Origin of the sequence: Paenarthrobacter sp. DKR-5 (genome assembly GCF_018531425.1) — a bacterium.
Taxonomy (GTDB): domain Bacteria; phylum Actinomycetota; class Actinomycetes; order Actinomycetales; family Micrococcaceae; genus DKR-5.
This window is the reverse complement of the sequence record NZ_JAHBOI010000004.1, coordinates 339,116-394,954: the sequence shown is the minus strand read 5'-3', so window position 1 is coordinate 394,954 and position 55,839 is coordinate 339,116. Positions and strand designations below refer to the sequence as shown.

Annotated in this window: 54 protein-coding genes and 1 tRNA gene (1 of these 55 running past the window's edge); 10 read left to right on the top strand and 45 right to left on the bottom strand. The window is 69.2% G+C overall.

Annotation, left to right across the window (positions count from 1 at the left end):
- Positions 1 to 20 precede the first annotated feature (20 nt).
- The 6 genes from nagB to KIH31_RS11010 all read right to left on the bottom strand — a co-directional run bounded on the left by nagB (position 21) and on the right by KIH31_RS11010 (position 5,586).
- Complete coding sequence (gene nagB, locus KIH31_RS11035) at positions 21 to 803, bottom strand: glucosamine-6-phosphate deaminase (RefSeq protein ID WP_214427155.1); 783 nt, start codon at positions 801 to 803, stop codon at positions 21 to 23.
- Between the two features lie 70 nt (positions 804 to 873).
- Positions 874 to 1,215: a CU044_2847 family protein gene (locus tag KIH31_RS11030; RefSeq protein ID WP_214427154.1), complete on the bottom strand. Its 342-nt coding sequence runs from the start codon at positions 1,213 to 1,215 to the stop codon at positions 874 to 876.
- A gap of 12 nt (positions 1,216 to 1,227) precedes the next feature.
- Positions 1,228 to 1,503, bottom strand: coding sequence for a hypothetical protein (locus tag KIH31_RS11025; protein ID WP_214427153.1), 276 nt, complete (start codon positions 1,501 to 1,503; stop codon positions 1,228 to 1,230).
- Positions 1,504 to 1,666: 163 nt separating this feature from the next.
- A complete protein-coding gene (locus tag KIH31_RS11020) occupies positions 1,667 to 2,776 on the bottom strand; it encodes an NADH:flavin oxidoreductase/NADH oxidase (protein ID WP_214427152.1) in 1,110 nt (369 codons plus the stop codon).
- Between the two features lie 56 nt (positions 2,777 to 2,832).
- Positions 2,833 to 3,792 carry a tetratricopeptide repeat protein gene (locus tag KIH31_RS11015; protein WP_214427151.1) on the bottom strand — a complete coding sequence of 320 codons (960 nt, stop codon included), beginning with the start codon at positions 3,790 to 3,792 and terminating at the stop codon, positions 2,833 to 2,835.
- 84 nt (positions 3,793 to 3,876) lie between these two features.
- Positions 3,877 to 5,586, bottom strand: a complete 1,710-nt coding sequence (locus tag KIH31_RS11010; protein ID WP_307857625.1) for a hypothetical protein — start codon at positions 5,584 to 5,586, stop codon at positions 3,877 to 3,879.
- A 207-nt stretch (positions 5,587 to 5,793) separates the two neighbouring features.
- Here KIH31_RS11010 and KIH31_RS11005 point away from each other — a divergent pair, with 207 nt between their 5' ends.
- Positions 5,794 to 7,092 carry an AI-2E family transporter gene (locus KIH31_RS11005; protein WP_374224871.1) on the top strand — a complete coding sequence of 433 codons (1,299 nt, stop codon included), beginning with the start codon at positions 5,794 to 5,796 and terminating at the stop codon, positions 7,090 to 7,092.
- Positions 7,093 to 7,129: 37 nt separating this feature from the next.
- Here the strand turns inward: KIH31_RS11005 and KIH31_RS11000 are convergent, their stop codons facing one another.
- A complete protein-coding gene (locus KIH31_RS11000; protein ID WP_214427149.1) occupies positions 7,130 to 7,915 on the bottom strand; it encodes an alpha/beta hydrolase in 786 nt (261 codons plus the stop codon).
- Positions 7,916 to 7,924: 9 nt separating this feature from the next.
- Positions 7,925 to 8,257, bottom strand: a complete 333-nt coding sequence (locus tag KIH31_RS10995) for a hypothetical protein (RefSeq protein WP_214427148.1) — start codon at positions 8,255 to 8,257, stop codon at positions 7,925 to 7,927.
- A gap of 86 nt (positions 8,258 to 8,343) precedes the next feature.
- Here KIH31_RS10995 and nucS point away from each other — a divergent pair, with 86 nt between their 5' ends.
- Complete coding sequence (gene nucS / locus KIH31_RS10990; RefSeq protein WP_214427147.1) at positions 8,344 to 9,039, top strand: endonuclease NucS; 696 nt, start codon at positions 8,344 to 8,346, stop codon at positions 9,037 to 9,039.
- 365 nt (positions 9,040 to 9,404) lie between these two features.
- A complete protein-coding gene (locus tag KIH31_RS10985) occupies positions 9,405 to 9,608 on the top strand; it encodes a cold-shock protein (protein WP_214427146.1) in 204 nt (67 codons plus the stop codon).
- Positions 9,609 to 9,703: 95 nt separating this feature from the next.
- Here the strand turns inward: KIH31_RS10985 and murA are convergent, their stop codons facing one another.
- From murA to KIH31_RS10865, 24 genes are all read right to left on the bottom strand, one after another.
- Positions 9,704 to 10,999 carry a UDP-N-acetylglucosamine 1-carboxyvinyltransferase gene (murA, locus tag KIH31_RS10980; RefSeq protein ID WP_214427145.1) on the bottom strand — a complete coding sequence of 432 codons (1,296 nt, stop codon included), beginning with the start codon at positions 10,997 to 10,999 and terminating at the stop codon, positions 9,704 to 9,706.
- Between the two features lie 37 nt (positions 11,000 to 11,036).
- Positions 11,037 to 12,233 (bottom strand): alpha/beta hydrolase-fold protein, encoded by a 1,197-nt coding sequence (locus KIH31_RS10975; RefSeq protein ID WP_307857624.1) that lies wholly within the window; start codon positions 12,231 to 12,233, stop codon positions 11,037 to 11,039.
- A 149-nt stretch (positions 12,234 to 12,382) separates the two neighbouring features.
- Positions 12,383 to 12,814, bottom strand: coding sequence for a DUF2550 domain-containing protein (locus KIH31_RS10970; RefSeq protein ID WP_214427143.1), 432 nt, complete (start codon positions 12,812 to 12,814; stop codon positions 12,383 to 12,385).
- Between the two features lie 10 nt (positions 12,815 to 12,824).
- Positions 12,825 to 13,109 carry a F0F1 ATP synthase subunit epsilon gene (locus tag KIH31_RS10965; RefSeq protein ID WP_214427142.1) on the bottom strand — a complete coding sequence of 95 codons (285 nt, stop codon included), beginning with the start codon at positions 13,107 to 13,109 and terminating at the stop codon, positions 12,825 to 12,827.
- A 2-nt stretch (positions 13,110 to 13,111) separates the two neighbouring features.
- The gene (gene atpD / locus KIH31_RS10960) at positions 13,112 to 14,566 is read right to left on the bottom strand and encodes a F0F1 ATP synthase subunit beta (RefSeq protein ID WP_214427141.1); all 1,455 of its coding nucleotides are present in this window, start codon (positions 14,564 to 14,566) and stop codon (positions 13,112 to 13,114) included.
- Positions 14,567 to 14,615: 49 nt separating this feature from the next.
- Entirely contained in the window at positions 14,616 to 15,509 is an 894-nt protein-coding gene (locus KIH31_RS10955; protein WP_214427140.1) for a F0F1 ATP synthase subunit gamma, read from the bottom strand.
- A gap of 79 nt (positions 15,510 to 15,588) precedes the next feature.
- Positions 15,589 to 17,226 carry a F0F1 ATP synthase subunit alpha gene (atpA, locus tag KIH31_RS10950; RefSeq protein WP_214427273.1) on the bottom strand — a complete coding sequence of 546 codons (1,638 nt, stop codon included), beginning with the start codon at positions 17,224 to 17,226 and terminating at the stop codon, positions 15,589 to 15,591.
- A gap of 81 nt (positions 17,227 to 17,307) precedes the next feature.
- A complete protein-coding gene (locus KIH31_RS10945; protein WP_214427139.1) occupies positions 17,308 to 18,135 on the bottom strand; it encodes a F0F1 ATP synthase subunit delta in 828 nt (275 codons plus the stop codon).
- Positions 18,135 to 18,698, bottom strand: a complete 564-nt coding sequence (locus tag KIH31_RS10940; protein WP_214427138.1) for a F0F1 ATP synthase subunit B — start codon at positions 18,696 to 18,698, stop codon at positions 18,135 to 18,137. Before KIH31_RS10940 ends, KIH31_RS10945 begins: the two co-directional genes overlap by 1 nt.
- Before the next feature lie 45 nt (positions 18,699 to 18,743).
- Entirely contained in the window at positions 18,744 to 18,947 is a 204-nt protein-coding gene (gene atpE / locus KIH31_RS10935; protein WP_160664848.1) for an ATP synthase F0 subunit C, read from the bottom strand.
- An 83-nt stretch (positions 18,948 to 19,030) separates the two neighbouring features.
- Entirely contained in the window at positions 19,031 to 19,831 is an 801-nt protein-coding gene (gene atpB / locus KIH31_RS10930) for a F0F1 ATP synthase subunit A (RefSeq protein WP_214427137.1), read from the bottom strand.
- Between the two features lie 115 nt (positions 19,832 to 19,946).
- A complete protein-coding gene (locus KIH31_RS10925) occupies positions 19,947 to 20,171 on the bottom strand; it encodes an AtpZ/AtpI family protein (protein WP_374224870.1) in 225 nt (74 codons plus the stop codon).
- A 73-nt stretch (positions 20,172 to 20,244) separates the two neighbouring features.
- A complete protein-coding gene (locus tag KIH31_RS10920; protein WP_214427135.1) occupies positions 20,245 to 20,730 on the bottom strand; it encodes a hypothetical protein in 486 nt (161 codons plus the stop codon).
- Between the two features lie 96 nt (positions 20,731 to 20,826).
- A complete protein-coding gene (locus KIH31_RS10915; RefSeq protein WP_214427134.1) occupies positions 20,827 to 21,939 on the bottom strand; it encodes an MraY family glycosyltransferase in 1,113 nt (370 codons plus the stop codon).
- On the bottom strand, positions 21,936 to 22,694 hold the full coding sequence (locus KIH31_RS10910) for an L-threonylcarbamoyladenylate synthase (protein ID WP_214427133.1): 759 nt from the start codon (positions 22,692 to 22,694) through the stop codon (positions 21,936 to 21,938). Before KIH31_RS10910 ends, KIH31_RS10915 begins: the two co-directional genes overlap by 4 nt.
- 15 nt (positions 22,695 to 22,709) lie before the next feature.
- Positions 22,710 to 23,561, bottom strand: coding sequence for a peptide chain release factor N(5)-glutamine methyltransferase (prmC, locus tag KIH31_RS10905; RefSeq protein WP_214427132.1), 852 nt, complete (start codon positions 23,559 to 23,561; stop codon positions 22,710 to 22,712).
- A 24-nt stretch (positions 23,562 to 23,585) separates the two neighbouring features.
- On the bottom strand, positions 23,586 to 24,659 hold the full coding sequence (gene prfA, locus KIH31_RS10900) for a peptide chain release factor 1 (protein ID WP_214427131.1): 1,074 nt from the start codon (positions 24,657 to 24,659) through the stop codon (positions 23,586 to 23,588).
- Positions 24,660 to 24,844: 185 nt separating this feature from the next.
- Positions 24,845 to 26,926, bottom strand: a complete 2,082-nt coding sequence (gene rho, locus KIH31_RS10895; RefSeq protein ID WP_214427130.1) for a transcription termination factor Rho — start codon at positions 26,924 to 26,926, stop codon at positions 24,845 to 24,847.
- 270 nt (positions 26,927 to 27,196) lie between these two features.
- A complete protein-coding gene (gene thrB, locus KIH31_RS10890; protein ID WP_374224869.1) occupies positions 27,197 to 28,144 on the bottom strand; it encodes a homoserine kinase in 948 nt (315 codons plus the stop codon).
- Between the two features lie 2 nt (positions 28,145 to 28,146).
- The gene (gene thrC / locus KIH31_RS10885; RefSeq protein ID WP_214427129.1) at positions 28,147 to 29,277 is read right to left on the bottom strand and encodes a threonine synthase; all 1,131 of its coding nucleotides are present in this window, start codon (positions 29,275 to 29,277) and stop codon (positions 28,147 to 28,149) included.
- A complete protein-coding gene (locus KIH31_RS10880) occupies positions 29,278 to 30,603 on the bottom strand; it encodes a homoserine dehydrogenase (protein ID WP_214427128.1) in 1,326 nt (441 codons plus the stop codon). It lies immediately after the preceding gene.
- 8 nt (positions 30,604 to 30,611) lie between these two features.
- Complete coding sequence (gene lysA / locus KIH31_RS10875; RefSeq protein WP_214427127.1) at positions 30,612 to 32,072, bottom strand: diaminopimelate decarboxylase; 1,461 nt, start codon at positions 32,070 to 32,072, stop codon at positions 30,612 to 30,614.
- The gene (argS, locus tag KIH31_RS10870) at positions 32,069 to 33,709 is read right to left on the bottom strand and encodes an arginine--tRNA ligase (RefSeq protein ID WP_214427126.1); all 1,641 of its coding nucleotides are present in this window, start codon (positions 33,707 to 33,709) and stop codon (positions 32,069 to 32,071) included. Before argS ends, lysA begins: the two co-directional genes overlap by 4 nt.
- Before the next feature lie 50 nt (positions 33,710 to 33,759).
- Entirely contained in the window at positions 33,760 to 34,980 is a 1,221-nt protein-coding gene (locus KIH31_RS10865; RefSeq protein ID WP_214427125.1) for an MFS transporter, read from the bottom strand.
- 174 nt (positions 34,981 to 35,154) lie between these two features.
- On the opposite strand from KIH31_RS10865, the gene KIH31_RS10860 reads away from it, so the two are divergent.
- A tRNA-Arg gene (locus tag KIH31_RS10860) sits at positions 35,155 to 35,230 on the top strand.
- 11 nt (positions 35,231 to 35,241) lie between these two features.
- On the opposite strand, the gene malQ is transcribed toward KIH31_RS10860, so the two are convergent.
- Positions 35,242 to 37,407, bottom strand: a complete 2,166-nt coding sequence (malQ, locus tag KIH31_RS10855; protein WP_214427124.1) for a 4-alpha-glucanotransferase — start codon at positions 37,405 to 37,407, stop codon at positions 35,242 to 35,244.
- A 159-nt stretch (positions 37,408 to 37,566) separates the two neighbouring features.
- Here malQ and KIH31_RS10850 point away from each other — a divergent pair, with 159 nt between their 5' ends.
- Positions 37,567 to 38,313: a winged helix-turn-helix domain-containing protein gene (locus tag KIH31_RS10850; RefSeq protein WP_214427123.1), complete on the top strand. Its 747-nt coding sequence runs from the start codon at positions 37,567 to 37,569 to the stop codon at positions 38,311 to 38,313.
- A 17-nt stretch (positions 38,314 to 38,330) separates the two neighbouring features.
- Here the strand turns inward: KIH31_RS10850 and KIH31_RS10845 are convergent, their stop codons facing one another.
- Positions 38,331 to 39,305 carry a GlxA family transcriptional regulator gene (locus KIH31_RS10845; protein ID WP_214427122.1) on the bottom strand — a complete coding sequence of 325 codons (975 nt, stop codon included), beginning with the start codon at positions 39,303 to 39,305 and terminating at the stop codon, positions 38,331 to 38,333.
- An 81-nt stretch (positions 39,306 to 39,386) separates the two neighbouring features.
- On the opposite strand from KIH31_RS10845, the gene KIH31_RS10840 reads away from it, so the two are divergent.
- Positions 39,387 to 39,551 carry a hypothetical protein gene (locus KIH31_RS10840; protein ID WP_214427121.1) on the top strand — a complete coding sequence of 55 codons (165 nt, stop codon included), beginning with the start codon at positions 39,387 to 39,389 and terminating at the stop codon, positions 39,549 to 39,551.
- Positions 39,552 to 39,589: 38 nt separating this feature from the next.
- Here the strand turns inward: KIH31_RS10840 and KIH31_RS10835 are convergent, their stop codons facing one another.
- Positions 39,590 to 40,255, bottom strand: a complete 666-nt coding sequence (locus KIH31_RS10835) for a DinB family protein (protein WP_250545812.1) — start codon at positions 40,253 to 40,255, stop codon at positions 39,590 to 39,592.
- A gap of 57 nt (positions 40,256 to 40,312) precedes the next feature.
- On the bottom strand, positions 40,313 to 40,843 hold the full coding sequence (locus KIH31_RS10830) for a YbhB/YbcL family Raf kinase inhibitor-like protein (protein WP_214427120.1): 531 nt from the start codon (positions 40,841 to 40,843) through the stop codon (positions 40,313 to 40,315).
- An 88-nt stretch (positions 40,844 to 40,931) separates the two neighbouring features.
- On the opposite strand from KIH31_RS10830, the gene KIH31_RS10825 reads away from it, so the two are divergent.
- Together KIH31_RS10825 and hrpA are read left to right on the top strand one after the other, a co-directional pair.
- Complete coding sequence (locus KIH31_RS10825; RefSeq protein WP_214427119.1) at positions 40,932 to 41,987, top strand: Gfo/Idh/MocA family protein; 1,056 nt, start codon at positions 40,932 to 40,934, stop codon at positions 41,985 to 41,987.
- A 51-nt stretch (positions 41,988 to 42,038) separates the two neighbouring features.
- Positions 42,039 to 46,022 (top strand): ATP-dependent RNA helicase HrpA, encoded by a 3,984-nt coding sequence (gene hrpA / locus KIH31_RS10820; protein WP_214427118.1) that lies wholly within the window; start codon positions 42,039 to 42,041, stop codon positions 46,020 to 46,022.
- Positions 46,023 to 46,055: 33 nt separating this feature from the next.
- Here the strand turns inward: hrpA and KIH31_RS10815 are convergent, their stop codons facing one another.
- A complete protein-coding gene (locus KIH31_RS10815; protein WP_214427117.1) occupies positions 46,056 to 46,484 on the bottom strand; it encodes an HIT family protein in 429 nt (142 codons plus the stop codon).
- A gap of 115 nt (positions 46,485 to 46,599) precedes the next feature.
- Entirely contained in the window at positions 46,600 to 47,436 is an 837-nt protein-coding gene (locus KIH31_RS10810) for a sulfurtransferase (RefSeq protein WP_214427116.1), read from the bottom strand.
- Positions 47,437 to 47,578: 142 nt separating this feature from the next.
- Here KIH31_RS10810 and KIH31_RS10805 point away from each other — a divergent pair, with 142 nt between their 5' ends.
- A complete protein-coding gene (locus tag KIH31_RS10805) occupies positions 47,579 to 48,469 on the top strand; it encodes an SMP-30/gluconolactonase/LRE family protein (protein WP_307857623.1) in 891 nt (296 codons plus the stop codon).
- 35 nt (positions 48,470 to 48,504) lie between these two features.
- Here KIH31_RS10805 and KIH31_RS10800 read toward each other — a convergent pair whose 3' ends face one another.
- A complete protein-coding gene (locus KIH31_RS10800) occupies positions 48,505 to 49,161 on the bottom strand; it encodes an MBL fold metallo-hydrolase (protein WP_214427115.1) in 657 nt (218 codons plus the stop codon).
- Positions 49,162 to 49,265: 104 nt separating this feature from the next.
- Here KIH31_RS10800 and KIH31_RS10795 point away from each other — a divergent pair, with 104 nt between their 5' ends.
- Positions 49,266 to 49,679: a Fur family transcriptional regulator gene (locus tag KIH31_RS10795; protein WP_214427114.1), complete on the top strand. Its 414-nt coding sequence runs from the start codon at positions 49,266 to 49,268 to the stop codon at positions 49,677 to 49,679.
- Between the two features lie 9 nt (positions 49,680 to 49,688).
- Here KIH31_RS10795 and KIH31_RS10790 read toward each other — a convergent pair whose 3' ends face one another.
- The 6 genes from KIH31_RS10790 to KIH31_RS10765 form a co-directional block, all read right to left on the bottom strand.
- Entirely contained in the window at positions 49,689 to 50,567 is an 879-nt protein-coding gene (locus tag KIH31_RS10790; protein ID WP_214427113.1) for a metal ABC transporter permease, read from the bottom strand.
- Positions 50,567 to 51,349, bottom strand: coding sequence for a metal ABC transporter ATP-binding protein (locus KIH31_RS10785; RefSeq protein ID WP_214427269.1), 783 nt, complete (start codon positions 51,347 to 51,349; stop codon positions 50,567 to 50,569). Before KIH31_RS10785 ends, KIH31_RS10790 begins: the two co-directional genes overlap by 1 nt.
- A gap of 41 nt (positions 51,350 to 51,390) precedes the next feature.
- Positions 51,391 to 52,314, bottom strand: a complete 924-nt coding sequence (locus KIH31_RS10780; protein WP_307857622.1) for a metal ABC transporter solute-binding protein, Zn/Mn family — start codon at positions 52,312 to 52,314, stop codon at positions 51,391 to 51,393.
- Between the two features lie 113 nt (positions 52,315 to 52,427).
- Positions 52,428 to 53,495, bottom strand: coding sequence for a hemolysin family protein (locus KIH31_RS10775; RefSeq protein ID WP_214427111.1), 1,068 nt, complete (start codon positions 53,493 to 53,495; stop codon positions 52,428 to 52,430).
- Positions 53,492 to 54,847 (bottom strand): hemolysin family protein, encoded by a 1,356-nt coding sequence (locus tag KIH31_RS10770; protein WP_214427110.1) that lies wholly within the window; start codon positions 54,845 to 54,847, stop codon positions 53,492 to 53,494. Before KIH31_RS10770 ends, KIH31_RS10775 begins: the two co-directional genes overlap by 4 nt.
- Before the next feature lie 174 nt (positions 54,848 to 55,021).
- On the bottom strand, positions 55,022 to 55,839 hold the 3' portion of the coding sequence (locus KIH31_RS10765) for a GuaB1 family IMP dehydrogenase-related protein (RefSeq protein ID WP_214427109.1). It continues 628 nt past the right edge of the window; the window shows 818 of its 1,446 coding nt (coding positions 629–1,446); its start codon lies beyond the right edge, outside the window — the gene reads right to left on this strand; its stop codon occupies positions 55,022 to 55,024.

Sequence of the window (55,839 nt, the reverse complement as noted above, 5' to 3'; positions counted from 1 at the left end):
CGTGCCCCTCCGGCGCCCGGCTAGAGCCCCTGCCATGCCGGCTTGCCGTTGTAGCTGTGCCGGTAGTACTCGGAGAGCTGCAGCGCGGAGGCGGCTGCGGCGTCGACCAGCACGCTCACGTGGGGGTGCAACTGGAGCACGGATGCGGGGCAGATCGCCGCAACGGGGCCTTCGACGAAGTCGTGGACCGCCTCCGCTTTGCGCGCCCCCGCCGCCACGAGGACGATGTGCCGCGCCTCCAGGATGGTCCCCAGCCCCTGCGTGACCACGTGCCTGGGCACGTGCTCGAGGCCGCCGAAGAAACGGGAGTTGTCCCGGCGCGTCTGCTCCAGCAGCGTCTTGATCCTGGTCCGGGAGGACAGCGAGGAGACGGGCTCGTTGAACCCGATGTGCCCGTCCGTGCCGACCCCCAGCAGCTGCACATCCACTCCTCCCGCCGACCGGATAGCCGCCTCGTACTCCAGGCAGGCAGCAGGCAGGTCCTGTGCGGCGCCGTCGGGGCAGAGGACGCGGTCCGCCGGCAGGTCCATCCGGTCGGTGAAGTCGCGGCGGATCACCTCCCGGTAGGACTGAGGGTGGTCCGGAGCAAGCCCGACGTATTCATCCAGAGTGAAGACGCGGGCGCCGGCGAAGCTCAGGCCCTGCTCCCGGTGCCGCCGCACCAGCTCGTCATAGACCGGCAGCGGCGAGGAACCGGTGGCCAGGCCGAGGACGGCGTCCGCCTTGCGCGCCAGCAGCGATTCGACGACGTCGGCCGCGAGCGCGCCGATCTGCTTCGCGCCGGGCAGGATGACCACTTCCATGCCGCACCTTCCTTCCCGCCGGTTGCCGTCCGCCTTCCCTGGACACCGCCGGCGAGCCCGGGAGCAGCAGCTATTCGGGCTCCGGCTGGCCGGCGCCGATCATGGCTTCGGGCGACCAGCTGAGCTTCACCGCGAAATGACCCTCGTGGCTGGACTTGGCCACCAAGGCTCCGGCCTCGCCGGCGAGCTTCACGCCAAACTGGACTTCCACTTTCCCCGCCGGTAATTCGCTGAGGGATTCCACGGTGGCACGCGCGATGGAACGCACGACCGAGAGCGCATCCTCGAACCGCCGTCCGGCGTCGACGATGCCGTGCTCATTGCGCAACGGGTGCTCCACCCCGTAGCTGTTGTCCTCGACCTCGACCAGCACCACTCCGGAGCCAACCTCGTAGCGCATCACTTCGGTCATGCGCGCCTCCCGTTACGCGTACCAGAACCAGCCCGGCGGCTGCCAGGAGGACGGCACCTCGTGGCCGCTGAACTGCTCGCACCGGCCGCAGGTGTAGCTCGCGCTGGCAGCCCGGGTGGTGCCGTCCCGCAGGACGCGCGGCGGAGTGTAGCTTTCCACGATCAGGTACTCGTCACTTTGGCACCGGCTGCAGAACGGCACCTGCGGCGACTGGGCGTGCCGCTGGCGCCGGACGGCCGTACTGGTCAGCTGGCGTCCGTGGTGGGCATGGGGGGTCAGAGTCTTCATCGAGCATCCCGCCTCACTGGGTCACAAAGGCCCGGGAGCACGCGCAGCTTCTGCCGCGTGGCGTCCAGGGGATTCACTTTGAGTATGCCGGAGCCGCGCTCGGACGATCTAGGCCTTAGGACCCTAGCGCGACGCCGGGCGGTTCACCGGCGGGAGTTTCAGCTCAGTAGACGGAACGTGCGGCGGCGCGCTCGTACTGCGGAGCCCACTCAAGGCTGTAGCCCAGTTCGAAGGCGGCCCGCTGCCACCAGTGCGGATCGCGCAGGGCCGCCCGGGCCAGGAAGACGCCGTCGGCCTGGCCTGTTGCGACGATGTGTTCGGCCTGCACGGCGGACGTGATGAGCCCGACGGCGCCTACGGCAATGCCCGCCTCGCGGCGCACCTGGGCAGCGAAGCCGGTCTGGTAGCCGGGGCCGACGGGAATCCTGGTGCCGGCCACCGCGCCGCCGGTGGAGACGTCCACCAGGTCCACGCCGTGCTCCTTGGCCCGGCGGGCCAGACGCACCGAACTGTCGCCGTCGATGCCTCCCTCGGCCCAGTCGCTGGCGGAGATGCGCAGCAGCAGGGGCATCCCGTCGGGAATCCGGGCACGCACGGCGTCGATGACCTCAAGCGTGAGCCTGCTGCGGCCCTCTTCGTCCCCGCCCCAGGCGTCGGTGCGGGTGTTTACGAGCGGGCTCTGGAACTGGTGCAGCAGATAGCCGTGGGCGCCGTGGAGTTCGATCGTGTCGAACCCGGCCCGGACGGCCCGGTCGGCGGCGTCCGCGAAGTCCTGGATCACGCCCCGGATGTCCGCCTCGGTCATGGCCTGCGGCGCAGCGTAGCCCTCAAAGGCCGACGTCGTGGGCCCGAGGGTGCTCCAGCCGCCGTCGTCGGCCGGGACAGTGCCGGAACGCCCGGCGAAGGGCCAGTACACCGATGCCTTGCGGCCCGCGTGGGAGAGCTGCACCCCGATCTTGGCGTCGGAAGAGCTGAAGCGGTGCACGAAGGAGGTGATCCGCTGCCAGGCTTCGGCTTGATCGTCATTCCACAGGCCCGCGTCGCGGGGGCTGATGCGCCCCTCTGGACTGACCGCGGCGGCCTCGGTCATGACCAAGGCCGCGCCGCCGGTGGCGAACGCCCCCAGATGGACCAGGTGCCAGTCATGGGGCACGCCTGGCGCGGCCACGGGGTCGCACGAATACTGGCACATGGGCGAAACCCAGCCGCGGTGGCTGAGCTCAAGCGACCGGAGGGACAGCGGACGGAAAAGGGCCGGGACCGAGTTACTCACAGTTCACGCTAACACTGGCGGCCGCTCCCGCATTCCCGAGGGGTGCTGCGGGCCGCTTAGAACAGGGCCCGCGCGAGAGCAGCGCGCGCCTTGGCGACCCGGGGGTCCGATCCTCCGACGACGTCGAACAGCTCCAGCAGCCGCAGCCGCACCGTCTCACGCTCCGGGCCGAAATTGCGGGCGATGAAGCCGACCAGGCGGTCCAGCGCGTCCTCCACGTGGCCGCCGACGAGGTCCAGGTCCGCCACACTGAGCTGGGTTTGCAGGTCATCGGGCTGTTCGGCGGCGGCGGTGCGCAGCGCCGCGGCGTCCTGCGCCGAGACCTGCTCCACCCGCTGCATCAGCTGCACCTGGGCCAGGCCGGCTTTGGCGTCCGCATCCGCGGGCTGTTCGGCCAGGGCCTTCCGGTAGGCCTCCGCAGCCCCGGCCCAGTCCCCCGCCTCGATTGCGTCATAGGCGTCCTGGTGCAGCGGCGGCAGCGGTGCCGGCTGTTCCTCCCCGCCGGCCGGCGCTTCGTCCAGCGTGCCGGAGACCCCGTTGGCCTCGGCAACCTTGAGCAGCTCCGCGAAGAAGCTGCGGATCTGCTCCTCCGGCACGGGTCCCTGGAACAGCGGCACCGGCTGGCCCTTGAGGACCGCCACTACCGTCGGCACGCTCTGCGCCTGGAAGGCCTGGGCAATCTGGGGGAAAGCCTGCGCGTCGACGCTGCCGACCAGGATCCGTCCCGGGTTCTCGTCGGCCACCTTCTGCAGGACGTCCGTCAACTGCGAGCTCTGCGGCGACACGGGCGCCCAGAGGTTCATCACCACGGGGACGCGGTTGGAGAGCTGGACCAGGTCAGGGAAGTTCTGCTCGGTCACCTCGACCGGACCGCTGCCTCCCGGGGCCTCGCCGGCGGCAGGCGCGGAGGCCGGCGTGCGCGGGGTCTTCAGGGAGGACAGGTCGACCGCTCCGCGCAGGTTCAACGAGGCCGACGCGGCAGCAGGATTGGCAGGACGGGATCCGGGCACGCTCATGCTCCCACTCTACCCAGAAGGGCGGCCCGGATACCTCCGGACCGCCCTTCTGCCGCGCCGCATCCAGCGACGGGTCCGGACTGCCTACTTGAACTTGGCTCCGGCCAGGCCGCGCGTTGCGCCGACAACCTGGAGCTTGTCGTTGGAACCGGCCGGCGGGACGTACACCATCACTGACTCACCGAAGGTGAGCTCCATGCCGGTGGTGCTTTCCTTCGCACCGGCCAGCGCCGCGGCGTCGTCGTTCACCACGAGCTTGTCGCCGGAATTCTTCGGAGTGCCGTCAATGCCGAACTCAAGGTGCCCCACCACGAGGGCCCCGCCGTCGGCGGTGCGGAAGACGCGCGTGTCCTTTTCCACTGGCTTGTGGCTGAAGCTGAGCTTGCCGTTGGCGGTGCTCTTGACCAGAGCCTGCTCGTAGGAGAGCGTGTCCTTCACATAGGCGTTGTCGGCAATCTTGTCCGCCCAGGAGCTTCCGGCCGAAGTCAGCCTGTCCCCCAGTCCGTCAAGAGCCTGCTTGGCCGAAATCTTCAAGCCGGCGGCATCACCGGGCTGCAGCACGTCGGCACCCTCCGGCTTGGCGTTCGGAAAGGTCATGCCCGGCAGCAACGGCGAGGCACCCACCAGCTGGTAGTTCTCGCGGGGGCCGGTCTGCTCCAGGGTCAACAACTGCGGCACCGTGTTGTTCGGGCCCTGCGTGACGGCGACGACGTCGCGCGGCCACTCACGCTTGGTGCTGATCACGCTGGTGAGCAGCTTCGTGGCCGAGACGGGGGCCGCCGGCTGGTAGCTGCCGACCTTGGACCGGATCTTGTAGTTCGCGGACCGGGTCTCCAGCGCCACCCCGGCAACCCGGGGCTTGAGCTGCCCGGCATCCTTGGCGGCGTCGGCCTTGGCCACGACCCCTGCCGTCTGCTCAAGGATGCGCGCGAGCTGGCTGTCGGTCACGACGGGAGCGGCGGGAGCCGGGCTGGCGGCGGACGGGGACGGCGCGGGCGTGGTGGCAGCCTGCGCCACGGAACCGCCCAGGGTGGTGCCGCCGAGCACCAGGGCAAGCGCTCCCCCGGCTGCGGCCCGGCGGACGCTGAACGCGCTGGGTGCGGACCCCCCGGTGCCGGGACCGGATGCAGCGCCGGGACCGGATGCAGTGCGCGGCGCACCGGAGGCAGCGCGGCCGCCGTTACCGCGCCGGGGGCCTCCGCCACGGCGGCCGAGCAGGAAGAGGGCGATGCCGGCGAGCAGGGCGATCACGCCGAGCACGATCAGCGGCACGGCCCAGGGGGTGGAATTGTCGTTGGGCCAGGTCACCGAAATGTCCGACGGGGCCGGAGCTGTTCCGTCGGAGGCGACCAGCAGCGACCAGTTGCCGTCCGCGGGCAGGTTCCAGGTGTACTTGAGCTCGCCGTTGCCCGACTCCTCATGTTCCCAGAGGTCGGCGCCGGAAGGGTTGGGTGCCTTGGCGTCACCGGCCGTGTACTTCTCCTGCAGCGACTTCAGGTCCGCCGAGGCGCCGGTCATGGTGTTGTGCGCGGCGCCGTCAACCCAGGCATTGACGTCGTCGGTGCGCCCGGCGGCGACAACGAAACTGCCGGGGGCCTTGACAGTCACCGTGACGGTGCCGGAGCGCACGTCGCGGGTGGCGCCGTCGATGACGGTCAGCGGGGCGGCCTTGGCGTCCTTCGGGGACGCAGCGGTAACAGTATCGGCCGGGGTCCACCACGTACGTTGGCCGATCCCCAGGATAAGGAGCACGAGGCCCACGAGGGCCAGGGCAACTGGAAGTCTGGTGCGCACAAAAATACCTATCATTCGTCGGCGGGACCTATCAATGGTAACGGTTTTGTTACTTTGCTGTTAGTTGGGGCCGTTCGCCGGCGCCCGCGGGCCCTCCGCACCGGCGCCGGGACCGGCTGATACTCTGGCGGGATTGGGCCGCCTGCGCGGGCCGATGCCGCGGCGCCCGGGCGCCACCCGACTGAAGATGCAAAGGCAGCGAAACAGTTGACGAGCGAGAACAGCCCCCATGACGGCGACCGGCACGGCCAAGCCGGTCCGGCGCCCGCAGCTCAGGAGCATGCCGCCCACGAGGGCCATCCGCACGCCAAGCCCGGAGTCTTCGACAGCGTCCTGATCAAGCTCCGCCGCCCGATTCCCGGCGCCCAGCCCCGGATCCGCTTCGAGATGCCGCCCGTGGGGGACGGCTCCGGCGCCGAACATGTCGCCGTCGACATCCCCGGCCTGCAGCAAGGCGGCCATACCAAGGTCTCGCTGCAGAACCCCATTTACCTGGGCTTCATGGCCGCCGTAGGCGTGGGCGCGGCCCTGATGCTCTACTTCATCATGACCAGCACCACGCAGCTGTTGCTGTGGATCCTCGCTGCTCTCTTCATTGCGCTCGGACTGGACCCGGTCGTGCGCTGGCTCGAGGCCCGCAAGGTCCCGCGGCCCGCGGGTATCGCGCTCACCCTGCTGGTCCTGCTGGGCCTGGTGGCTGGATTCTTCGCCACTCTGATCCCCACCATCATCGACCAGACCTCCCAGCTGGTGGAAAAGGCACCCACCTGGATCAACGACTTCCTCGCCTCGGACTTCTTCAAGTCCGCGGACAGCCAGTTCCATGTCAGCCAGCGCGTCGGTGAGGAGCTGAACAAGTTCCTGCAGAACTCCGCGGCGGTGGGCGGCATCGCCGGCGGCGTGCTCGGCGTCGGCACCACCATTGCCAACGGGCTCTTCGGCGCCCTCGTCGTGCTGGTGCTGAGCCTGTACTTCCTTGCCGCCCTGCCGTCGATGAAGAAATGGGCCTACCGTCTGGCGCCGCGCTCGCGCCGGGCCCGCGTGGAAAAGCTCTCCGAGGAAATCACCGCCGGCGTCGGCAACTACGTGATGGGCCAGGCCGTCGTGGCGGTGCTGAACGCGACCTTCGCCTTCATCGTGATGACCTTCCTCAATGTGCCCTTCAGCTCGCTGCTGGCGTTCGTCGTCGCGCTGCTGGCCTTCATTCCGCTCGTCGGCGGCGTCATCGCCGGCGTCACGGTAAGCCTGGTCAGCCTGACGGCGGGCTGGCAGACGGCGTTGTTCTTCGCCATCCTCTACTTCGCCTACCTGCAGTTCGAGGCCTACTTCGTCTCGCCGCGCATCATGCAACGCGCCGTCGCAGTGCCCGGCTCGGTCGCGGTGATCTCCGTGATCGCGGGCGGCAGCCTGCTCGGTGTGCTGGGCGCGCTGATCGCGATCCCGACGGCGGCGGCTGTGCTGCTGCTGCTCAAGGAAGTCTTCATCGCCCGCCAGGACCAGCAGTAGGCCGTAGCGGGCATCCGGCCCGCTGCCGTTCGGCCTCTTACGCAGCCGAGCTGACTTTGCCGGCCCAGGTTGCGGGCAGGTCCGGGTTCCCGCCGGTGGCCCGGACAATTTCCGCCAGCGCGCGCGAGGCGTACTTCTCCCCCACCCACAGGTGCTTCGCCCCGTCCACGCCGATGACCTTTGCCTGCGGAACCCGGGCGAAACGCTCCTGCGCCTCGGCGGGCTGCAGGTAGTCATCGAATTCGGGCACCAGCACTGTCATCGGCTTGCCCGAGTGCGCCCACAGGTCCAGGTCGCTGTCCCCGGCACGGTGCAGCGGCGGGGACAGCAGCACCGCCCCGTCCACCAGCGGCGCGGCCGGCTCGAGCGCCCCGTACTTGAGCACCAGCTCGGTGCCGAAGGACCAGCCCACCAGCCACAGGTGCGGCAGCGAACGGCCGGCGGCGAACCGGACCGCGGCCTCGAGGTCCGCGCGCTCCCCCACCCCTTCCTCGAAACGGCCCTGGCTTTGCCCGCGCGGCGAGGACGTGCCGCGGGTATTGAACCGCAGCACCGCGATGTCAGCCAGCGCGGGCAGCCGGTAGGAGGCCTTGCGGAAGACATGCGAGTCCATGAAGCCGCCATGGGTGGGCAGCGGGTGCAGCGTCACCAGGGTCGCCTTGGGCTCGGCGTCCTCCGGCAGCGCCAGTTCCCCCACCAGGGTCAGTCCGTCCGCTGTGTGCAGCTCGATGTTCTCGCGCCGTGCCGGGAGCACGGTGGCGGCACGGATCTCGGTCGGCTCGGCCGGCTCGGTCCAGTCGAAAGCGGAGGGATCGAAAGTCATGCACCGATCTTATCGGCGGTAGCCGAACCGCCGGGTGCGCCAGCAGCGCTCATGCCAGTGCCGGCGGTCGGCCAGCGCTGTCTCGGAGCCGAACAGGGAGTCCTCCTGCCACACCACCAGATGTGCCGTTCCGGGGGCGATGATCTGCTCACAGCCGGGACAGCGGTACTCCTTGGCGGCGTTCCGGGCGGTGATGGTCCGCACGGACCATTCGCCGTCGGGCGCACTTTCGCGGCGGGGAAAGCCGGCGCGGGCCCGCTCCAGGTCCAGTTCGGGCACCGGACCCCACTTGCTGCGCGTGCCGTTGTCGGCAGCGCGGCGGGGTCGGTTGGAGCGGGGCATTTACCCATTCTGCCTCACGGCTCCGGGTTGCCGCGGCCGGCGCCCGCGGTCGGGTCGGCGCCCCCGCAGACGGTAAAGTGCTCTCTGTGCGTCTCGTCATTGCCAAGTGCTCAGTTGATTATGTCGGCCGCCTCCGCGCGCACCTCCCGCTTGCCACGAGGCTGCTGCTGGTCAAGGCGGACGGCTCGGTCCTGGTCCATTCCGACGGCGGCTCCTACAAGCCGCTGAACTGGATGAGCCCGCCCGCCACTCTCCGGGTCACCGACCCGTCGGAGGCGGACGCGGCGGACGGCGTCAGCGAGGTCTGGGTGGTACAGGCTGGCAAGAGCGACGACAAGCTGGTCATCAACATCCACGAGGCCATCCATGACACCTCCCACGAGCTTGGCACCGATCCCGGCCTGATCAAGGACGGAGTGGAGGCGGACTTGCAGCGGCTGCTCGCCGAACAGATCCACCGCCTCGGCGAGGGCTACACCCTCATCCGGCGCGAATACGCCACCGCCATCGGTCCGGTCGACATCCTCGCCCGGGACGCCGACGGCCGGACGGTCGCGGTCGAACTGAAGCGGCGCGGGGACATCGACGGCGTGGAGCAGCTCACCCGCTACCTTGACCTGCTCAACCGCGACCCGCTGCTTGCCCCGGTCCGCGGGGTGTTCGCCGCCCAGCAGATCAAGCCTCAGGCGCGCGTGCTCGCCACCGACCGAGGCATCGACTGCCTCACCCTCGACTACGACGCGATGCGCGGCGTGGACGACATCGAATCACGCCTCTTCTAAAGCGCTATTCGGCAGTACCGGGCGCCTCCGGCTGCCGCGGCCCGGCTGGGCCGCATATACCCTTCCGGCCGGCTCCGAAAGGGCCGAAAAACCCCGAAAGGGCGGTCCCAAACGGATTTTGATTAACATTTGGATGAATCCGCGGTTCTTCCGTTGACCAGTCCTGCACGGCATGACAAGCTATTCAAAGTCTTTGTGTATGTGTGAATTCATGCTCGCGAGACATGTTGCGAGCGTGAAGCTCTCTGGGGGAACGGTTCCGGCCACGGCCGACACCGGCCGTTCAGGTTCTTCTCGCTTCAGTAACCCAAGACTTACGCACGGTGCGTGGGTCTTAAAAAAGATCCATTATGAGGAGAAATTAAATGGCACAGGGAACCGTAAAGTGGTTCAACGCTGAAAAGGGCTTCGGCTTCATCACTCCCGATGACTCTGACGGCGATGTGTTTGTTCACTACTCTGAGATTCAGACCGGCGGTTTCAAGACCCTCGACGAGAACCAGCGTGTGCAGTTCGAGATCGGTCAGGGCGCCAAGGGCCCGCAGGCCACCGGTGTGACCGTTCTCTAAGTAATTCCCGCGCTGACCTGGCTCCGCCTCGGAGCCGGGTGTGCAAATTGATGATCCCCGGTTTTCGAACCGGGGATCATTGTGTTTAATGCGCTTTAGAGCGTGGCGAACATGTCACGCTCGCTGCTGAGCCCGCGCCGTTCAATCTGCGCCCCAAGGCCGGTCAGGTGTTCCACGAACCGCTCGTATCCACGGTCGATGTGGGAGACCCCGTGCACCTCGGTGACGCCGTCCGCGACCAGCCCGGCGATGACCAGTGCGGCCCCGGCCCTGATGTCGTTTGCCTCCACGGGAGCCCCGGAGAGGCGCTCGACGCCCTTGATCAGTGCATGGTGGCCGTCGAGCCGGACCACGGCGCCGAGGCGGGCCAGTTCCGAGGTGAAGCCCCAGCGGGCCTCGAACACGTTCTCGGTGACCATGCCGGAACCGTCGGCGACGGCGTTCAGCGCGACCACGAACGGCTGCAGGTCCGTGGGGAAGCCGGGGTACGGCAGCGTGGAGACGTTGATCGGCAGCGGCCGCTCAGGCCCGGCAACGGTGAAGCCGTCGGGTTCTATGCTGATCCGGCAGCCGGCCTGCGTCAGCTTGTCGAGGACAACCCCGAGGTCCTGCGCCCGGCTGCGCCGGACGGTCACTGTCCCGCCGGTCACCGCCGCGGCAAAGGCCCAGGTCCCTGCCACGATCCTGTCCGGCAGCACGTCGTGCGCCGCCGGGGACAGCCGCTCGACACCGGTAATGGTGACCGTGCTCGTCCCGGCGCCCTCGATCCGGGCGCCCATGGAACTGAGCATTGCCGCGATGTCCACGATCTCGGGCTCGCGCGCCGCGTTCTCGATCACTGTCACTCCCTGCGCCAGCGTGGCGGCCATCATCAGGTTCTCGGTGGCCCCCACGGAGGGGAAGTCCAGCACGTGGCGCGCCCCGCTCAGGCCCTGCGGTGCGCGGGCGACGAGGTAGCCGTGGTCAATCGCGATGGACACCCCCATCAGCTCCAGCCCCGCCCGGTGCATGTCCAGGCCGCGGGAGCCGATCGCGTCGCCGCCGGGAAGGGCGACCTCGGCCTGGTGGCACCGGGCCACGAGCGGTCCCAGCACGGAAATCGAGGCACGCATGGCGCGGACCAGGTCGTAGTCGGCCTGGTGCAACAGATCAGCCGGCACGTCGATCGCCACGGTGGAGCGCTCGGGGTCGTACTCGACGGCGGCACCGAGCCGGCGCAGCAGGTCAGCCATGATCCAGACGTCCTGGATGTTGGGGACGTTGCCGATCGTCGAGACGCCTTCGGCGAGCAGGGTGGCCGCCATCAGCTTGAGCACGCTGTTCTTGGCCCCGGACACCTCCACGGCGCCGTTCAGCACCGCGGGCCCGCTCACTACGATCACGTCTTCCATACCTGCCATCCTAGGAGACCGGCGGCCGCGCCCGCGGTCAGGGCAGGCCCATCGGGGCCGCAGCGAAGTCCAGCGCCGGCGTGAGCGAGCCGGCAGCCACCGCCCAGGAGTGGCCCGCATGGGGCACCTCCGCGGTGCGCACCGTTGCGCCGGCCCTCCTGGCCGCGGCGGCCAGCACATGCAGGTTGTCCAGGTACTCGCTGTCCTTGCTGCCGGCGGAAAAGTAGATCCGGCTGTGCGGGAACCGCCGGGTTGCCAGGAGCTTCAGCGGCGTGTGGGCCTCAAAGGCCTTGACGTTCCCGCCGAAGGAATCGTGGATCGTCTTGTTCCGGTCGGCGGAGAGCGACGGCTCCCGTTGGGCGGAAAAGGCGAAGATTGTCGGAAACAGGTCAGGGTGGCGGGTGCCCAACTGCAGCGCGCAGGTGCCGCCGAACGAGAAGCCGCCGACCGCCCAGCGGGAGGCGTCCGGGTCGATGTCCAGGGTGGTGCGAGCCCACGCCGGCACGTCCGACGCCAGATACGTCTCGGCCTTGCCCAGCCGGCTGTCCATGCAGAGGCGGTTGGCGGTCGGGTCCCCGTTGGCGTCGGCCACGACGACGACGGGAGACACGCCGCGGTGCCTGGCGGCGTAGTCGTCCATCACCGACTTCAGCCGGCCCCCGGTGATCCAGTCCTGCGGGGAGCCGGGCTGGCCGGGGACGAGCACCAGCAGCGGCAGCAGCGGCCGGTTCCGTACGAGGTAGGCCGGCGGAAGGTAGACGTAGGCCTCGCGGGCGTGGAAACCGGACCGTGTGCCGGGGATGGCGGCCCTGCGGACCAGGCCGGTGGCCGGGATGCCCGCGGGCGGCCGCCAGGAGCGCAGGTCCCGGGGCGCGGCGTCCCGCCCCGAAGCGGCCGGCGAAGCGGGGGCCCGGTACTGCTGCTCGAGCTCAGGGATGCCGTTGACCGCGCTCCCGACCAGGTCGCCCGCCGAGCGGTCCAGCCGGAAGTACGCGTTGACCTGCTGGCCTGCGAGCAGCAGCACCAGCAGCAGGGCTGCCACCGGCAGCAGGCGCCACGCGCCGGCGGCGTCCGGGCGCCGGGACAGGATTGAGGGAACGGCCAGGGCTGCGGCGGCCACGACGGCGGCCGTCCAGCCGAGCACCTCGGGCGGCAAGGGCTCGGGAAGGATGAGGAGAACCTGCACGAGCAGCCAGTGCAGACCAAGGGCCGCCAGCGCTGCGGCCCCCGGCACAGCAGCGATGACGGCCCTTCGGCGGTTATTCCGGGCAGCAAAAAGCGGGCGGCAGAGAAGGAAGGATCCCCCGAGAATTCCACCGACCCAGCAGAGAAGCGGAACCGGCCCGTCAACGAGGCTGATTCCTGAGACAGCGTCCACTGCCTTCAGCGCCAGGTTCCGATGCCGACCACGGGCCCGGCCTCCAGCCAGGAGGACAGACCCGCATAGGCATCGAATTTCATTGCGAGCAGAAGGTCTTCACCCTCATAGCTCAAGTTCACGATCACGACGTCGGGCTGGACCTTGGTCCGCTCAGCCTCCGACGGCACCCGCCGGCCCTGCAGCAGCAGCGAACTGCGCCTGAACCGGTACCGGGCACGGGGGCTCAACGACAGCAGGCTGAACCACTCCAGTTCGGTGTCCTGGTAACGGCACACTCCCATCCGCCAGTTCTCACCGAGCCGGCAGATGGAGGCATCGACAGTGCCCAGGGCACGCCGCAGGTACATGCGGCGTGCCCCGAAAGCGGCCAGAGCCAGCAGGCACAGCACGAACACGGCCGAAAGGACCATGAAGGTTGCGCCTGGATCGTTCATCAAGACAGTGCTAACGGATCCCCGCGCTGGTGGACTCACCCATCTGGGCGTTGTCAGCCACGATCACGACCCGGTTGGAGTCCACGGAGAAGAATCCCCCGTCGACCGTCACCGCGATCCGCGCGCCGGATACCGGCTCGATCGCCAGGTCGCCGGCCGCCAGGACCGCGAGCACCGGCGAGTGTCCCGGAAGGATGCCGATCTCGCCGTCGCTGGTCCGTGCCTTGACCATCTTGGCCGCGCCGGACCACACGAAGTGGTCCGCCGCGACAATCTCGACTTCCAGTTCGGCCATGGTTACTTGGTCGATTCCTGGATCTTGGCCCACTGGCGCTCGACGTCGTCCATCGCACCGACGTTGAAGAACGCCTGCTCGGCGATGTGGTCGACGTCGCCGTCGCAGATGGCCTTGAAGCCTTCGATGGTGTCCTTGATGGACACGGTCGAGCCCTCGACGCCGGTGAACTGCTTGGCCGTGTAGGTGTTCTGCGAGAGGAACTGCTGGATGCGGCGCGCCCGGGCGACGACGATCTTGTCCTCTTCGGAGAGCTCGTCGACACCGAGGATGGCGATGATGTCCTGGAGCTCCTTGTTCTTCTGCAGGATCTGCTTCACGCGCACAGCGGTGTCGTAGTGGTCCTTGCCGATGTACTGCGGGTCAAGGATGCGCGACGTCGAGGTGAGCGGGTCCACGGCCGGGTAGAGGCCGCGGGAAGCGATCTCGCGGGAGAGCTCGGTGGTGGCGTCCAGGTGGGCGAAGGTGGTCGCCGGAGCCGGGTCGGTGTAGTCATCCGCGGGAACGTAGATCGCCTGCATCGAGGTGATCGAGTGGCCCTTGGTCGAGGTGATGCGCTCCTGCAGCAGGCCCATCTCGTCGGCCAGGTTCGGCTGGTAACCCACGGCGGAGGGCATGCGGCCCAGCAGCGTGGAGACCTCGGAACCGGCCTGCGTGAAGCGGAAGATGTTGTCGATGAACAGCAGCACGTCCTGGTTCTGCACATCGCGGAAGTACTCCGCCATGGTCAGGGCGGACAGCGCCACACGCAGGCGCGTTCCCGGCGGCTCGTCCATCTGGCCGAACACAAGGGCGGTGTCCTTCAGGACGCCTGCCTCTTCCATCTCAACCCAGAGGTCGTTGCCTTCACGGGTGCGCTCGCCCACGCCGGCGAACACCGAGGTGCCGCCGAAGTTGCGGGCGACACGGGTGATCATTTCCTGGATCAGCACGGTCTTGCCGACGCCGGCGCCACCGAAGAGTCCGATCTTGCCACCCTTGATGTAGGGGGTGAGGAGGTCGATGACCTTGATGCCGGTCTCGAGCATTTCGGTCGAGCCCTCGAGCGAGGCGAACGACGGCGCCTTGCGGTGGATCGGCCAGCGCTCGGTGATCTGCAGCTCGGACGCGGCCACGTCGAGCGGCTCGCCGAGGACGTTGAAGATGTGTCCCTTCACGACGTCGCCCACGGGCACCGAGATCGGAGACCCGGAGTCCTGCACGGAGGAGCCGCGCACCAGGCCGTCGGTCGCCTGCAGGGAGATCGCACGGACGAGGTTGTCGCCAAGGTGCTGGGCGGTCTCGAACGTGATGGTGCGGGTCTCACCGTTGAGGGTTACCTCTGTGGTGAGAGCGTTGTACATTTCGGGGATGGCGTCGGCCGGGAATTCGACGTCGACGACCGGGCCGATCACGCGGGCGATCCGCCCGGTGGAGCCGGCCTTCGCGGCTACCTGCTCTGTTGCTGTGGCAGTCATCTCTCTCACTTCACTCAGTTAGATGGCGTGGTTACGTTTGGGGTGGTGCCTACGAGGCGTTCAGCGCGTCGGCGCCGGCAACGATCTCGGAGAGCTCCTGCGTGATCTCGGCCTGCCGGGCCGTGTTGCGCAGTCGCGTGTACTTCTTGATGAGCTCGGTGGCGTTGTCACCGGCGGACTTCATCGCGCGCTGGCGGGCAGCGAGCTCGCTGGCGGCCGCCTGCAGCAGCGCCGCGAAGATGCGCGACTCGATGTAGCGCGGCAGCAGCGCGTCGAGGACCTGCTCGGTCTCCGGCTCGAATTCGTACAGCGGCAGCAGGTCGGATTCGTCGCTGACGTACTCGTCGGCAACTTCCAGCGGCAACAGGCGCACCACCGTCGGAACCTGGACCACCATCGACTGGAACCGCGAGTAGACCACGTGGATCTCGTCCACGCCGCCCTGCTCGAAGCCGAGCGAGAACTGTTCCAGCAGCACCTTGCCGATTTCGCGGGCGGTGTCGAACTCGGGCGCGTCGGTCCCCCCGGTCCAGACCTGCTCGTACGGACGGCCGCGGAATTCGAAGTACGCCTGCGCCTTGCGGCCGACCAAGTAGGTCTTGACTTCCTTGCCTTCGCCGCGCAGCAGCTCGGCCAGCCCCTCGGCCTGCTTGAGCACACCGGCCGAGTAGGACCCTGCCAGGCCGCGGTCGGCCGTGAGGACCAGGACCGCCGAGCGGCGGACCTGCTCCGGCTCGGTGGTGAGCGGGTGGTCGATTTGGGTCTGCGACGCCACGGCGGAAACTGCGCGGGTGATCGCGTTGGCGTACGGCTGCGAAGCGGCCACACGGGCCCGCGCCTTGCCGATCCGCGAAGTCGCGATCAGCTCCATCGCCTTGAAGATCTTGCGCATCGACGTCGTCGAATTGATCTTCTGGCGGTAGACCCGGATCTGGGCTCCCATTTTCTTCCTTTCCTAGCCCTCGCGGGGCGGGCGGAGCCGACATCCTCTGGACGCCGGCTCCGTCCGCTCACCGGTTGGCTCAGCGCTTCTGCCGGACGATCTTTTCCTGGTCGACTTCGCCCTCGTCGATGGCCTCGAATTCCTCGTGGCCGGCGCCGACCAGGCGGTTGTCGCCTTCGCCGAAGAAGCCGCGCTTGAAGTCCTCGATCGAGGACTTCAGCGCCTCGACGGTGTCATCTTCGAGCTTGTTGGTCTGCGCGAGCGTCGTCAGGATCGACGAGCTGTGGCGCAGGTGCTCAAGGAACTCCGACTCGAAGCGGGAGATGTCCTCAACCGGAACGTCATCCAGGTAGCCGTTGGTGCCGGCCCAGATGGAGACGACCTGGTCCTCGACCGGGAACGGCTGGTACTGGCCCTGCTTGAGCAGCTCCATCAGGCGGGCACCGCGGGTGAGCTGCTGGCGGGAAGCCGCATCCAGGTCGGACGCGAACATCGCGAACGCCTGCATGTCGCGGTACTGCGCCAGGTCCAGCTTCAACGTGCCGGAGACCTTCTTCATCGACTTCACCTGGGCGGCACCGCCCACACGGGACACCGAGACACCGACGTCGACCGCCGGGCGCTGGTTGGCGTTGAACAGGTCCGACTGCAGGAAGATCTGGCCGTCGGTGATCGAGATGACGTTGGTCGGAATGTAGGCCGAGACGTCGTTGGCCTTCGTCTCGATCAGCGGCAGACCGGTCATCGAACCGGCACCGAGCTCGTCCGAGAGCTTGGCACAGCGCTCGAGCAGGCGGGAGTGCAAGTAGAACACGTCTCCCGGGTAGGCTTCACGTCCCGGCGGCCGGCGCAGCAGCAGCGACACGGCACGGTAGGCCTCGGCCTGCTTGGAGAGGTCATCGAAGACGATGAGGACGTGCTTGCCGCCGTACATCCAGTGCTGGCCGATGGCGGAGCCGGCGTAGGGGGCAAGATACTTGAAGCCCGCCGGGTCGGAGGCCGGGGAGGCCACGATCGTGGTGTACTCCAGGGCCCCGTTGTCCTCGAGGGTCTGGCGGATGGCCGCGATGGTCGACGCCTTCTGCCCGATCGCCACGTAAATGCAGCGGACCTGCTTCTCGACATCGCCGGAGCGCCAGTTGGCCTTCTGGTTGATGATCGTGTCCACGGCGATGGCGGTCTTGCCGGTCTGGCGGTCACCGATGATGAGCTGACGCTGGCCGCGGCCGATCGGAATCATGGCGTCGATGGCCTTAAGGCCGGTCTGCATCGGCTCGTGCACCGACTTGCGCTGGGTTACGCCGGGGGCCTGGACCTCCAAGGCGCGGCGGGCCTCGGCCTTGATCTCGCCCAAGTCGTCGATCGGCTGTCCCAACGGGTCGACGACGCGGCCGAGGAACGCATCACCGACGGGCACGGAGAGGATCTCCCCGGTCCGGTGCACCTCCTGGCCTTCCTCGATGCCGGTGAAGTCGCCGAGGACGATCACGCCGATTTCGCGCACGTCAAGGTTCTGGGCCAGGCCCAGAGTTCCGTCTTCGAACCGAAGCAGCTCGTTCGCCATCACCGAGGGAAGTCCCTCGACGCGGGCGATTCCATCACTGGCGGCGGTCACACGGCCGACCTCTACGCGCTCGGCGTTGCCGGGTTCGTAGGACGCCGCGAAATCGTTCAACGCATTCCGGACGTCGTCGGCGTTGATGGTCAATTCGGCCATCTGCAGTCCCTGCTCTCCTATTTCGTGATCATCGTTGTTCACGATGACCGATTTTTCAGTCTCTAACGGTTGCTGGTCTGGCTAGCCAGCGAGTTGGCGTCGCAGCTCACCCAGGCGGGTGATCACGGAGGCATCAACGACTTCGTCGCCGACCCTGACGCGAACGCCGCCGATCAACGACGGGTCCACGTTCATGTTCACCTTCAGCTCACGGCCGTACAGCGCGTTCAGCCCCGCCTGCAGCCGGTCCGCCTGGGCCGCTGTCAGCGGGCGCGTTACGGCGACCTCGGCGATCCAGCGCTTCTGGCTGCTGGCGACCAGTTCAACGAACCGCTCCACCAGCTTCACGGGCTTGAGTCCGCGCGGGTGGCTGACAGCCTGGCTGATCAGCAGCCGTGCGGCATCGCCCGCGCCGGGAACCATCCGCAGCGCCAGCGCGGTCTTGGCCGCGGGGCTGGCCTGCGGCTCGGACAGCGCGCGCTGCAGGTCATGGCTGGACTGCACAGCGCGGTTGAACGCAAACAGTTCGTTCTCCAGCCGCTCAAGGGCCTCAAGACCGGCAGTTCCGCCGGCCGTCCGGTTCTCCTCCGAAGCCACGACCACTGCTGCAGCCACGGTCTCGAGCGCATCGCTGATGTCCCGCGCCGAACCCCAGCGGGACTCGGCGAGCCCGCGGGTGATCTCCAGCGCTTCGGCCGAAACCTTTCCGCCGAACAGCGTCGTCACCAGGCCTGCCTTCTCCTCGCCGCTGCGGGCGGGATCGGTCAGTGCGCGGCGCAGGGCGGCGGAGTCATCCACCGTGCCCAGAATCCCGAACAGTTCCTCCGCCAGCGACAGCGACGCGGCCGGAAGCTTCGTTTCAAGCCCGGCGAGTGCTTTGGCCAGCGATTCGCTCGATGCACCTGCCATTAGTTCGACGCACCTGCACTCTGCGCAGCATTGCCTTCGAGGTCCGCGAGGAAGCGGTCCACGACCCGCGCCGACCGCGCGTCATCGTTGAGGGACTCCCCCACGATGCGGCTGGCCAGCGTGGTGGCCAGCGATCCGACCTCGGAGCGCAGGGAAACGACAGCAGCCTGGCGCTCCGCCTCGATCTGGACGTGGGCCTGTTCGGTGATGCGGGCCGCCTCGGCAGCAGCCTTCTCCTTCAGGTCGGCCAGGATCTGGGCGCCTTCGGAACGGGCTTCTTCACGGATGCGGTTGGCTTCCGTGCGGGCGTCCACCAGCTGCTGCTTGTATTCCTCCAGCGCAGCGGTGGCTTCGGCCTGGGCCTTCTCGGCCTTGGCGATGCCGCCCTCAATAGCCTCGGTGCGCTCCGCGAAGGTCTTTTCGAACATCGGGACGACGAACTTCCACACGATGTAGAAGAGCACCGCGAAGCTGATGAGGACGACCCCCATCTCCCAGGGGTTAGGCGCCAGGGGGCTGGGCGAGGAGCCTGCAGCAGCGGCGAGGATAGTCACCTGATTCATTTCACCCGTCCTTTCTACTCGGTTCTGATGTAGCGCTTCGGTCTCTTAGAGAACGAAGGCGAAGACCAGACCAAGGATGGCGAGAGCTTCAGTCAGGGCCAGGCCCAGGAAGGCGATGGGCTGCAGGACTCGCTGGGCCTCGGGCTGACGGGCCACACCGTTGATGTAGGCCGCGAAGACCAGACCCACACCGATACCACCGCCGATGGCGGAGAGGCCGTAACCAACGAGGTTCAGGTTGCCGTTCATGTTGTTCCTTTCAAGATGCCACCCGTGTGGCAGGTTGTTTGGTTCAGGTCCATCCCCAGGAGGGGAAGTTCTAAAGGTGGGTCTTAGTGCGCGTCGGCGTGCAGCGCGCCTTCGATGTAGATGGCGGTCAGCAGCGTGAAGACGTAGGCCTGCAGGACCATGATCAGGGCCTCGAGCATGTACATCGCGATCGCTCCGGCGAGCACCAGCAGCGACGCTCCCTTGAGCAGCACGTTCTCCTGGGTGACCAGGAACTCGATGCCGGACCCGGCCAGCATCACGATCAAGTGGCCGGCGAGCATCGTCGCGAAGAGACGGAGCGAGTGGGTGACCGGGCGGACCAGGAAGTTCGAGATGATCTCGATCGGCACCACGATCGGCAGGATGTACCACGGCACTCCGGACGGAACGGTGGCGAGCTTGAAGTAGCGCAGTCCGTGCTTCTTCACGCCGATCCCGATCCACGTCAGGTAGACGATGGCGGCCAGCACATAGGCACCGCCGACGTGCGAGAACGTCGGCAGCTGCAGGAGCGGGATGGCCCCGTAGATGTTGTTGACGAGGATGAAGAAGAAGAGGCTGAACAGCAGCGGCACGTACTTCATGAAGTCGCGGCCGCCGATGATGTCCTTGCCGATGGAGTTGCGCACGAAGCCGTACGCCATCTCGCCGACGAACTGCAGCTTGCCGGGAACCATCGCCCCGCGGCGTGCGGCTGCGAGGAAGAAGGCAGCGAGCAGTACGGCGGACAGGATCACCAGCAGCATCTGCTTGGAGAAACCGTCGGCAGCTCCCCACGGCAGGATTGCCGGAAGGTGCAAGTCTTCGATGCCGGGCGGGGTGAATCCGCCCCCATCCTGGGCGGGGAGCGCAAGCGCGATCAACGCGTTTCCTCTCTGCAGTGTCCTTCTTTGGGCATAATGCGGGGCGTCGTGCGGTTCATATGCTCGTGCCCCCAAGTCTGAAGTTGTGCGGTGTCTCTGGAATTGCTGTGTCCGGTCACTGTCCGTCATCCCCGCGCTTCGCCGGGCCGTCCGGAGCCTCGTTGCCATCGGAATCGGTGCGGCGGAACAGGCGGTGCTTGTGGACAAGATAAAAGCTGCCCGCGAGGCCTATGAGCGCTCCGGCCAGCACAAACCACTGCGTCCCCAACAGCTTATCCAACCCCAACCCTATCAAACTCCAGACGATGATTCCGCCAATGATGTAGCTGAAGACGGCCATTCCGGCGTTGTATCCGCCGTCGTTGCGCTCCTCGCCGGAAGCGGGTCCGGAGGCAGCTGAAGGGGTGTCCTGGTTACGCATCGTCCGGCTCCGGAGCGGGCTGGGGATCGTTGAAAATCTGCAGGCGGGTCCGGCTGAAAGTGATGACCTCGGCCGCCTGCCAGACGACGACGGTGAGGACCGCGCCGACGAAGAACCAGGTCCGGGACAGCCACGGCGGAACGCCGACGAGCAGCAGCACAGCGGCGAAGCCGACCACCTTGATCACGTAGGCGACGGCGAAGATGCCGATCGCTCCGGAGGGGTTGCGCCGGCCCATCACATGGCCCACCAGCAGCGAGATCCCGAAGAAGGCGACCACCAGTGCGGTGCCGAATGCGTCGCTCAAAACCGCCGCCGGTCCGGCCACGGCTGCCGCCGCAATTCCCGAGAGCACCAGCGCAGCGGCCGCAGCAGCAGCCGAGACGCCGAGGATGCGCAGCCAGGGCGATCGCGTGGGTCCCGAAGCGACGACAGCGTCGCCGGACATGCGTCCGCGCGGCGGTTTGTCGTGGTTCATCGTGGCCCGATCTCCGGAGTGCCTGCATCAAAGGTGGCGAGTGACTGCCGGAGACAATTCTACCTGAGATAGAAGAAGGTTTTCCCCGCGCCGGGATCAGCCCGAGGCCAGGTCCCGGCCGTTGCCGTTGCGCGCCCACGGATGCAGGGTCAACAGCACGGAGAGGCCGAACGCGGCCGCGTCCGCCAGCAGCACCCAGCCCCAGGGGAAGAACGCGAAGGCCACGACGCCGAAGGCCGTGACGGCTGCCCACAGGTACATGATCAGCACCGACTGCTGGTGGGTGTAGCCCAGGTCGATCAGCTTGTGATGCAGGTGGCCCTTGTCCGGGTGGAACGGCGAGCGTCCCCGCGCCGTGCGGCGCACCACCGCGAGCAGCAGGTCCACCAGCGGCAGCATCATCACGGCGATGGGCAGGATGATGGGCATCAGCGCGGGCAGGCCGTAGGCCCGGCGGATCCCTTCGCCCACCGGCTGGCCGACGGCGGCGATCGCCGCGGAGGCCATCAGCAGGCCGATCAGCATGGAGCCCGCGTCCCCCATGAAGATCTTGGCGGGAAAGAAGTTGTGCGGCAGGAAGCCGAGGCAGGCACCGATCAGCGCGGCCATGATCAGCGTGGCAAGGTTCGAGTAGTCCTCCGCGCTGGCCGTGCGGGTGACCCAGTAGGTGAAGATGAAGAACGCGGCGCCGCCGATCACGGCGACGCCGGCAGCGAGGCCGTCCAGGCCGTCGACGAAGTTGATCGCGTTCATGGTCAGCACGATCAGGAAGGTGGTCATCGCCACCTGCAGGAGCGGGTCGCTGACCGGAATGTGGCCGAGCGGGATCTGGTACAGGCTCACTCCCCATTGGGCCACGATCAGGGCGCCAACCACCTGGCCTCCGAGCTTGAGCCACCAGGGCAGGTCCCAGATGTCGTCGGCGACGCCGAGCAGCATGACGACGGCGGCCCCGCCGAGGATTCCCCAGACGGCGCCGTTGTCGCGGAAGATGCCGTGCAGGAAGCTCATCCGGGAGGCGATCACCAGGGTCACGGCCACTCCGGCGAACATCGCCAGACCGCCCAGCCGGGGCGTCGGTTCGGAGTGCACGTCCCGGTCCCGGATCGGTGTCGACACCTTCAGGCGCCGCGCGGTCCGCAGCGCGAGCGGCGTGCAGACGAACGACACCGCCGCCGCGATCAGCAGGACCAGCAGGTACGCCCTCATGAACCGGAGGGCTCCCCGGCGGGCGCTTCCTCCGCGGCTTCTTCCACGGGAGCATCCCCGGTGGCCGCGTCGGCGGGAGTTTCCGCGGACGGAACCTCGCCGGCTCCGAGGATGCCGGGCACCACCTCGCGCAGCTGCTCCAGCGACACGGCGCCCTGCCGCACGACCCGCAGCGGCTCGGAGGTCGCATCCACGATCGTGGAGGGCACGGCGTCGTCGGAGCCGACGGGGCGGAAGCCGTCCTCGAGGTAGACCTCCACCGCCTCCCCCAGCTGGCCGCGGGCCTCTGTCGCCGTCCGCGCCGACGGCTGGCCGGTCCGGTTCGCGGATGAGACAGCCAGCGGGCCGGTGATGGTCAGCAGGTCCAGCGCCGTCCGGTCATCGGGGATGCGCAGCGCTACGGTGCCCTTGGTCTCGCCCAGGTCCCAGGTGAGCGAGGGCTGCGCAGCGAAAATCAAGGTCAGGCCGCCGGGCCAGAAGCGTTCCGCGAGCCGGCGCGCGTCCGGGTGGATGTCGGCGGCCAGTCCGTCCAGGGTCTGCAGCCGCGGAATCAGCACCGGCGGGGGCATGCTCCGGCCGCGTCCCTTGGCCGCGAGCAGCGTCGCCACCGCCCGCGCGGAAAAGGCGTCCGCGGCGATGCCGTAGACCGTGTCGGTGGGCATGACGACGCACTGCTGCGCAGCAATGGCCTTCTGTGCCTGGGCAAGCCCTTCGGCCCGCTGATCCTCGTCAGTGCAGTTGAAACTGGTGGTCACTGGCCCATTCTTTCATCACTTGCTGCGGACGGCGCTCGTGGCGCGGTCCTTTGCGTTCAGGTCCTGGTGGGTGCGCACCTGCTCCCAGTGCCCGTCCCGGGCGAGCCGGGCGAGGATTTCGGGAGCCTGCACCTCGGCGTGCTCCATCACGAAGAAGCCGCCCGGGCGCAGCAGGCGCGCGGCGCTGGCGGCTGCCGCGAGCGGCAGCTGGAGCCCGTCCTCTCCCCCGCCGTACAGTGCTTCCTGCGGGTCATGGCCCGCCACCTCGGGCTCCCGCGGCACGGCGGCCGCCGGGATGTACGGCGGGTTGCTGACGACGACGTCGACGGTGCCGTCCAGCTCGCCGAAGGCGTCCCGCAGATCCCCCAGAACGAGGTCCACCCCCAGCGGACGGAGGTTCAGCTCTGCCCAGGCGAACGCCAGCGGGCTTTTTTCCACCGCGTGCACCCGGGCCTGCGGCACTTCCTGCGCGACCGAGCCGGCGATCGCTCCCGAGCCCGTGCCAAGGTCCACGACCACGGGCGCAGCGAGGCCGGAGCTTCCGATCCAGTCGAGCGCGAGCTGCACCACGGATTCGGTCTCCGGACGCGGGATGAAGACGCCCGGGCCCACGTGCAGCTCGAGGTGCCGGAAGTACGCCTTGCCCGTGATGTGCTGCAGCGGAATGCGGCGGGCGCGCTCAGCGACCAGGTCCTCATAGCCTGCCGGCGCCTTTGCTCCGGTGAGCATGCGGGCGCGCACGGAGCCGACCGAGGTGCCCAGCAAGTGGGCGGCCAGCAGCTCTGCGTCAACGCGCGGCGACGGCACGCCGGCGTCGGCCAGGCGTCCGGCCGCAGCGCGGACTGCTTCCTGAAGGGTCTGCTCCACTGCCTTGTTCCGGTTCCGGTGCGGCTACTCGCCGATGGCGTCCAGGCGGGCCTGTTCGTCCATCTCGATCGCGGACTGCACCACGGGTTCGAGATCGCCGTTCATCACCTGGTCAAGGTTGTAGGCCTTGTACCCGGTGCGGTGGTCGGCGATGCGGTTCTCCGGGAAGTTGTAGGTCCGGATCCGCTCGGAGCGGTCCATGGTGCGGATCTGGGACTTGCGGGCCTCCGAGTTCGCCGCGTCGATCTGCTCCTGCTGGTGGGCCAGCAGCCGCGCCCGCAGCACGCGCATCGCCGCTTCGCGGTTCTGCAGCTGCGACTTTTCGTTCTGCATCGCCACCACGATGCCCGTGGGCAGGTGGGTGATGCGCACGGCGGAGTCGGTGGTGTTCACGGACTGGCCGCCCGGGCCCGAAGACCGGTAGACATCGATCTTGAGGTCGTTCTGGCTGATCTCGACCTCTTCGGGCTCGTCCACCTCGGGAAGCACGAGGACGCCGGCAGCCGAGGTGTGGATGCGGCCCTGGGATTCGGTCACCGGCACGCGCTGGACACGGTGCACGCCGCCTTCGAACTTCAGCCGGGCGTACACGCCCTCGGCCGGGTCGTTGGAGTTGCCCTTGACGGCAAGCTGGACGTCCTTGTAGCCGCCCAGATCCGACTCGTTCGCCGAGATGATCTCCGTCTTCCAGCCGCGGCTCTCCGCGTAGCGGGTGTACATGCGCAGCAGGTCGCCGGCGAACAAGGCCGATTCGTCGCCGCCTTCGCCCGCCTTCACTTCGAGGATCACGTTGCGGGAGTCGTCCGGGTCGCGCGGGATGAGCAGCCGGCGCAGCTTCTCCTGCGCCTTCTCGAGGTCGGCCTGCAGCGTCGGCACCTCGGCGGCAAAATCTGGATCCTCCGCGGCCATTTCCTTCGCCGCAGCCAGGTCGTCCTCAAGCGTGTGCCACTTGCGGTGCGCCTCGACGATTCCGCTCAGTTCCGCATACCGCCGTCCCAGTTTCCGGGCCAGCGACTGGTCCGCATGCACCGCAGGATCACTCAACCGGAGCTGCAAATCAGCATGCTCATCCAACAGACCCTGTACGGACTCAAACATCAAAAACCTCTTTCGACTCTTTGCAAGAGTCTAGTTACGACCAAGGGGACTTAAAAACAGACCGCTCAAAATATGCCGGCCAGGGAGTGGCATCGGGCCTGCCGAAGCCGGGTGGCTCACGATCGCAGATCGTGAACCACCCGGCGCAGGGGCGGGGCCGGCATATTTTGAGCGGGAAGGCAGAGCTACTTGTCGTCGTCGCCCTTGGCGCCAAGCGTCGTCTTCTGCACCTGCATCAGGAACTCGACGTTGGACTGCGTCTCGCGGATCTTGGAGGTGAGCAGTTCCAGCGACTGCTGCGTCTCGAGCCCGGAAAGGACCCGGCGCAGCTTCCACATGATCTTGACTTCCTCAGGCGAGAGCAGGTTCTCCTCGCGCCGGGTGCCGGACGCGTTGACGTCCACGGCCGGGAAGATGCGCTTGTCGGCCAGCTGGCGGGACAGGCGCAGTTCCATGTTGCCGGTGCCCTTGAACTCCTCGAAGATGACCTCGTCCATCTTGGATCCGGTCTCCACGAGAGCGGTCGCCAGGATGGTCAGCGAGCCGCCGTTCTCGATGTTGCGGGCGGCACCGAAGAAGCGCTTCGGCGGGTAGAGCGCTGCCGAGTCGACACCACCGGAGAGGATGCGGCCCGACGCGGGAGCGGCCAGGTTGTAGGCACGGCCCAGACGGGTCATCGAGTCGAGCAGCACCACGACGTCCATGCCCATTTCGACCAGGCGCTTGGCCCGCTCGATGGAGAGCTCGGCGACCGTGGTGTGGTCATCGGCCGGGCGGTCGAAGGTGGAGGCAATAACCTCGCCCTTGACCGTGCGCTGCATGTCCGTGACTTCCTCGGGACGCTCGTCCACCAGGACCATCATGAGGTGGACCTCAGGGTTATTGGTGGTGATCGCGTTCGCGATGGACTGCAGGATCAGCGTCTTGCCGGCCTTCGGCGGGGACACGATCAGGCCGCGCTGGCCCTTGCCGATCGGGGCCACGAGGTCGATGACGCGGGGACCGATCTTCTTGGGCTCGGTCTCAAGGCGCAGGCGCTCGGAGGGGTAGAGCGGGATCAGCTTCGCGAAGTCGACCCGGTCCTTCATCTCCTCCGGTGTCTTGCCGTTGATGCTGGTGACGCGGACGAGCGCGTTGAACTTCTGGCGGTTGCCTTGGTTCTGCTGCTCGCCTTCACGCGGCGCGCGGATGGCGCCGACGACGGCGTCGCCCTTGCGCAGGTTGTACTTCTTCACCTGGGCGAGGGAGACGTAGACGTCGTTCTGGCCGGGCAGGTAGCCGGAGGTGCGGATGAACGCGTAGTTCTCCAGCACGTCCAGGATGCCTGCCACGGGCAGCAGCACGTCGTCGTCGGTCACCTCGACGTCGTCGACCTCGGGGCCCTGGCTGCGGCCGCGACGGCGGTCGTTGCGGTCCCGGAAGCGGTCGTTGTCCCGGCCGCCGCGCTCGTTGCGGTTGCGGTTGCGCCGGTTCCGGCCGCGGCCGCCGTCCTCGCTGTCGTCGCGGTTGTCGCTGCGCACGTCCTCACGGCCGCCGCGCTGGTTGCGGTTCTCGCGCTGGTTTTCGTTGCGCTGGTTCTGCTCGCCGCGCTCCCCGCGCTGGCCGCGGCCCTCGTTGTCACGGCCCCGGCCGTTCTGCGAGGACTCCTCGGTCCGCTCGGCACGGTCCTGGCGCTGCTCGGAGCCGCGCTGTTCGGAACGCTGCTGCTCGGCGCGCTGTTCGGCGGGCTGGCCCTGCACGGTCTCGGCCTCGGCCTGCTCGCCGCCGCGGCGGTTGCGCACGCGGGGCTGGCGGCGGCCGCCCTGCTCCAGTTCGGCTGCCTCGCCGTGGCCGGCCTCGAGGGCCGGCTGCACAGCAGCGGCGGCAGGAGCGGTTTCGGCGGGCGTTTCGGTCCCGGCCGGGGCGCTGATGACGCCGTCACTCGCGGCGCGGCGGCTGCGGCCGCGGGTGCGGCGCGGAGCCTCGGCACCTTCTGCGGCAGCCGGAGCCTCGGCAGCGGCGGGAGCCTGCGCCTCGGCGGCCGGAGCCTGCTCAGTGCGAACAGCCGCGCGCGGCTGGCGGTCAGCGACGGAGGAACCGCGCTGGTGGTCGGAAATGGCGGCCACGAGGTCGCCCTTGCGCATCCGGGAACCGCCCGTGATGCCAAGCTGCCCCGCAAGAGCCTGCAGCTGGGCCAGCTTCAGGCCGGCGAGTCCGCTGCTCTTGCTGCCTTCAGCAGCCGAAGTTGCGTGGTCCACACCTGTTGCCAGGTCAGTGGTTTCTGTCACGAAGGATCCTTCCCCCTCGACGGCGGTTCAGAGACGAACCGCGGTGATTTGATCCGGCCGTACCTCAGAAATACGGCAGGGGTGTCTGGCTTAGCCTTGGTCTTCTTCCAGGCGGAGCCGTAAAAAAGTGCACCTTGCAAGGGAATGGCTGGCCGCCGCGGGCTCAGAGCCTTAGGCACGGAACGCGTCCGTGAGTCTGTCAGACAGGCCTTCGAAGGTGGCTCCGGGGATCCTTAGCTGAAAGGGTCCGTCTCGGTGGCCATTGAGGCGCTACCGCCGGTGCATCTCCACTTTAGCACCCTCTGTGTCAACTGCGAGACGTAGAACACGCCAGTTCGCGCTGTTTTCGCTCAAGGCCGCAAAGCGCTCGATGGACTGCTGCACGTCGTCGGCGTCCTCCGGGCCGTCCGCAAGGACCAGTACGGTCGGCCCCGCGCCCGATATGACCGCCGCGTGGCCGTGCTCCCGCAGGGCGTTCATCAGCTCGGCGCTGGCGCCCATCGCTTCGGCCCGGTAGCTCTGGTGCAGGAAGTCCTCGGTGCCTTCCACCAGCAGCGACGGGTCGGCGGTCAGGGCGTGCACCAGCAGGGCCGCGCGGCCCGAGTTGGCCGCCGCGCTCTGGTGCGACACGGAGGAGGGAAGCATGGCCCGGGCCGTCTCGGTGGACAATTCCACCTGCGGGATCGCCACGACCGGCACGATTGAGGCCGCCGGGACGATCCGCGCGCTGCGGTAGCTGTCCCCCGCCTGCCAGGACACGGACAGCGCACCTGTCAGGGCAGGCGCGATGTTGTCGGGATGGCCTTCGAGCTCCGAGGCGAGCTGCAGCACGCCGTCGTCGTCGAGCCGGGCCTCCGGCGGCAGCAGCGCGTTGCCGGCGAGCACGCCGGAGACGATCGCTGACGCCGAGGACCCGAGGCCGCGGCCGTGCGGAATGACGTTCTCGGCGCTGACCTTCAGCCCGCGCCGGCAGTAGCCCGCCCGGTCGAGGGCGGCGTCGACGCAGCGCACCACCAGATGGCTGGCATCGCGGGGCAGCTCCTCCACGCCTTCGCCGCGCAGGTCGAAGACCAGCTCATCGCTGTCGAGGGTTTCGACGGTGACCGTGTCGTGGAGCGTCAGGGCCAGGCCCATGGTGTCGAAGCCGGGCCCGAGGTTGGCGCTGGTCGCCGGGACCCTGACCGTGACGGACTGCCCGGGCAGCACCGCATCTGCCACCGTCAGGCCTCATCCTCGCCGGCGTGCACGCCGGTGTCGAGGCCGAGCGCCGCGGCGACGGTCACGACGTCGAAGGCCACCTTCTGCGGCACGACCTCGGAGCCGTCGGCGTTGCGCAGGGCCCACTGCGGGTCCTTCAGGCCGTGGCCGGTGACCGTGATGACGATCGTCTTGCCGGTCGGCACCTCGCCGGCCGCGTGCTTCTTGATCAGGCCGGCGACGCCGGCGGCGGACCCGGGCTCCACGAAGACGCCCTCCTTGGCGGAGAGCCAGCGGTGCGCAGCGAGGATCTGCTCGTCCGTCACGGCCTCGATGAGGCCGCCGGAGTCATCCCGCGCGGCGACCGCGGTGTCCCAGGACGCGGGATTGCCGATCCGGATGGCGGTGGCGATGGTGTCCGGCTCGGTGATCGGGTGCCCGGCGACGAACGGGGCCGCACCGGCAGCCTGGAAGCCCCACATGGCGGGCGTCCTGGTCGCCACGGCCGGGAGGGTGCCCGCGGTGGCCGACTCGTACGGCGCCGCGTACTCCTGGTAGCCCTTCCAGTAGGCGCTGATGTTGCCGGCGTTGCCGACGGGCAGCACGTGGATGTCCGGGGCGTCGCCGAGCGCATCGACCACTTCGAACGCACCGGTCTTCTGGCCCTGGATGCGCGCCGGGTTGACGGAGTTGACCAGGAAGACCGGGTAGGAGTCCGCCAGTTTCCGGGCGACCTCCAGGCAGTTGTCGAAGTTGCCGTCCACCTGCAGCAAGGTTGCGCCGTGCGCGATGGCCTGGCTGAGCTTGCCCATCGAGATCTTGCCCTCGGGGACCAGCACCGCGCAGGTCAGCCCGGCGGCCGTCGCATAGGCGGCCGCCGACGCCGAGGTGTTGCCGGTGGAGGCGCAGACGACGGCCTTCGCCCCGGCTTCGACGGCGGCGGTCATCGCCATGGTCATGCCGCGGTCCTTGAAGGAACCCGTGGGGTTCATGCCCTCGACCTTCAGGTACACGGTGGAGCCGGTGAGCTCCGAGAGGGCCCGGGCCGGAACCAGCGGGGTGCCGCCCTCGCCGAGGGTGATCACCCGCGTCGTCTCGGTCACGGGCAGTCGGTCGGCGTATTCGCGGATCACTCCGCGCCACTGGTGTGCCACTTAGATTCCTTCCACTCGCAGCACGGAGGTTACAGAATTGATGACGTCGAGCTCCCGCACGGCGTCCACGGTCGCGGCGAGGGCCGAGTCCGAGGCGCGGTGGGTGACGAAGCGGAGTTCGGCGGAGGCGAGCGTCTGTCCGTCGCTGCCTTCCTGGTGCAGCGTCTGCCGCATGGTTTCAATCGAGACGCCGTGGTCCGCGAAGATCTGGGACACCTTGGCGAGCACGCCGGGCTGGTCCGCGACGTCGAGGCCGATGTAGTAGCTGGTGGTCACCGCGTCCATGCCCAGTGCGGGCACTTCCGCGTGCGGCGTGGCGGGCCGCGCCGGGCCGCCGAGCACGATCCGGCGCGCGGCGGAGACCGCGTCGCCCAGGACGGCGGAAGCCGTCGGAGTGCCGCCGGCGCCCTGGCCGTAGAACATCAGTTCGCCGGCAGCTTCCGCCTCCACGAAGACGGCGTTGAACGCGCCGTGCACCGCGGCCAGCGGGTGCTGGCGCGGCAGCAGGGTCGGGTGCACGCGCACGGTGACCCCCGGAACGCCGCCGGCGGACTCCACCAGCTCGCAGATCGCGAGCAGCTTGATCACGTACCCGGCGTCCTTTGCCGCGGCGATGTCGGCAGCGGTGACGCCGGTGATCCCTTCGCGGTGCACGTGCTCCAGCGGGAACTGGGTGTGGAAGGCCAGCGTGGCCAGGATCGCAGCCTTGGCCGCGGCATCGAAGCCCTCGACGTCCGCCGTCGGGTCCGCCTCGGCATAGCCCAGCCGCTGGGCCTCGGCCAGGGCGTCGGCGAAGGAAGCGCCGGTGGTGTCCATCTGGTCGAGGATGTAGTTCGTGGTCCCGTTGACGATGCCCAGGACGCGGGTGATCTTGTCCCCCGCGAGGCTGTCCCGGATCGGGCGCAGGATCGGGATCGCGCCGGCGACGGCGGCCTCGTAGCCGAGTTCGACGCCGGCGGCGTCGGCCGCACGATAGAGTTCCAGTCCATGCTCGGCCAGCAGCGCCTTGTTGCCGGTCACCACGCTCGCGCCGTGGGAGAACGCCTCCAGGATCAGGCCCCGGGCCGGCTCGAGGCCGCCCATCAGCTCGATCACGATGTCCGCGCCCTTGAGCAGCGCCGGAGCGTCGGTGGTGAACAGCTCAGCAGGCAGTTCCACGTCGCGCTCGGCCGAGAGGTTGCGCACCGCAATGCCGGTCAGTTCGAGCCTGGCTCCGGCCCGGGCCGCCAGCCGGTCCGCGTCCTCGAGCAGGATGCGGGCCACTTGGGAACCTACGTTTCCGCAGCCGAGAAGGGCCACCTTCAGTGTCTGTGGTGGTGTCGTCATCGAGGCTTTCAAGCTCCCATATCGCGTGCCAGCAGGTCGTCTTCCGTTTCCCCGCGCACAATCAGCCGGGCGGTGCCGTCCGTGACGGCAACAACGGGAGGCCGCGGCACATAGTTGTAGTTGCTGGCCAGCGCCCAGCAGTAGGCACCGGTACCCGGGACCGCAAGAAGGTCCCCGGCGGTGACATCCTCGGGCAGATATACATCTCTAACAACAATGTCGCCGCTCTCGCAATGTTTGCCCACCACGCGAGACAGTGCCGGCGGCGCGGCGCTGGTCCGGGAAGCGAGCACGGCGGAGTAGTCGGCGTCGTAAAGCACGGGCCGGGCATTGTCGCTCATTCCGCCGTCGACGGCGACGTAGCGCCGGGGCGCTGTGCCGCCCGACGGCAGGTCCACCTGGACGTTCTTGATCGTCCCCGCCTCGTAGAGGGTGAAGGTGGTGCTGCCCACGATCGCCCGGCCCGGCTCGATCGAGATCCGCGGCACGGAGATGCCCAGCCGGTCACAGGTGGAGGCAACAACCCGGGCCAGCGCCGCGGCCAGTTCCGAGGGCTGGCGCGGAGTGTCCCCGGGGACGTAGGCGATGCCGTAACCGCCGCCGAGGTCCAGTTCGGGCAGTTCGGCGCCGTGCACCGAGCGCATCATGGCCACGAAGGTGAGCAGACGCTCGGCGGCGAGGGCGAAGCCTTCCGGCTCGAAGATCTGCGAGCCGATGTGGCAGTGCAGGCCCAGCAGGTCAATCGACGGGTGCGCGAGGGCGGCGGCGACAGCCTGCGCCGCCGGCGACTTTCCCTGCGACGGCTCATCGAGGTCCGCGGTGTCGGCCATGGAGAGACCGAATTTCTGGTCCTCGTGGGCCGTGGCGATGAAGTCGTGGGTGTGCGCGTGCACGCCGGGAGTCAGCCGGAGCATCACCTTGGCGCGTTCGGAGCGCTCGGCGGCGATCCGGGCCAGGCGCTCAAGCTCGGGCAGGCTGTCCACGATGATCCGGCCCACGCCCATGTCCAGCGCGCGGTGCAGCTCCGCGTCCGACTTGTTGTTGCCGTGCAGCCCCAGGTTCTCCCCTGGCACGCCGGCGCGCGCGGCGACGGCGAGTTCCCCGCCGCTGGCGGTATCCAGCCGCAGGCCCTCCTCGGTCACCCACCGGGCAACCTCGGTGCAGAGGAAGGACTTCCCGGCGTAGTAGACGTCCGCTCCCCCGCACAGCGGCGCGAACGCCGCCTCGTAGGCCTGCTTGAAGTCGCGCGCACGGCGGCGGAAGTCCGTCTCGGACATCACGTACAACGGGCTGCCGAACCGGCGTTTGAGCTCACTGACCGTGACGCCGCCGACGGCGAGTTCGCCCCCGGAGGTGCGGGCGGCGTCGTGCGCCCAGAGCACCGGGACGAGCTCGTTCAGGTCCTCAGGCACCTCCAGCCAGCCGGGTGCCAGCGGCGAGGCGGCTGCGGCGCCGGGAAGGGCGCTCACATCCGCTCCGGGGCGCTCACTCCGAGCAGCTCCAGGCCGTTGGCCAGCACTTGGCTCGCAGCCTCGTTCAGCCACAGGCGCGTGCGGTTGACGTCGGTCACCGGTTCCTCGCCGAAGGGCGCGATCCGGCAGGCGTCGTACCAGCGGTGGTAGGCGCCGGCGATCACCTCGAGGTGGCGCGCCACGCGGTGCGGCTCGCGGAATTTGGCTGCCTGCGCCACCACGGACGGGTAGGCGCCCAGGTGCGCCAGCAGTTCCGACTCGGTGGGGTGGCTCAGCGCCGCGGCATCGAACGCGGAGCGGTCCACGCCGGCAGCAACCGCGTTGCGGCCCACGGCTTTGGTCCGGGCATGGGCGTACTGGACGTAGAATACCGGGTTCTCGTTGGTGTTCTTGCGCAGCAGTTCCGGATCGAGGGTGAGCGGAGAATCCGCGGGGTAGCGCGCCAGCGAGTACCGCACGGCGTCCTTGCCCAGCCAGTCGATCAGGTCCTTGAGCTCGATGATGTTGCCGGCGCGCTTGGAGAGCTTGGCGCCGTTGACCGAGACGAGCTGGCCGATCAGGACCTCGATGTTCTTCTCCGGATCATCGCCCGCGGCAGCCGAAATGGCCTTCAGCCGGTTGATGTAGCCGTGGTGGTCGGCTCCGAGCAGGTAGATCTTCTCCGGGTACCCGCGGTCCTTCTTGGACAGGTAGTAGGCGGCGTCGGCAGCGAAGTAGGTGGGCTCGCCGTTGGCCCGGATGAGTACCCGGTCCTTGTCGTCGCCGAAGTCGGTGGTGCGCAGCCAGACGGCGCCGCCCTCGTCGAAGACGTGGCCCTGCTCACGCAGCCGCGCCACAGCAGCTTCGATGTGGCCTTCGTCGTGCAGGTCCTGCTCGGAGAAGTACACGTCGAAATGCACGTCGAAGTCACTGAGGGTGCGGCGGATGTCCTCCAGCTGCGCCTCGTAGGCGGCCTTGCGGATCACCGGCAGGGCGGCCTCGTCGGTCAGCTCGCGGATGCCGGGGTGCGCCTTGAGCACCTCGCCGCCGAGGTCATGGATGTACGCGCCGGGGTAGCCGCCCTCGGGCACGTCCCTGCCGTGCAGGCGGGCCAGCACCGAGTGCGCGAAGGTGTCCATCTGCGAGCCGGCGTCGTTGATGTAGTACTCGGCGGTGACCTCGGCCCCGGAGGCACGCAGCACCCGGGCGATGGCGTCGCCGAGCGCGGCCCAGCGCGTGTGGCCGATGTGCAGCGGCCCGGTGGGGTTGGCGGAGACGAACTCCATGTTGATCACATGCCCGGCGAGGGCGTCATTGGAGCCGTATGCTTCACCGGCCTCGACGATGACGCGCGCCAGGGTCCCGGCGGCACCGGCCTCAAGGGTGATGTTCAGGAAGCCGGGGCCGGCGATGGCGACGGAGGCAACGCCGTCGATCTCCTCCAGCCGCCCGCTGAGGATACCGGCGACGTCGCGCGGCGAAAGCCCTGCCGGCTTGGCCAGCTGCAGCGCGACGTTGGTGGCCCAGTCCCCGTGCTCCCGGTTCTTCGGCCGCTCCACCCGGACCTCCGCGGGCGCGGCAACGGCGAGTTCGCCGGAGTCGATGGCGTCGGAAAGGCAGGCAGTTATAGCGGCGGAAAGTTCTTCAGGAGTCACCCATCCAGCATAGTGGGGCGCGCAGACAGCGCCCCAATCGTGACCGCGGGTCAGCTGATGACGCCTGGATGGTCCTCCACCATCTGCGGCCGGCAGGCGAACCAGGCACCGGCAAAAAGGACCGCCAGGGTCGCGAACAGGAATCCGAAGGAAGGGCCCCACCCGCCGGTGGCCTCGTGGATCAGGCCGAAGAGCAGCGGGCCAAGGCACGCCAGCGCGTAGCCGAGGCCCTGGCTGAAGCCGCTCAGCGCACCCGTGACCGCGTGGGTCCGCGAGCGCAGGTTCACCAGCACCAGCGAGAGCGGGAAAGTCCCCGGCCCGAGCCCTGCCAGGGTCACCCACAGCAGGGTGGCCGACGCCGGCGCGAGCCAGAGGCCGAGGTAGCCGGCGGCGAAACAGCAGACGAAGACCGCCACCAGGGGCAGCGGGTTGCGCAACCGGGCGGCGAACAGCGGCACCAGCAGGCCCAGCGGAAGGCCGAGCACCGAGAACCACCCCAGCTGGGTGCCGGCGTCGGCCCTGCCGAGCCCGGCCTCCGTGAGCATGGCCGGCATCCAGGCGAACATGGCGTACGTGTTCAGCGAGGTGCAGCCCATCATCAGCGTCAGGCCAATGGCCAGCGGCGAGCGCCACAGATTGATGCGCACCGGCGGCTCCGCGGCCGGCGCCGCTTCGCGGCCCGGCTGCGCGGCCCCCGCCGGCTTCCTGCCGCGGGAGGCATAGGCGGCGAGCCAGGGCAGCGCGGCCGCCACGCTGAAGGCCGCCCACACCGCCGTCGAGACCTGCCAGCCGGCGGCGTCGGCCACCGGCACGGCGAACACCGGCGGGACCGCGGTGCCCAGGCTGACAGTGGCCACGTACAGTGCTGTGACCAGGCCCACCCGGTCGGGGAAGTACTGGCGGACGAGCGGCGGAAGCACCACGTTCCCGGCCCCCAGCCCCGCCAGCGCCACGACCGAGAACACCAGGAAGAGGGTCGTGTCGGACACCAGGGCGCGCCCCAGCTGGCCCGCGACTGCCAGGCCCATGGCGAGCACGGCGAGGCGTTCCAGACTGGCCCAGCGGGTCACGAAGGGGGTGAGGAAGCCGAAAACGGCAAAGCAGGCGGTGGGCAGCATGCCCAGCAGTCCGGTGGCCGCGGCATCGAGCGGCACCTGGGCGCCGATGGCGCTGAGCAGGGGCGGGACGGACGTGACCGCCATCCGGAGCGTGAAAGCCACCAGCAAAACCCCCACCAGCACCAGCAGCCTGCCCCTGAATCCCCTTTTCATCACGGGATTCGACGTTACACGCGCACCCGTTGCAGCCGCGGGCTCCGGTGTTCCGACACGCGGCGCCGGCGCAGTGACACGCGGCCGCGGCGCCGGGCGGGCGGTTTTCGCGCCGGCCCGCCACACCTGATAAGCTCTTGAAGTTCCCAACGGCGGCCGTACCGGCTGCCAGCTGCCCTCGTAGCTCAGGGGATAGAGCGTCTGCCTCCGGAGCAGAAGGCCGTAGGTTCGAATCCTATCGAGGGCACCAGCACAACCCCGTCACCGCAGGCCGGTGGCGGGGTTTTCCATTTCCCGGCGCAGCGCCCTGATCAGCGAGGCGAACCGCTCGTTGCCCGCGAGGTCCTCGACCAGCACCGCCTTTCCGTCGGGGCCCGCGAGCGGAACCTGCCAGTTCGGGTACTCGTCGAGTGTGCCCGGCTGGTTCTGCGTGCGCCGCTCCCCCACCGCGTCCACCAGAGCGACGCCCAGCAACGCCGACGGCGTCAGCGCGGTGAAGGCGTAAAGCGCTTCGATGGTCTCCCGCTCGTCCGCTCCGTCTGCCAGCAGCCCGCGGCTCCGAACGAGGTCCAGCACCTGCTCCCGGTCCGCCGCGTCCTCGGCCCGCTCCTGCTCCACCGGCCGGTTGAGCAGGCCCAGCGACTCGCGCAGGTCCACGTGCTCGCCGGCCAGGTAGCCGGCCGTGGGCGGCAGGTCGTGGGTATTGACGCTGGTCAGGCACTCCCGCCGGTACTCCTCCGGTGCCACGGGAACGCCGTCGTCGCGCTCGAACCAGAGGATCGAGGTCCCGAAGATGCCGCGCTCGGACAGATAGTCCCGCACCCACGGCTCGAAAACACCCAGATCCTCGCCGACGACGACGGCCCCGGCCCGCTGGGCTTCGAGCGCCAGGATGCCGATCAGTGCCTCGTGGTCGTAGTACACGTAGGTGCCTTCGCCGGGGCCGCAGCCGTCGGGAATCCACCACAGCCGGAACAGGCCCAGGATGTGGTCCACCCTGATGCCGCCGGCGTGCCGGAGGATGGTGCGCAGCATGTCCCGGTAGGCGGCATAGCCGGATTCCGCCAGCCGCCCCGGATGCCACGGCGGCTGCTGCCAGTTCTGCCCCTGCTGGTTGAACATGTCCGGCGGCGCTCCTACTGTCACGCCCTCCGCGAGGACCCCCTGCAGGGCCCAGGCGTCAGCGCCGCCGCGGTCCACTCCGACCGCGAGGTCGTGCATCACCCCGATGCCCATGCCCGCCTCGCGCGCGGTCCGCTGGGCTGCCTCCAGCTGCTCGTCGCAGATCCACTGCAGCCAGCGGTGGAAGCCGATGCGTCCGGCGAGCTCTTCCCTGTAGCCCTGCGTTTCCGGCGCGCCGGGGGCACGGATGCCGCCGTCCCACCGCCCGGCGTCGGGGCCGAACCGCTCCGCGAGCGCGCACCACAGGGCGAAATCCTCCAGCCCTGCTCCCTGCGCCGCGCAGAACTTCTCGAACCGGCGCTGGCGCGCGGCGGACCGGCGCACCGCGTGGACCTTTTCCAGCGCCTCGAGTTTCGCCCCGTACGCGCTGTCCCGGTCCAGTGCGTCGGCACGCAGGTTGTCCGGATGCAGCCGTGCTGCCAGCGCTTCGACGGCGGACCGCCCGCTGCCCGTGAGGTAGCCGTATTCGGGGATGTCCTCCACCCGGATGTAGAGCGGGTTGAAGAACCGGCGCGTCGCGGGCAGGTACGGCGAGGGCTGCACCGGCGGCGAAGGCTCGGCCGCGTGCAGCGGATTGACGAGCACAAACCCGGCGCCGTGCTGCGCGGCGGCGAAAGAGGCCAGCTCCGCGAGGTCGGCGAAGTCCCCGATGCCCCAGGACCGCGCCGAGCGCACCGAGTAGAGCTGTGCCATCAGGCCCCACTGCCGGCCGCCGGAGCCCGCGGGGACGGCCAGCCGGCCGGGCGTGACCACCAGCGGGCAGCTCGCGGTGGCGCCCCCGTTCTCCGCGTGCAGGGTGTGCCAGCCCAGCGGCAGGTACTCGGGGACGGCGAAACTGGCACGGCCGGTGAGGACGCCGTCGACCTCTTTCGGCTCCTCCCAGTCATCGCGCTGCAGCACCTCGTGGTGGCTGCCGTCCTCGGCCGTGACCCAGACTCGCGCTGCGCTTCCGTGCGGAACATGCACCGGAACGTGGAATTCCTGGCCCTCCCGGAGCACGACGACGGGCGGCAGCAGCCGCCGCCAGGGATCCAGCACCGTGTTGTGCAGGGAGGTCCGGACGTCCTCCGGGGTGCGGGAGGCAACCCCGAGCGCGTCCAGGACCCGGTGCAGGGTCCCGGCTCCGACCAGGTGCTCGCTGCCGTCCCAGCCGCGGAACGACGTGCCGACCCCGCTGGCCTCGGCCAGCTCCCGCAGCGCGTTCGTTGCCGGGTCCTCTTCGTTACGACCTGTGTCCTCCGCCATGGGCCCACTCTATGCGCCGGCCTCCCGGCTGTGACAGGGTGCCGGTCCACGCGGGCAAAACGCCGGGCGGGGCGGTTACTGGGCCGTAGGGCCGCGGGCTCGTACCTTTGACGGTGTAACGAGACCCCATGCAGCACCATGTTTAAGAGGAACGCGACCGTGAGCAACACCACTGCCAAGAACACCGCCCTGCGTTTGAAGGGAATCCTGGAGGTCCTCGCCGGGCCCGAAGCCCCGGAGCAAAAGCTCACCGGAAACGACGTGCTGATCCGCGTCATCGAGCGGTTCCCGCTCAACGAGCAGGAAAGCGAACTGCTTTCCGGCGGCGTTCCACGCGGACAGAAGACGCTCAACAGCTCCAGCACCAAGCTCGTGAAAGCCGGCTGGCTGGTGAAGGGCCGCGGGGCATGGACGGTCACCGAGGCCGGTCGTGCCGCACTGGCCTCCTTCAGCGACGCCGAACGCTTCGCCGACGCGCTCAAGGGAACCGGCTCTGCCGCAGCCGGCAAGGAGGAACCGGCACTGGAAGCGGCGGTGCCGGAAGATGCGGTGCTGGAGGAGGCGCTGGCCGGGGATGCGCCGGAAACCGCGGAGGAGCCGGACGTCGAGCAGCCGGCGGCAGTGAGCATCGCGGGCAGCTTCAACGCCCTGCTCGGCGCGCCCGCGGACTGGCAGCCGGACGCTGACCAGGCCCAGATGGCTCTGGACCAGGCCGACGGGATCTGGAAGCTCGCCGTCGACCTGGCGCCGGGACGCTACGAGTACAAGGTGGCGCTGAACCGGTCCTGGGACGAGAACTACGGCGCGTTCGGAGCCTTCAACGGCGGGAACATCGAGCTGCACCACGACGGCGGGACCGCAACTTTCCACTACGATCACCGCACCCGGCTGGTCGGAACCGTTTAGGCGCGGCTCGGAACCGTTTAGGCGGGCCGCTGGACCGCCAGCTGGCCGCGGAAGGTCCGCCGGTACGCCTGCGGACTCGTGTTCAGCTGGCGGCCGAAATGGTGCCGCAGCAACACGGCCTGCCCGAACCCGGCTTCGCGTGCCACCTCGTCCACGGACAAGTCCGTTTCCTCCAGCAGTTCCTGCGCCCGCAGCACGCGCTGGGCATTCAGCCAGGCCGCCGGAGTGGCGCCGGTTTCCGCCCGGAACCGGCGGGCGAAGGTGCGAGGGGACATGTGCACCCGCGCGGCAAGTTCGGGGACCGGGTGTTCGCGGTCAAGGTGCGCGCCCATCCACACCAGCAGCTGCTCCATCGGCTCGGACCCGGCCTCCGGCACGGGCCGGTCGATGTACTGGGCCTGGCCGCCGTCCCGGTGCGGGGGCACCACCATGTCGCGCGCCATGGCGGCGGCCACCTTGGCCCCGAACTCGGTCCGCACCAGGTGCAGGCAGGCGTCGATTCCTGCCGCGGTCCCGGCGCTGGTGATGATCCGGCTGTCCTGGACGTAGAGCACATTCTCGTCGACCCGAAGGCGCGGGTAACGCTCCGCGAGCAGGTGCGAATACTGCCAGTGGGTGGTACAGCGCAGGCCGTCCAAAACCCCCGCCTCGGCCAGCGCGAAGGCGCCCGAACAGATCGACATCACCCACGCCCCGCGCCGGGCGGCGCCGCGAAGCACCTGCAGCACCTCCTCCGGCAGCGGCCGTTCCCCTCCGTAGGGTGTCATCACCACCAGGTCGGCGTCGGCCGCGGCCTCGAGTCCCTGCTCGACGTTGATGCTGAACCCGGTCTTGGTGCCCACTGCCCCGGGTACCGGCGTGCACACCCGCAGGTCGAACCGCGGGACCCCTGTGCCGCGGCCTGACCGGTCGATGCCGAAGACCTCGCAGACGACCCCGAACTCGAACGGCGAGGTGCCTTCCAGAACGATCACTGCCACTGATCTGAGCATGCCTTCAGTATGGCAGAAAATTGTCGAAAGGGGGCATTTCTGCCACTTCTTTCGGAGGGGCGCCGGGCGAACCATGGAGTTATGGAAATCCTCCTTTCGATCCTGGTTCTGTTGTCCATCATCGGCGTCGCTGCGGCGGTCTCCGATGTGATCCGCGACGGCCGCGGCCACACACCCGAGGAGCGCTCCGAGCGTCCCTGGCGGGATGACGCGCTTCCCAGCGGCACCTTCCTCCACCTGCCGTAACCGGCGACGGCGCTGCACGCAGGTGCCGCGCTGCCGGTTCAGCGCCGGTAGTGCGGCACGTGCTCGTGAACGTACAGATCGCGCAGCAAGGACACCTCGGCGCCGTGGTGGATCACCTCACGGTTGATGTGCAGCACCAAGGTGCCCATCGCAGCCTCGCTCCACGGGCCCTCCGCCGGCCCGCAGGGGCGCTCCAGCCCCTCGGATCCCAACGCCGTAACCCCGGCCAGCCAGCGCGCGTAGGCTTCGTCGAGCTGCTGCAGCGCTGCCGCGGCCGTCTCCGGGTAGACGTAGCTCTCGTAGTCCACGGGTGGTCCGCCGAAATGGGACGCATTGCGTGCGCCCAGGACGCCCACCAGCATGTGGCAAAGCCGCCAGGCGATGGTGGTCAGCGGCGCCGGTACCGGTTCCGGGAAGGCGTAGTCCAGCGCCATGGCGCCGCCGCCGACCGAAATCGGCGCATCGCTGGTACCGCGGTGGCGCAGGCTCCAGGTCCCCGGCGCGGGTTCCCAGAAGTACTCCCGGTCGGTCAGGCCCTCCAGCCTCGGCCGCAGCTGGTTGTTCCAATGCCAGTCCAGCTGGTTGATGAGTTCCTTGGCGACGTCCACGGTTCCTCCTGCTCCGGCCCGCTCCCTCTGGCCCGCTCCTCCGGGCCGCTCCCTCAGGCCCGATCCTCCGGCGGCGCCGCCGGGTGCTCCCATCATGCTCCGGCGGCTCCCGCAGGGCCAGCGCGGCCTACGTGCACCGCCGGCGGACTCCGGTCACTGCTCCGCGGTGGCCACGATCGTGCCGCGCGCGAGGGTGTGCGAGAACAGGTTGAAGCCCAGGTTTGCCGGCGTTGCATCCCGGGGCAGTCCGAGGGACTCGACGTCGACGGCGTGCACGCTGATGAAGTAGCGGTGCGGGCCGTGGCCGGGAGGCGGCGCGGCGCCGGCGAACCCGACGAAGCCGGCGTCGTTGCCGAGCTGAAGCGCGCCCTGCGGCAGCTGGGAGCCGTCGGCGGCGCCTGCCCCGGCGGCCAGTTCCGTCACCGACGCGGGGATGTCGGCCACGGCCCAGTGCCAGAACCCTGACTGCGTCGGGGCATCCGGGTCGTAGACGGTGACGGCGAAGCTCTTGGTGCCCTCCGGCGCGCCCGACCAGCTCAGCTGGGGTGAGACGTCCTGCCCGCCGGGCACGCCCATCTTGCCGGACATCTGGGCAGGCGCAAGCGGCGCTCCCTCGGTGGCGTCGGTACTGGTGACGGTCAGCGCGGGAACATCAGGCATCCGCGCGAACGGGTTGTTGCTCATACCACATCTCCTGTCGAAACCGGTGCTGCGGGGCCGCAGATGTTTGCTAGCGTACCGGCATCGGCCCGACGTCGCGCAGAGGAGTTCCATGGCCAGCACCCAGCCCCTGAAGATCGGCATTATCGGAGCAGGCATCATGGGCCGCGCGCACGCCGGTTTCCTCGCCCGCGAGGAGCAGACCGAGCTGGCAGCAGTCGCGGATCCCTACACCACTGCCCTGGCCGAGGATGCCGGAGTGCCGCACTTCACCGACCACCGGCAGCTGCTGCGGATGGAGAAGCTGGACGCCGTGATCGTGGCCAACCCGAACGCCTTCCACGTCTCCACCGCCGTCGACTGCCTGGACGCCGGCGTGCCCGTGCTGCTGGAGAAGCCGGCCGCAGCCTCCTACGCCGAGGCCGCGGACCTCGTCGCCGCCGCGGGCCGGAGCAGCACTCCCCTGCTCGTCGGCCACCACCGGCGCCATCATCCGGCCGTCCGGGCAGCGCGCCGGCTGATCGGCGACGGCGGCCTGGGCCGCATCGTCGCGGTCAACGGGATGTGGCTGACGAAGAAGGCCGACTCCTATTTCGACCAGGTCTGGCGCCGCGAGCCGGGCGCGGGAGTGATGCTGATCAACCTCGTGCACGACCTGGACCTGATCCGGCACCTGTGCGGGGAGATCGTCTCGATCCAGGCCCGCACCAGCAACAGCGTCCGCGGCTTCGACGTCGAGGACACCGCCGGGGTGGTCTTCGAGACGGAATCCGGCGCGCTCGGTTCCTTCATTGCCTCCGACGCCGCCACCGCCCCGTGGGGGTGGGACCAGGCGACCGAGGACGACCCGACCTACCCCTACAACCCCACCTCCTTCTGCTATTCGATCGCGGGCACCGAGGCCTCCCTGAGCTTTCCCCAGCTGGGCCGTTACTACCACGAGGGTCCGTCGGATTGGACCCGGCCGCTGAGCCTGCGCTTCGAAGCGAAGGAAGCCGGCGACTCCTATACGAACCAGCTGCGGCACTTCGCCGCGGTGATCCGCCGGGAAGCGGCGCCCGCAGTCACAGCCGCCGACGCCGCCCGCACGCTGGCCGTCGTCGAGGCGGCCGCCCGTGCCGCCGCCGAGGGGTGCACGGTCCGCGTTGCCGACGTGCTCGGCGGCTGAGCCCCGCGGGGGCGGAGAAGCCCCGACCGGGCTCGATAGACTGGGGGAACCATGCCTCTGCATATCTCCTATCCTCCCGAGCTGCCGGTCTCGGAGCGCCGCGAGGATCTCATGGCCGCCATCGCCGCCAACCAGGTCACCATCATCGCCGGAGAAACCGGATCCGGTAAGACCACTCAGATCCCCAAGATGTGCCTCGAGCTGGGTCTCGCGGACAAGGGGCTGATCGGACACACCCAGCCGCGGCGGCTGGCGGCGCGCACAGTGGCCGAACGCATTGCCGAGGAGCTCGACGTCGAGCTTGGCCAGGAGGTCGGTTTCCAGGTCCGCTTCACCGGCGAGGTCGGCAAGAACACGAAGATCAAGCTGATGACCGACGGCATCCTGCTGGCTGAAATCCAGCGGGACAAGCTGCTGCGCCGGTACAGCACCATCATCATCGACGAAGCACACGAGCGCAGCCTGAACATCGACTTCATCCTCGGCTACCTCAAACGCATCCTGCCGCAGCGGCCGGACCTGAAGGTGATCATCACCTCGGCCACCATCGACCCGGAGCGCTTCGCCGCGCATTTCGCCGGCACTGCCGGACCGGCCCCCATTGTCGAGGTCTCCGGCCGGACGTACCCGGTGGAAATCCGCTACCGTCCGCTGAACCAGCCGGCCGAGGACGCGGACGAAGCCAACGACGACGAGCTCGAGGAGGACAGGGACCCGCTCGATGCGGTGTGCGACGCCGTCGACGAACTGGCCCTCGAAGCCCCGGGAGACGTGCTGATCTTCTTCTCCGGCGAGCGCGAAATCCGCGACGCGGCCGAGGCGCTCAAGGGACGCATCCAGTCCAACCGGCGGCTGGCCGGCACGGAGATCCTGCCCCTGTACGCCCGGCTGTCGCTGGCCGAGCAGCACCGCGTGTTCACCCCCGGAGGCAAGCGGCGGATTGTGCTGGCCACGAACGTGGCCGAAACCTCCCTCACCGTGCCGGGCATCAAGTACGTCGTGGACACCGGCACCGCGAGGATCTCCCGGTACTCGCACCGAACGAAGGTCCAGCGGCTGCCGATTGAACGCGTGTCCCAGGCCTCCGCGAACCAGCGCTCGGGCCGCTGCGGCCGTGTCTCCGACGGCATCGCCATCCGGCTGTACTCGGAGGAGGACTTCGAGGCCCGGCCCCGGTTCACCGACCCGGAGATCCTGCGCACCAACCTGGCAGCCGTGATCCTGCAGATGACCGCGATCGGCGTCGCCACCGGGCCCAAGGACGTGCTGGACTTCCCGTTCGTCGAACCGCCGGACGCCAAGGCCGTCAACGACGGGGTCACCCTGCTGCGCGAACTCGGCGCCCTCGCCGCGCCCGGCAGCGGCGCTTCTGCGCGGAACGGTGCCGAGGCGCCGGCGGGCCTGACCGAGACCGGCCGCCAGCTCGCCCGGCTGCCGGTGGACCCGCGGCTGGGCCGGATGATCGTCGAGGCGGGCCGGCGCGGGTGCGCCAGGGAAGTGATGGTGCTGGCCGCCGCGCTGACCATCCAGGACCCGCGGGAGCGGCCCTCGGCGGACAGCGGCAGCAAGCAGCAGCAGGCCGCCGAGAAGCACGCCCGGTTCAAGGACGAGAATTCGGACTTCACCGGCTATTTGAACCTGTGGAACTACGTGCAGCAGCAGCAGCGGGAGCTCTCCTCCACCCAGTTCCGCCGGCTGTGCCGGACCGACTTCCTGAACTACCTGCGGCTGCGCGAATGGCAGGAGCTCTATGCCCAGCTGCGCCAGATGGCCAAGCCGCTGGGCATCGAGCTGGACAAGAGCCGCGATGTGGACCCGGTGGGCAGCCATGATGCGGTGCACATCAGCCTGCTTGCGGGCCTGCTCAGCCATATCGGCCTGCGGGACGAGAAGCGCAACGAGTACGCGGGCGCCCGCGGGACCCGGTTCGCGGTCTTCCCGGGCTCCGCGCTGTTCAAGAAGTCCCCGGACTGGGTGATGGCGGCCGAGCTGGTGGAGACCAGCCGGCTTTGGGCCCGGGTCGCGGCGCGCATTGATCCGCTCTGGGCCGAACAAGTCGGCGGGCACCTGCTCAAGCGCAGCTTCAGCGAGCCGCACTGGTCCAAGCGCATGGGCTCGGTGATGGCCTACGAGAAGGTCACCCTGTACGGCGTCCCGATCGTCGCCCAGCGCCGCATCAACTACGGCCGGATCGACCCGGTCCTGGCCCGCGAGCTGTTCATCCGGCACGCCCTGGTCGAGGGCGACTGGCGCACGCACCACAAGTTCTTCCACCGCAACCGCGCCCTGCTCGCAGACGTCGAGGAACTCGAGACCAGGATGCGCCGCCGCGACCTGCGCGTGGACGACGAGACGCTGTTCGAGTTCTACGACCAGCGGATCGGCGCCGACGTCGTCTCCGAGCGGCATTTCGACAAGTGGTGGAAGCAGGCCCGGCACGAGAACCCGCACCTGCTGGACTTCGACGAGTCCCTGCTGCTCGCCGAGGACGCGGAGGACCTCGACGAGTCCGCCTATCCCCGGATGTGGCAGCAGGCCGGCTTCGAGCTGCCGCTGAGCTACGAGTTCTCCCCCGGCACCTCGATCGCCGGACGGACGACAACACCTGCCTCCGACGGCGTCACCGTGCGGATCCCGGTGCTGTTCCTCAACCAGCTCGACGAAGAACCGTTCCGCTGGCTGATTCCCGGCCTGCGGGCGGAGCTGATCGCGGCCCTGATCAAATCGCTGCCGAAGCAGGTGCGGAAGAACTTCGTGCCGGCCCCGGACGTGGCACGGCTGGCAGCCTCAGCACTGGCCGCCGACTTCGACCCGGCGTCGGATCCGCTCGAAGCCTCGCTGGAACTGGCGCTGCGCCGTCTCAAGGGGCACGTGATCCCGCCCGGTTCCTGGAACTGGGACGCAGTGCCCCCGCACCTGAGGATGAGCTTCCAGGTGGTGGACGCGGCCGGAAAGGTGCTCGGCGAAGGCAAGGACCTCGCCGGCCTGAAGGAGTCGCTGGCCCCGGCCGTGCGGCGCGCGATTGCCGAATCGCTCGGAGCAACGCCGAAGACCGCCCGGGCCGTCCCGTCGACCGGCGCCGCCGGCCGTTCCAAGGGAAACGGGCGCGCCGCCGCCGGGACCGCAACCACCGGTTCGGAAGCTGCCGGTGCCGGACCGGCTGTCGCCGAGCTCAGCGGCCTGACCGCGTGGACGGTCGGGGCTGTGCAGCGGCAGGTGCAGCGCAGCGTCAACGGCCATACGGTCACGGGGTTTCCGGCACTGGTGGACGAGAAGACGGCCGTGGGCCTGCGCGTGTTCCAGAGCGCCGAGGAACAGGCGGCGGCGATGCGCGGCGGCGTCATCCGGCTGCTGGCCCTCCGCGTGCCCTCCCCCGCCCGCTACGTGCTGGAGCACCTGAGCAACACCGAGCGGCTGACCTTCAGCCAGAACCCGCACGGCAGCGTGGCTTCCCTGATCGAGGATTGCACGCTGGCTGCGGTCGACAAGCTCACCCCGGAAGCGCTGCCGTGGTCCCAGGCCGAATTCGACGCACTGTACGAACGGGTCCGCGCGGACCTGATTGACACGGTGTTCTCCGTGACTGCGGTGGTGGAGAAGATCCTCGCCAGCAGCCGGCGGATCGAACGGGCGCTGAAAGGCACCACGAGCCTGGCGCTGATCAGCGCGCTGAACGACATCAAGAGCCAGCTGCGCCAACTCGTCTACCCCGGCTTCGTTGCCGCCACCGGGTACGCGCAGCTGAGCCAGCTGCCGCGCTACCTGGCCGGGATCGAGAAGCGGCTGGAGAAGCTGCCGACCAACGTGCAGCGCGACGGACTCGGCATGGCCGTAGTGCAGCAGCTCGAGGACGACTACGACGACGCGGTTGCCGCGCTCGCTGCGGGTGCGACGCTGCCGCCGTCGCTGGCGAAGGTGCGCTGGATGATCGAGGAGCTGCGGATCAGCTTCTTCGCCCAGGAGCTCGGGACGGCCTACTCGGTTTCGGAGAAACGGGTCCGCACGGCCCTGAACCAGGCGCTCGCTCCCGCCTGAGCGGCCCCGAAGCCCTAAGCGGCCGGGCCGGGCTCAGGCTTCGGGGACGGATGCCGCATGGCCGGCGTCGCGCAGGGCGCTGCGGATCTTTTCCGCTGCGGCGTCCATGGCGCCCGGATCCGGGTTGCGGTCCACCGAGTGCACGTCGAAGTCCTTCGGCGTGTAGGCCGGCCACACGTGCAGGTGCAGGTGCCGGACCTCGAACCCCTCAGCCAGCAGCCCGATCCGCTGCGGCGCGAACGCTGCCTCCTGGGCTTTGCCGACAGTGCGGGCCACGTCCATCACCTTGGCCAGGAGGCCGGGATCGGCGTCGGTCCACGAATCGATTTCTTCCCTGGGCACCACCAGGGTGTGGCCCTCGGTGATCGGGGCGGCGGTGAGGAAGGCGACGACCTCGTCGTCCTTCCAGACGAAGCGGCCCGGGATGTCCCCGTTGATGATCTTCGTGAAAATGCTGCTCATGGGGGCTCCTTCAGTCTCGTGGGATCCTCGGGGCGGCGGGAAGCCCGGGAAGGGCTTGCCCAGCGGCGGCGGCTTGGGGCGTCCGAACTGCATTTTCCGACGCTACCACCCGGGCCTAGGGCTCGGAGCCCGTCGCCACCGGAAGGTCCGGGTGGTTGGACCACTCCGAGAAAGAGCCCGGGTAGAGCGCCGCGCGGATCCCGGCGATCTCCAAGGCGGCGATCTCATGGGCTGCGGTGACGCCTGAGCCGCAGTACACCGCCACCGGGCGGGTGCCGTCGGCGCCCAGGTCCCGGAACCGCGCTGCCAGGTCCGCTGCGGACAGGAAGCGGCCCGAGCCGGAGAGGTTGGCGGCGGTCGGCGCGCTGACGGCGCCGGGAATGTGTCCCGGGCGCGGGTCGACGGGCTCGACGTCGCCCCGGTAGCGTTCCGCGGCGCGGGCATCGAGCAGGACGCCGTCGGCCGGGAACCGGCCTGCTTCCTCCCTGCCCAGGGCCGGCATTGCCCCGGCGCCGAGCACGACGTTCCCCAGGGCGGCCTGCTCCAGCCCGCGCTCCGTCGGGTACCCGGCGTCCGTCCACGCCCGCAGGCCGCCGTCGAGCAGCAGCACCTCTTCGAGGCCGCCGTCGCGCAGCAGCCACCACAGCCGGGCCGCGGACATGCCGCCCGCGTCGTCGTAGACCACCACGGTGTCGCCGGCGTTGATGCCCCAGCGGCGGGCGGACTCCTGCAGGGCCTGCGCGTCCGGCAGCGGGTGCCGGCCGCGCAGCGGCTCGGCCGGCGCCGCAAGTTCGGTCTCCAGGTCCACGTACACGGCGTCGGGCAGGTGCCCGGCAAGGTAGTGCTCCCGGCCCCGGGGGTCGCCCAGCGCCCAGCGCACATCCAGAATCACCGTGCGCTGGCCGGAGGTCATCCGGCGGTGGAGCGCGGCGGCGTCGATCAGGGTCTGCATTTCATCTCCTTGGAGTTCTCCCGCTGCTGTCCGCCTGGTGGGCGGTTAAGCCACTCTAAGCCGCCGGCGCCCTGCGCCGGGCTACAGTGTCACCACCACCTGCGTCACCACCATCTGCTCACCCGGCAAAGGAGAATCCCCCGTGGCCCCCAGCGAAGAATCCCTGCTCCCGCCCGGCGCCCGGCTCGAACGCGTCGCCACCGGTGCCACCTGGAGCGAGGGACCGGTCTGGCTGGACGATCCGGGGGTGGTCCGCTGGAGCGACATCCCCGGCAACCGCATCCTGGAATACCGCCCTGCCGACGGCAGCTGCCGGGTGCACCGCGAGGACGTGGAATTCACCAACGGCCGCACGCTGGACCTGGACGGGACGGTGCTGCAGTGCTCGCACGGCCGCCGCGCCGTCGAACGCGAGGTGGACGGCGTGCCGGAGACGCTCGTGGACCGCTGGAACGGGGTCCGCTTCAACTCCCCCAACGACATCGTCGTCTCCTCCGACGGCGCCGTTTGGTTCACCGACCCCGCGTACGGCATCGTCCAGCCCGCGGAGGGCCATCCGGGTGAGCGCGAGTACCGGGACCACTACGTGTTCCGCTTCGTCCCCGCCACCGGTGAGCTGCACCCCGTGATCATGGACATGGAGGACCCGAACGGCCTCGCTTTTTCCCCGGACGAGTCCGTGCTCTACGTCTCGGACACCTCCGCCGCGCTCGTTCCCGGCGGCCGGCACCACATCCGCGCCTACGACGTCGTCGACGGCCGGCGCTGCAAGTACGGACGGACGCTCGCGGTGATCGAACCCGGCGTCCCGGACGGCTTCCGCGTGGACGTCGAGGGCAGGATCTGGACCTCCAGCGAGGACGCCGTGCAGGTGCTCGACGCTGAAGGCCGCGTGCTGCAGCGGATCCCGGTGCCGGAGCGCGTCGGCAACCTGTGCTTTGGCGGACCCGACGGGCGCGACCTTTACATCGCCGCCTCCACCAGCCTCTACCGGATCAGCACGACGACGACGGACGCCGCGCGCCGCCGCTGAGTCGGCCGTTTAGCCGGGCCGGCTAGTCCGGCCGCTTACACCTCGACGGTCTGGCGCGGGTCCAGGTGCTCGTAGCTGCTGCCGTAGCGGCTGCCGATCCGCTGCACGTGGCCCTCGACCATCGTGCGCCCCGTCTCGGTCAGCAGCGAGTCGTGCACCGGGTAGGCCTTGGGCGCCCGCACGGCGACGACGAAGTCGATCACCTCGCCGACCTTGGACCAGGGCGCGTGCAGCGGGACCAGCAAGGTCTTCACCTCAAGGCCGTCCGGCACCGTGAAGGAGTCGCCCGGGTGGAAGACGTTCTCCTCGATGAGGTAGCCGATGTTTGCCACCACGGGGATCGCGGGATGGATCAGCGCATGCTGGCCGCCGAAAGTGCGCACCGCGAAACCCGCGGCGTCAAAGGACTGCCCCGGCACGGCGTCGATGATCCGTTCCGCCGCCTCAGGGGCCTTGCTGCGCAGCTCAGCCGCCACCCCTGCCGGGGCATGGACGGTCAATGCCGGGTCCGCGGCCAGGGCCGCCGTGACGGCGTCGGCGTCGAGGTGGTCGGCGTGTTCGTGGGTGATGAGCACCGCCCCGGCACCGGCCAGGGCTTCGGCGGCTTCGGAAAAGACGCCGGGATCGAGGACGAGGACGCGGCCGTCCTGCTCCAGGCGGACGCAGGCATGGGTGTACTTGGTCAGCTTCATGCGCCCAGCCTACTGCCCGCTCCCGTTGCCCGGGCAGCCGCAGCGGGGAGCCCGGCTGATAACCTTGGGTGTTGCGAATCAGTTCCAGGACGAGGGGGTGAGGCATGAGCCAGGACGCCGGGCGCGAACAGCGCGTCACCAAGCAGCGCGTGGCCGTCAGCGCCGCCCTCGATGAGCTCGAGGACTTCGTCAGCACCCAGGAGCTCTACCGCCTGCTGCATGAACGCGGTGCCTCGGTCTCACTCGCCACCACCTACCGTATCCTTCAGGCCTTGGCCGAGGACGGCCGGGTGGATGTGCTGCGCAACGCCGACGGCGAGGCGGTGTACCGGCGCTGCGCAGTCGCCGAGCACCACCACCACCTGGTCTGCCGCGGCTGCGGGAAGACCGTGGAGCTGGAAGCGCCCGCCGTGGAGAGCTGGGCCTCGAAGGTTGCCGCCGCGCACGGCTTCACCAGCGTGGACCACACGGTCGAGATTTTCGGCCTCTGTCCCGACTGCGCCGCCCGCCAGGGCTGAGACTGCGCCTTACGCCTCCGCAGGCACCCGGCGGCCGTTGCGTCCGCTGCGCCGCCGCAGCGAACCCAGCGAGCGGCACACCACGTAGATCAGGAACGAGATCGTCGTGACGTACGGGCTGATCGGGATCCGGCCGCCAAGCGAGAGCAGGATGCCGCCCACGATCGCCGTCACCGCGAAGGCCACGCTGAGCAGCACCACCAGCCACGGCGAGCTGGTCACCTTCATCGCCGCGGCCGCCGGGGTGATCAGCAGTGCGAGCACCAGCAGCGCCCCCACCACCTGGATGGACAACGCCACCGATACGCCGAGCAGAAACATGAACGCCAGGGACAGGAAGCGCACCGGCACCCCGCGCGCCTCGGCCAGGTCCGGATCAACGCTGGCGAAGGTCAGCGGGCGCCAGATCACCGCGAGCACGGCCATCACGGCCAGCGCGGTCCCGGCCAGGATGTTCAGCTGCACGGTGTCCACGGACACGATCTGGCCGGTGAGCAGTCCGAACTTGTTCGCGGCCCGGCCCTCGTACAGGGCGAGGAACAGGATGCCCAGGCCGAGCCCGAAGGGCATGATGACGCCGATGATCGAGTTCCGGTCCCGCGCACGGACCCCCATCACGGCCAGCAGCAGCGCCGCGAGCACCGATCCGACGAGCGAGCCGATGACGATGTTGGCGCCGATGAGCAGGGCGAAGGCAGCGCCGGCAAAGGATAGTTCGGAGATGCCGTGGACGGCGAAGGCGAGGTCCCGCTTCATCACGAAGGTGCCGATCAGGCCGCCGAGCACGCCGAGCACCGCCCCGGCGATCAGGGAGTTCTGCACCAACGGGAGCAGGTCGGCGTAGTCGTCGAAGTTGAAAACCGAATGCAGCAGGTCCGCGAAATCCATCAGAGCACCTCCTCGCCGTGGTGGTGGTGCGTGGTCGCGTCGGGAACGCCGACGACGATGAGCCGGCCGTTGGCGCGGATCACCTCGACGCGGCTGCCGTACAGGTCCGAAAGCACCTCGGTGGTCATGACATCCTCGGGTCTGCCGACGCGGAACCGTCCGCCGGCAAGGTAGAGAACCCTGTCGACGTAATCGATGATCGGGTTGATTTCGTGGGTGACGAAGACGACGGCACTGCCGCGCTCGTGGCACTGCCGGTTCACCAGGGAGCTGACGGCCTGCTGGTGGTGCAGGTCCAGGGACAGCAGCGGCTCGTCGCAGAGCAGCACCTGCGGCTCGGAGGCCAGCGCCTGCGCCGCCCGCAGCCGCTGCTGCTCGCCGCCGGAGAGCTGGCCGACGGGCACATCGGCGTAGTCTGCGGCGCCGACTTCCTCCAGCAGGGCACGCACCCGCTGGTTCAGGCCCTTGGTGCGCAGCGGCAGCCCCCAGCGGTGGCCGTCCAGGCCGAGCCCGACGAGGTCGCGGGCGCGCAGCGGGGTGTCCGGCGCGAAGGATTTTTGCTGCGGGATGTACCCGATCATGCGGCTGCCGCGTTCCACCGGGCGGCCGCCGAGGGTGACCGATCCGGAGGAGAGCTGCTGCAGGCCCAGCAGCACCTTCAGGAAGCTGGTCTTGCCGCTGCCGTTGGGGCCGAGGACGGCGAAGAACTCCCCCGGCTGGATGTCCAGGTCCAGGCCTTCCCACAGCACCCGCTCGCCGAAGCGCAGGCCGGCGCCGCGCATGCTGACCACCGGCCGGCCGGTCACGGAGGCCGGCCCCCGGTTCACGCCCTGCCCCCTGCGGTGCGGGCGACGGCGGCGGCAACGTTGTCCAGGTTGGACCCCATCCACTGCAGGTAGTCCTGGCCCGCCGGCAGCGTCTCACTGAAGTCCACGACGGGCACCCCTGCGGATTCGGCGGCGCGCTTGAGCACCCGCGTCTGCGGGCCTTCGGTCTGGCTGTTGTAGGCGAGCAGCTTCGCTTCGCCGCCGGAGAGCTGGTCGGTGGCGGCCTTGAGCACCCCGGGAGGGACGTCGCTGCCGGCCTCGATGGCGGAAGTGAACTGTTCGGGGGTGACGTCGCGGAAGCCGCACGCCTGCAGCAGGTACAGCGGCACGAGCTCGGTCACCGCGGCGGGTGTGCCGGGATGGGCCGCCTTGACGGCCGCGGCGCGGGCCGCCAGCTGCGCGAGCGACTTCTTGAACGCCGCCGCGTTCGTCCGGAAGGTCCCGGCGTCCGTCGGGTCCGCCTGCGCCAGCTTCGCGGCCACGGCGTCAGCGGTGCGGGTCATCGCGTCGAAGCTGTACCAGACGTGCTCGTTGAAGTCGGCGCTGCCGTAGCCCGGCAAGCCGGACACCGCGGAGGCGGTGATGATCCTGTTGCTGTCCACCCCGGCATCCCCGGCGAGTTTGCGCAGGAAGGGGTCGTAGCCGCTGCCGTTCTCGATCAGCACCGCCGCCCGTGAGATAGCCAGCTTGTCCCTGGCGTCCGCCTCGTACGAGTGCGGGTCCTGGCTGACCTTGTCGATGATCGAGGTGACGGCCACCTTCCCGCCGCCGATGGTCCGCGCAAGGTCCCCGTACACATTGGTGGACGCAACGACGGACACCCGGCCATCCTTGTTGGCCGCCGTCGACCCGCATCCGGTCAGCACCAGCGCGGCGCCGAGGACGCCGGCAAGCAGCAGGGCGGGGAACGGACGGCGCACGCGGACTCCAGGGCAACGGGAACAAATGAGAATGGGAAACATTTACAGCGTTGCCATTCTAGCCACAAATGCGAACCGTTCGCACTTTGGGGTCCTGACGTCCCCGGGCGGTCCTAGCCGGCCGTGTCGTTGAACCTGCGGATACCGGTGGCCTGCGTCGCGTCGCGGATTTCTCCGACCAGCTGTTCGATCACGTCCTCAAGGAACAGGACCCCGCGCGTCGAGCCGTCCGGCTCCATCACCCGTGCCAGATGGGACCCGGTGCGTTGCATGACCGCCAGCACGTCCTCGATCTCGTCATCCAGGCCCAGATTCGCCAGCGACCGGACGCGGCCGACCGCCACCGGAGAACGGTAGTCCGCCTCAGGGATCGAGAGCACGTCCTTGATGTGCAGGTACCCGGTCAGTCCCCCGTCCCCGGCGATCAGCGGGAAGCGGGAGAAACCCGTGCGCCGGACCGCCCGCTCGAACTCGGCCGGTGTGGTGGTCGTCGGCAGCTTCACCACGTTCTCGAGCGGGACCATGATCCGCCGGGCGGTGTACCCGGAGAACTCCAGTGCGCCGGAAATGATGCCGGATTCGTCGTCCACCAGCCCGTGCCGCGTGGACTCCTGCACGATGGACTGGACCTCCTCGAGCGTAAAAGACGAGGACACCTCGGACTTCGGCTCCACGCCTAGCAGGCGCAGGGTGTGATTCGCCAGCCAGTTCAGCGTGACGATCACGGGCCGCAGGATCCGGGCAATGAACACCAGCGGGGGTGCGAGCAGCAGGGCCGCCTTGTCCGCCACGGAGACCGAGATGTTCTTCGGCACCATTTCGCCGAAGGTCACGTGGAGGAAAGTGACGATGAGCAGCGCGATGACGAAGGCGGCCGAGGACGCCACCTCTGCGGGCAGCCCGAGCAGGTGCAGCGGGTCCCCGAGCAGGTGGTGGATGGCGGGCTCGGCCACATTCAGGATCAGCAGCGAGCAGACCGTGATGCCCAGCTGGGCGCAGGCGAGCATCAGGGAAACATTTTCCATGGCCAGCAGCGTCGTGGCGGCCCGTTTCGAGCCGGCCTCGGCGAGCGGCTCGATCTGGCTGCGCCGGGCGGACATCACCGCGAACTCCGAGGCCACAAAGAACGCGTTGCCCAGCAGCAGGACCACCAGCCACAGGATTCCGGCCCAGTCGCTCATGCCTGGCCCCCTTCATCCGTGCCCGGTCCGGTGCCTGCACCGGTATCCGCGTCGTCCCCGGCGGCCGGCGTGAAGGCGATCCTGTCCACGCGGCGGCCCTCCATCCGCTCCACCAGCAACACTCCGCCCTCGACCTCGATGTGGTCGCCGACTTCGGCGATCCGGCCCAGCCGCGACATGATGAAACCGCCCACCGTCTCGTACGCCGGGTCATCGGGCACCACCAGCCCGGGCACCTGCTCCGTCACCTCGTCCGGGCGCATCAGGCCCGGGAAGTACCAGCTGCCGGCCGCGCTCTGCAGCACCCCGGGCTTGTTGCGGTCGTGTTCGTCCGAGACCTCGCCGACGATTTCCTCGACCAGGTCCTCCAGCGTGGCCACCCCGGCCGTGCCGCCGTACTCGTCGAGCACAACGGCCAGCTGCAGGTTCCCTTCGCGCAGCTCGGCGAGCAGCGAATCGAGGTGGATGGTCTCCGGGACCCGGAGGACGTCGGTCATGATGGCGCCCGCTTCCAGCCCGGCGCGCCGGGCCTGGGGCACCGCCACGGCCTTCTTGATGTGCACGACGCCGCGGATGTCGTCGGGCGAGTCGCCGATGACCGGGAAGCGCGAAAAGCCCGTCCGGCGGGCGGCGGCGAGGATGTCGGCCACGGACTGGTCCGCGTCGATCGTCTCGACCCGGATCCGCGGCGTCATCACGTCGGCAGCGGTCCGGCTGGCGAAGCTGAGCGTCTTGGCGACGAAGTTGGCCGTTCCGGCGTCGAGCGTTCCCATTTCGGCCGAGCGGCGCACCAGCGACGCCAGCTCCCCGGGGGAACGGGCGCCGGAGATTTCCTCCTTGGCCTCCAGTCCGAACAAGTGCAGCACCTTGTTGGAGAAGCCGTTGAGCACGATGATTGCCGGCTTGAAGACGGCAGTGAAGATCAGCTGCGGCCCGGCGACGGCCCGGCCCAGGGGCAAGGACAGGGAGATGGCCATGTTCTTCGGCACGAGCTCGCCGATGAGCATGGACAGCACCGTGGCGACGGCCATGCCGGCGGTCAGCGCCACGGGTTCAAGCGCCTCTGCCGGGATGCCGACGGCGGCCAGCGGCGGCTGCAGCAGCGAGCCGAAGGCTGCGTCGAGGACGAAACCAGTCAGCAGGGTGGTCAGCGTGATGCCCAGCTGACAGCTGGAAAGCTGGGTGGAGAGGGACTTCAGGCAGCGCAGCAGCGGTTCGGCACGGGTGTCCCCGTCGTCGACGGCGCGCTGTACCGTGGCCTGGTCCAGCGCCACGAGGGAGAACTCCACGGCCACGAAGAAGCCGGTACCGAGCACGAGGAGCAATCCTGCGGCGAGCAGCAGCCAATCCATTCAGGCAGCCGCCTTGGGACGGGCGGGCGACGGCACGGACGGGTGGGCACAGGGACGGGGTCTGCCGGCATGGCGGGCAGTCGCGGTACTTCGCGGCCTCCTGCGCCGGCCCCGTGAGGAACTCTCCATAGGTTGACTATTTTACAGGACCGGTCCCGGCGGCAAGCGGTTCCGCTACCAGCTTTGGGGCAGCGGCCGGCCCTCCTCATACCCGGCCGCCGACTGCACGCCGACGACGGCGCGTTCGCGGAACTCCGCGAGGTTGGTGGCGCCGGCATAGGTGAGCGAACTGCGCACACCCGAGGTGATCATGTCCACCAGGTCCTCGACGCCGGGGCGGCCCGGGTCCAGGTACATCTTCGACGCGGAGATGCCCTCCTCGAACAGGGCCTTGCGGGCGCGGTCGAAGGCACCCTCCCGCTGGGTGCGGTTCTGCACCGCCCGCGCCGAGGCCATCCCGAAGCTTTCCTTGTATTGGCGGCCGTTGCTGTCAACCTGCAGGTCCCCCGGGCTCTCATAGGTTCCGGCGAACCAGGAGCCGATCATCACCTGGCTGGCGCCGGCGGCCAGCGCCAGGGCGACGTCACGGGGGTAGCGCACCCCGCCGTCGGCCCAGACGCGGGCGCCGAGCGCCCGCGCGGCCTCGGAGCATTCGAGTACGGCGGAGAACTGCGGGCGGCCCACGGCCGTCATCATGCGGGTGGTGCACATCGCGCCCGGGCCGACGCCCACCTTGATGATGTCGGCGCCGGCCTCGACGAGGTCGCGCACGCCGTCGGCGCTGACCACGTTGCCCGCGACGACGGGGACCTGCGGGTTGAGGCTGCGCACTGCCCGGAGCGCGTCGAACATCTTCCGCTGGTGCCCGTGGGCGGTGTCCACCACCAGCACGTCCACGCCGCCGTCGAGGAGGGCGGATGCCTTCGCCGCGACGTCGCCGTTGATTCCGACCGCTGCCGCGACCCGCAAACGGCCGTTCGCGTCGACCGCCG

Excerpts from the sequence above, each read along its gene's own strand:
- KIH31_RS11030 (WP_214427154.1), bottom strand. The coding sequence starts at position 1,215 with ATGACCGAAGTGATGCGCTACGAGGTTGGCTCCGGAGTGGTGCTGGTC.
- KIH31_RS10770 (WP_214427110.1), bottom strand. The coding sequence starts at position 54,847 with ATGGATTGGCTGCTGCTCGCCGCAGGATTGCTCCTCGTGCTCGGTACC.
- murA (WP_214427145.1), bottom strand. The coding sequence starts at position 10,999 with ATGGAAGACGTGATCGTAGTGAGCGGGCCCGCGGTGCTGAACGGCGCC.
- KIH31_RS10810 (WP_214427116.1), bottom strand. The coding sequence starts at position 47,436 with ATGCAGACCCTGATCGACGCCGCCGCGCTCCACCGCCGGATGACCTCC.
- KIH31_RS10800 (WP_214427115.1), bottom strand. The coding sequence starts at position 49,161 with ATGAAGCTGACCAAGTACACCCATGCCTGCGTCCGCCTGGAGCAGGAC.
- KIH31_RS10790 (WP_214427113.1), bottom strand. The coding sequence starts at position 50,567 with ATGGATTTCGCGGACCTGCTGCATTCGGTTTTCAACTTCGACGACTAC.
- KIH31_RS11015 (WP_214427151.1), bottom strand. The coding sequence starts at position 3,792 with ATGAGCGTGCCCGGATCCCGTCCTGCCAATCCTGCTGCCGCGTCGGCC.
- KIH31_RS10985 (WP_214427146.1), top strand. The coding sequence starts at position 9,405 with ATGGCACAGGGAACCGTAAAGTGGTTCAACGCTGAAAAGGGCTTCGGC.
- KIH31_RS10785 (WP_214427269.1), bottom strand. The coding sequence starts at position 51,349 with ATGCGCGGCGCCGGCCTGCGCTTCGGCGAGCGGGTGCTGTGGGAAGGC.
- KIH31_RS10845 (WP_214427122.1), bottom strand. The coding sequence starts at position 39,305 with ATGCTCAGATCAGTGGCAGTGATCGTTCTGGAAGGCACCTCGCCGTTC.
- KIH31_RS10880 (WP_214427128.1), bottom strand. The coding sequence starts at position 30,603 with ATGACGACACCACCACAGACACTGAAGGTGGCCCTTCTCGGCTGCGGA.
- KIH31_RS10830 (WP_214427120.1), bottom strand. The coding sequence starts at position 40,843 with ATGAGCAACAACCCGTTCGCGCGGATGCCTGATGTTCCCGCGCTGACC.
- KIH31_RS11025 (WP_214427153.1), bottom strand. The coding sequence starts at position 1,503 with ATGAAGACTCTGACCCCCCATGCCCACCACGGACGCCAGCTGACCAGT.
- KIH31_RS10775 (WP_214427111.1), bottom strand. The coding sequence starts at position 53,495 with ATGAGCGACTGGGCCGGAATCCTGTGGCTGGTGGTCCTGCTGCTGGGC.
- KIH31_RS10840 (WP_214427121.1), top strand. The coding sequence starts at position 39,387 with ATGGAAATCCTCCTTTCGATCCTGGTTCTGTTGTCCATCATCGGCGTC.
- KIH31_RS10965 (WP_214427142.1), bottom strand. The coding sequence starts at position 13,109 with ATGGCCGAACTGGAAGTCGAGATTGTCGCGGCGGACCACTTCGTGTGG.
- KIH31_RS11000 (WP_214427149.1), bottom strand. The coding sequence starts at position 7,915 with ATGACTTTCGATCCCTCCGCTTTCGACTGGACCGAGCCGGCCGAGCCG.
- KIH31_RS10835 (WP_250545812.1), bottom strand. The coding sequence starts at position 40,255 with ATGATGGGAGCACCCGGCGGCGCCGCCGGAGGATCGGGCCTGAGGGAG.
- KIH31_RS10925 (WP_374224870.1), bottom strand. The coding sequence starts at position 20,171 with ATGGCCGTCTTCAGCTACATCATTGGCGGAATCATCGTCTGGAGTTTG.
- hrpA (WP_214427118.1), top strand. The coding sequence starts at position 42,039 with ATGCCTCTGCATATCTCCTATCCTCCCGAGCTGCCGGTCTCGGAGCGC.
- KIH31_RS10815 (WP_214427117.1), bottom strand. The coding sequence starts at position 46,484 with ATGAGCAGCATTTTCACGAAGATCATCAACGGGGACATCCCGGGCCGC.
- KIH31_RS10865 (WP_214427125.1), bottom strand. The coding sequence starts at position 34,980 with ATGAAAAGGGGATTCAGGGGCAGGCTGCTGGTGCTGGTGGGGGTTTTG.
- KIH31_RS10940 (WP_214427138.1), bottom strand. The coding sequence starts at position 18,698 with ATGAATCAGGTGACTATCCTCGCCGCTGCTGCAGGCTCCTCGCCCAGC.
- KIH31_RS10915 (WP_214427134.1), bottom strand. The coding sequence starts at position 21,939 with ATGAGGGCGTACCTGCTGGTCCTGCTGATCGCGGCGGCGGTGTCGTTC.
- prfA (WP_214427131.1), bottom strand. The coding sequence starts at position 24,659 with ATGTTTGAGTCCGTACAGGGTCTGTTGGATGAGCATGCTGATTTGCAG.
- KIH31_RS10920 (WP_214427135.1), bottom strand. The coding sequence starts at position 20,730 with ATGAACCACGACAAACCGCCGCGCGGACGCATGTCCGGCGACGCTGTC.
- KIH31_RS10955 (WP_214427140.1), bottom strand. The coding sequence starts at position 15,509 with ATGGGAGCCCAGATCCGGGTCTACCGCCAGAAGATCAATTCGACGACG.
- atpE (WP_160664848.1), bottom strand. The coding sequence starts at position 18,947 with ATGAACGGCAACCTGAACCTCGTTGGTTACGGCCTCTCCGCCATCGGC.
- KIH31_RS10995 (WP_214427148.1), bottom strand. The coding sequence starts at position 8,257 with ATGCCCCGCTCCAACCGACCCCGCCGCGCTGCCGACAACGGCACGCGC.
- KIH31_RS10970 (WP_214427143.1), bottom strand. The coding sequence starts at position 12,814 with ATGAACGATCCAGGCGCAACCTTCATGGTCCTTTCGGCCGTGTTCGTG.
- atpA (WP_214427273.1), bottom strand. The coding sequence starts at position 17,226 with ATGGCCGAATTGACCATCAACGCCGACGACGTCCGGAATGCGTTGAAC.
- nagB (WP_214427155.1), bottom strand. The coding sequence starts at position 803 with ATGGAAGTGGTCATCCTGCCCGGCGCGAAGCAGATCGGCGCGCTCGCG.
- KIH31_RS10795 (WP_214427114.1), top strand. The coding sequence starts at position 49,266 with ATGAGCCAGGACGCCGGGCGCGAACAGCGCGTCACCAAGCAGCGCGTG.
- KIH31_RS10945 (WP_214427139.1), bottom strand. The coding sequence starts at position 18,135 with ATGGCAGGTGCATCGAGCGAATCGCTGGCCAAAGCACTCGCCGGGCTT.
- atpD (WP_214427141.1), bottom strand. The coding sequence starts at position 14,566 with ATGACTGCCACAGCAACAGAGCAGGTAGCCGCGAAGGCCGGCTCCACC.
- malQ (WP_214427124.1), bottom strand. The coding sequence starts at position 37,407 with ATGGCGGAGGACACAGGTCGTAACGAAGAGGACCCGGCAACGAACGCG.
- KIH31_RS10825 (WP_214427119.1), top strand. The coding sequence starts at position 40,932 with ATGGCCAGCACCCAGCCCCTGAAGATCGGCATTATCGGAGCAGGCATC.